This window comes from Streptomyces sp. Ncost-T10-10d (genome assembly GCF_900091955.1).
In the GTDB taxonomy this organism is placed as follows: Bacteria; Actinomycetota; Actinomycetes; order Streptomycetales; family Streptomycetaceae; genus Streptomyces.
Genome location: NZ_FMDF01000058.1, coordinates 1 through 57,671 on the forward strand (window position 1 = coordinate 1; position 57,671 = coordinate 57,671).

Consider the following 57,671-nt stretch of genomic DNA (forward strand, 5'->3'; position numbering starts at 1 on the left):
TCCAAACTCTAGCGGATTTTCCCGGCGGCTCATAATCGAGTCTTCGAAATCAATTTCGGCATGCCGAAATCGTCCCGAGTGGGAGATCGTGCTGAGTTTTGGTTGCCGCATTCGCGGCGGGATCGATTGTCGCAGGACCGTTCCGGCTCCGTGACAACTCGAAGAACCTTACGGATCGAGGAGGGGCGTGTCAACCCCGCCAGGTCAAGCCGTTTTCCCGCGTGTCCGACAGGACTTCAGTCCAGGTCGGTGAGGCGGCCGCCGGCGTCCGGCTGGGCGTGTTCCACGCGGCGCAGGAGGCGGATCAGCATGTCACCGAGGACGCCGCGTTCGTCGCCCGTGAGGTCCTGGAGCAGGTCCTCCTCGAAGTCGGTGGCCATGCGCATCGCCTCCAGCCACTTCGTACGGCCCTCGTCGGTCAGCTCGACGATGACGCGCACCCGGTTGTTCTCGTCCCTGTCCCGGGTGACCAGCCCCTCGCCCGCCATGCGGTCGATGCGGTGTGTCATCGCGGCCGGGGTGAGGCCGAGTCGCTTGGCCAGCTCGCCCGGACCCAGGCGGTACGGGGAGCCGGCCAGGACCAGGGTCTTGAGGACCTCCCACTCGGCGTTGCTGATGCCGAGGGCGGCGACCTGGCGTCCGTACGCCACGTTCATCCGTCGGTTCAGTCGACCCAGGGCCGAGACGACCTGCTCGACCTGGGGGTCCAGGTCGCGGAACTCGCGCTGATAGGCGGCGATCTGCTCGTCGAGGCTCGGCTCCTGGGGTCCGGGCTGCTCGGTGGTGTCAGGCATGGCGGGCAGTATCGCACGCCCTCCAAAGCCGTCGAAGTCCTTCAGTCTGAATTGTTGAGCTTCTAACTTTAGTGTTAAAGTCTTCGGGTTCGAGTCGTTCGGATGGCTCGGCAAGTGGCTTCGAGACCTTGAGGTAGGTGAGTGTGACCAGGGAGATGGGTGCAGCACTGCGGCGGATCCAGCTGGGGAGCGCGCTGAGCGCGTTCGGGCTGGGGTTCACCGTTCCGTATCTGTACGTCTATGTGGCACAGGTGCGGGATCTGGGTGCTGGTACGGCGGGAGTCGTGCTGGCGGTCTTCGCCATGGCAGCGCTCGCCGTTCTGCCGTTCACCGGGCGTGCCATCGACCGGCGCGGGCCGCTGCCCGTACTCGTCGTCGCCTCGGTCGTCGCTTCCCTGGGCGCGGCCGCCCTCGGCCTGTCGTCGGGTGTGACCGCCGCCGTGCTGTCGGCCGCGGTCCTCGGCGCGGGTACGGCGGTCATGCAGCCGGCGCTCGCCACCATGCTCGTGTGGTGCTCCAGCACCGCCACCCGCACTCGTGCCTTCGCCATGCAGTTCTTCCTGCAGAACCTCGGGCTCGGCATCGGCGGGCTGGTCGGCGGACAGATCGTCGACACGAGCCGGCCGGAGACCTTCACCCTGCTGTTCCTCATCGAGGCCGCGATGTTCATCGTGCTCGGTGTGATCGCCTCCACGGTGCGGCTGTCCCGTACGCCTTCCTTCTCCGACGCCAGGCCCACCGACGGGTCCAAGGCGCCGGGCGGGCTGCGGGCGCTGCTCTCGCACCGGGCCATGGTGCAGCTGTGTGTGCTGGGCTTCGTGCTGTTCTTCGCCTGCTACGGACAGTTCGAGTCCGGGCTCGCGGCGTACGGGACCGAGGCCGCCGGAATCCAGCCCTCGACGCTCGGTATCGCGCTGGCCGCGAACACCGCCGTCATCGTCGTGGCTCAGTTCGTCGTGCTGCGTCTGGTGGAGCGCCGCCGGCGCAGCCGGGTCATCGCCTCGGTCGGGCTGATCTGGGCGTTCGCCTGGATCGTGGCGGGGTACGCGGGGCTCGGGCACGGCAGCCAGACCATGGCGACGGCCGCAATGATCTCCACGTACGCGCTGTTCGGGCTCGGTGAGTCGATGCTGTCGCCGACCGTGGCGCCGCTGGTCGCCGATCTGGCACCGGAGTCGATGGTCGGGCAGTACAACTCCGCGTTCGCCCTTTGCAAGCAGCTCGCGCTGGCGGTCGGTCCGGCCGTGGGCGGGCCGATGGGGGCGACGCTGCACGGCCCGTACATCGTGACGTTCGTGCTGTTCTCGCTGGGCATCACGGTGCTGGCGCTGCGGCTCGGCCGGCGGCTCACTCCCGTACAGGACCAGCCTTCGATCGAGACGGTGCCGTCCAGGGTGGTGGCCGTGTCACTGCCGGAGGCCGAGCCCGTGGTTGCCTCCGCCGTCACCACTCGCTGAGGCGGCGCGGGCGAACAGGGGCGATCAGGGGTTCTGCTTCGGCAGGGCCCCTACTGCGGCAGGGTGAATTCGCACCAGACCGCTTTGCCGCCGCCCGGTGTGCGGCGGCTGCCCCAGGACGTGGCGATCGTGGCGACGATGGAGATGCCGCGGCCCGCCTCGTCCGCCGGGTCGGCTCGTCGGAGGCGCGGCAGGTGGTCGTCGCCGTCGGTCACCTCGATGATCAGGCGGCGATCGGTGCGGCGCAGGCCCAGGCGCATCGGCGGGGTGCCGTGCTTGAGGGAATTCGCGACGAGTTCTCCGGCGGCCAGGACGCCCAGGTCGCAGAGTTCGACCGGGAAGCGCCACGATGTCAGGACGCCGGTCGCGAAGGCGCGGGCGCGCGGGGCCGCTTCGATGCCACCGAGAAGATCGAGCGAGGCGTTGTGGAACAGCTCCGCGTTCGTCCCCGTCCGGGCGGGGTGCTGGACCACCAGCACCGCCACGTCGTCATCGTGTTCCGCGGTGACGCCGAGGGAGCGGATCAGCCGGTCACAGACCACCTGGGGTGAACCCTTGGCACCGGACAGGGCACGTTCCAGAGCGGCGACGCCCTCGTCGATGTCCTCGCTGCGGCGCTCCACCAAGCCGTCCGTGTAGAGGACCGCGGTGGAGCCGGGCGGCAGCGCGATCGTGCCCGATGTGTGGATCCAGCCGCCGGTGCCGAGCGGCGGTCCTGTCGGGTCCTCGGCGCGGTGGACCGTACCGTCCTCGTGACACACCAGGATCGGGAGGTGCCCGGCGGAGGCGTAGACGAGCCGGCCCTCGTTCGGATCGTGGACCGCGTAGGCGCAGGTGGCGATCTGGCTGGCGTCGATCTCGGCGGCGAGACCGTCGAGGAGCTGGAGCACCTCGTGCGGCGGGAGGTCCAGGCGGGCATAGGCGCGCACGGCCGTGCGGAGCTGGCCCATGACGGCGGCGGCTCGCACCCCACGGCCCATCACGTCCCCGATGACCAGGGCGGTGCGGCCTGCGCCGAGGGTGATGACGTCGTACCAGTCGCCGCCGACCGCGGCGTCCGTACCGCCGGGCTGGTAGGTGGCGGCGATCCGCAGGTCGTCGGGCTGCTCCAGCTCCTGCGGGAGCAGGGAGCGCTGGAGGGTGACGGCCGTTTCGCGGTGGCGACGCTCGCTGGCGCGGAGCCGTTCGGCTGCTTCGGCGTGGTCGGTGACATCGACGGCGTACACGAGCACTCCGCCTTCGCTGCCTTTGTTCCTGTTCTTGCTGCTCCGGTTGCCCTTGTTCTGTTTCTTGTCGCCGTTCCTGTCCCCGTCTCCGCCGTCGGTCTCGCCGTCGCCGTCCCTGTGCACCGGGGTGCAGGTCACGGTGTACGAATTGCCGTTGCGGACCTTGCGGGACTTGACCGTACGGGGTGTGCCACTGCGCAGGACCTGGTCCATGAGGGGCAGCAGGCTGAGCTCGGTGAGCTCGGGCATGGCCTCGGCGGCGGTGGCGCCGGCCGGGCGCGGTCCGAAGGCGGCGGCGTAGGCGTCGTTGACGTACGCGATCCGGTGGTCGGGGCCGTACACCAGGGCCACCAGAGCGGGCAGCTGGCCGAGGATGTCCCGGGTGGAGAGATCCTCCGGGGCGGGGCCGCGGTCCCCGGGAGGTTCGCCGTGCGTGTCGCCGCTCTTGTCGCCAGGAGTGTCACTGCGCGTGTCGCCGTCCGGCGGGCAGGGCCCGGTCTCGGGCTCTGCGTACTCGGCGCGGGCCGAGGGCACGGGACTGTGGTCGTCCCGTGCGGCGGCGCGGCGCTGCGTTCCGGGTAGGCGGGCGCTCCAACGCGTGAAGTTCACGGAATTTCTGGCCTCGTGTGTCGGTCTGGTCCGCTCGGGCGGGCTGCTCACTGTCGGTGTCTGCCGGCCGGGTCACTCTGTGCAGGTGTGGGTCCACCCATGGTCACACGTCCAGTGTGACGGACCGTACTGACAGTTGTCGGTACGGCCGGGTCCCGGGTGGGTGCGCACGCGGGCCGACGGGCAGTCAGCCGCCGTTCCTCGGCGGGCCCTCGGGCCCTGGTGGGTGACCGGGTCCCGGCGTGCCGTCGGCGTTCGGTGTGCCGGTCCGCCCGGGGCGCTGGCCTCCTGCGGCGAGTTCGAACTCGGCGCGCGGGTGTTCCAGCGAACCGAGGGAGACGATCTCGCGCTTGAAGAGCCCCGCGAGGGTCCATTCGGCAAGGACACGGGCCTTCCGGTTGAACGTCGGGACGCGGCTGAGGTGGTACGTACGGTGCATCAGCCAGGCCGGGTAGCCCCTGAGTTTACGCCCGTAGACATGGGCGACGCCCTTGTGGAGACCGAGTGAGGCGACGGAGCCCGCATAGCTGTGCCGGTACTCCTTGAGGGGTTCGCCGCTGATCGACGCGAGGACGTTCTCGGCGAGGACCTTGGCCTGGCGCACGGCGTGCTGGGCGTTGGGGGCGGTCTCCTTGCCCGTCTCCGCGGCGGTCAGGTCGGGGACGGCCGCGGCGTCCCCGGCGGCCCAGGCATGTTCGACCCCGTCGACGGTGAGTTCCGCCGTGCAGGTGAGTCTGCCGCGCTCGTTGAGCGGCAGGTCGGTGGCAGCGAGGATCGGCGCGGGTTTGACGCCCGCGGTCCACACGAGGGTGCGGGTCGGGAAGCGGGAACCGTCGCTCAGGACGGCGATCCGGTCCTCGCAGGACTCCAGCCGGGTGTCGAGGCGTACGTCGATATTGCGGCCGCGCAGCTCACGGATCGCGTAGGTGCCCATGGCGTCGCCGACCTCGGGAAGGATGCGGCCGGTCGCCTCCACGAGGATCCATTTCAGGTCCTCTGCCTTGATGTTGTGGTAGTACCGCGAGGTGTAGCGGGCCATGTCCTCCAGCTCGGCCAGGGCCTCGACGCCCGCGTATCCACCGCCGACGAAGACGAAGGTGAGGGCGGCGTCGCGGATGGCCGGGTCGCGGGTGGCCGAGGCGATGTCCATCTGCTCGATGACATGGTTGCGCAGGCCGATGGCCTCCTCGATGGTCTTGAAGCCGATGCCGTGGTCGGCGAGGCCGGGAACCGGGAGGGTGCGCGATACGGAGCCCGGTGCGAGGACGAGTTCGTCGTACGGGATCTCGACGGCGCCGGTGCCGTCCTCCCCGGTGGCGAGGGTGGTGACCGTCGCCGTGCGTTTGGCGTGGTCGATGCGCTGCGCCTCACCGATCACGATCTTGCAGTGCGCCAGAACCCGGCGGAGCGGCACGACGACATGGCGCGGTGAGATCGAACCGGCGGCCGCTTCGGGCAGAAATGGCTGATACGTCATATAAGGCTCGGGCGTGACGACGACGATCTCGGCCTCACCGTTCCTGAGTCTCTGCTTCAGCTTCCGCTGGAGACGCAGCGCTGTGTACATCCCGACGTAGCCGCCACCGACGACGAGAATGCGCACACCCGGCGGGGGGCCGGGGGTGTTCCCCCGGAATCTGAGGCCATCACCACCCCATGACGCAACGTGCTCAAGGGTTTGTCCACAGCCCCGGCAAATTGTGTGACCGGAGGTTCTGGACGGGCCACTGCTGCCGATCGAGGCGACAACACGGAAGCTGCGCAGGTCAGGGGTTGGAGTGAGGCCCGCGGGCGGGGGTCGAATCAGTAGCCGGCCGGTCCTTGCTCCGATCGGGGGGCGCTCCGTGCGGAACTGCCCCCTTCTGAATTGACCCGGGCTCAACTATGTTCGTGTGTCGTCGGGGTGTCGGGTAGAGACCATGATCCACACTCTGACTAAACGGCGGGAAGTCTCCGGGGGGAGACGTCATAACCGGGGGAACAGCTATGCACATTCAGGATTCTCATTGGCAGACTGCTACGGCAGTTACGCCCCATTCGTCCGACGGAAACGGACGAAACGGAGCGATGGGAACAGTGGACACAGTGAGTCCGGTCGCGGCAGCCGGAACAGACGGCACGGCCGGAACAGCCGGGGGCGCCGGAGCGAACGGGCGCTCGGCTCCGCTTCGCGTGGACGCACAGCGCAATCTGGAGCACGTACTGCGAGCCGCACGCGAGGTGTTCGGCGAGCTGGGATACGGGGCTCCGATGGAGGACGTGGCGCGTCGCGCCAAGGTCGGCGTCGGCACGGTGTACCGGCGGTTCCCGAGCAAGGACGTGCTGGTGCGGCGGATAGCCGAGGAGGAGACCTCCCGGCTGACGGACCAGGCGCGGACCGCGCTGGGCCAGGAGGAAGAGCCGTGGTCGGCGCTGTCGCGCTTCCTGCGGACGTCCGTGGCCTCGGGTGCGGGGCGGCTGCTGCCGCCGCAGGTGCTGCGGGTCGGGGCCGATACTGACGCCGATGCCGACGACTCGAACGCGGCCGAGGAGTCGGGGTCCATGGCGGCCTCCGTATCGGACTCGGGTCCGGGCAGTGCTCGGGGTGAGACACGGGTTCCTCAGCAGCGGCAGGGCGCGGGGCAGGCCGACCTCCGGCCGGCCGACGGGCGTTCCGGCGCGGAGACCGGCATCGAGGACGACGACACGGGAGCCGGCGAACTGCTGGAGGTCGTCGGCCGGCTGGTGGACCGGGCACGGGCAGCCGGTGAGCTGCGCCGAGATGTGACGGTGGCGGATGTGCTGCTGGTCATCGCGACGGCGGCGCCTTCGCTGCCCGACGCGGTTCAGCAGGCTGCGGCTTCGAGCCGACTGCTGGACATCCTGCTGGAGGGGCTGCGCTCGCGACCGGTCGCGTGAGAGGGCTGCGCGGTAGCGGAGTGCGCGTGCGTGTTGGCGTGATGCGCGGGCGTGCGGACGTGTTGGCGTGATGCGGGGCGTGCCGACGCGATGAGGTGGCGGCGTCGGTGCGTGAGCGCGGTGCGTGGCGCGGTGACTGTGGGGCGCGTGAGCGCGATGGCACTTGAGGGCGCTGGTGCGCGGGCGTGTTGTGCGTGGGTGTGCCGGCTCTCCGGGGAGGGTTGCGGGGGTGAGCGGTCGGATCGGACCGGGTGGCTTCGGATCGGTCCGGGTGGCCGGGGTGCGCCGTCGGCGCGTTTGGCCTGGCGTGAATGCGCTGGGCGTTGAGCGGTCGACGTGGCCCGTTCAGGTGGGTCCCGCTCGGCAGCCCATCGTCGCTCGTGCACCACTCGCGTTCCGCTTCCGGCCTCCGCGTCCGCCCTCTCGACCGGGCCTGGACCGGGTGCCTTCTCTGCTCGTCGGCGGCTCTCTGTGGCACCGGCTCAGCTCTCCTCCGGTTCTTCGGCCGGCTCTCGGGCGTCGCCTGAACGGCTCTTGATCGATGTCTCTTCAGCGCTTGATCGGCTCCGCCGGTGAGCCTGCTGCCCTTGGTCTGCAACCCACCCGTGCAGAAAAGCTCAATGACCCTTCCCCGAATGAGCAGCCGTTAGTGCTCACACTCGGGAAAACGCCCCGGACGAGTGGTTGCCGGGGCTGAAGGTTCGGCGTGATTGCGCCATGTGGCACTCTTGCCCGGGGTTCGGGTCCGAAAGCGCATACGGGGGCTCCGCGATGAGCGGTGACGGGCAGCGGGAAGAGTCGTTCGACGACGATTCCGCCGTGGGTGGCGTGGCGGACGCCGGTGGGCTGCCCTCCCGCCAGGTACCGAGTCAGGGCGGACCCGGGCGGTCGGGTCGTGACGCCGAGGGCGGCACCGTCCTGCGCGCTCCGTGGCCGGGGCCTGTCGAGGCCGACGTCGCAGTGCCGATGCAGCGGGAGGGCGGCCGAACCACCGCCGCCGGTGCCTCCGGCTCCGCGTTCTCCGACGCCGAGCTGATCAGGCGGATGCGGGACGGCGACGATCTCGCGTACGAGGAGCTGTTCCGGCGGCACTCGGACGCGGTGCGCCGCTACGCGCGGACCTGCTGCCGGGACGCGCACACCGCGGACGACCTGACGGCCGAGGTCTTCGCCCGCACACTGCAGGCGGTACGCAGAGGCAAGGGGCCGGAAGAGGCCGTACGGGCCTACCTCATGACGGCTGTCCGGCATGTCGCAGCCACCTGGACCAAGACCGCGAAGCGGGAGCAATTGGTCGACGACTTCGCCGTGTTCGCCGCCCAGGCATCACAGTCCTCCCAGGTGTCGGACGCGGACACACTCGACCTCGGTGCCGATGTGCTGGCGATGCACGAGGCCGAGCAGTCGATGGCGATGCAGGCGTTCCGCAGTCTGCCGGAGCGCTGGCAGGCGGTGCTGTGGCACACCACCGTCGAGGACGAGTCGCCCAGCGATGTCGCCCCACTGTTCGGGCTGACAGCCAATGCCACGGCGGTGCTGGCCAGCCGGGCCCGCGAAGGGCTCAAGCAGGCCTACCTGCAGGCGCATGTGAGCCAGGCACTCACCTCGGGCGGCGATTGTGCGCGTTACGCCGACCGCCTCGGCGCGTATGCCCGGGGTGGACTCCGGATGCGCGCCGAGCGCGGGTTGCGGGGGCACCTGGACGAGTGTGTGAAGTGCCGGCTCGCCGCGGGCGAACTGGCCCATGTCAACGCGGGGATTCCTGCGCTGCTGCCGGTCGCGGTCATCGGCTGGTTCGCCGCCGGGTATGCGCTCAAGGCTGCCGGAATCGTCGCCGGTGGCGCGGCGGGAGCCGCGGGCGCGGGTGCCGCCGCAGCGGCGACCGGTGGAAGCTCGTCCGGGGGCACGGCCGGTGGAGCCACGCTCGCGGAAGGACTCGGTGCCCCGGCGAAGGCCGGTATCGCGGCGGCGGTTGCCGTGGCGGTGACGGCCGGACTGACCTGGGCACTGGTCGGCAACGACCAGCCGAAGCACGAGGCCGGTCGTGCGGCCAAGCCGACTGCCGTGGCGCCCGCGGTGCCGACGCCCGCGCCGCCGAAGCCGACGCCGACACCGCCGCCGAAGCCCGACGCGCCGGTGCCGCCCGCACCGCCTGCCACGTCCCCGACTCCCCCACAGAAGCCGACGCCCGCGACGAAGCCGACGCCTACGCCGAAGCCGACTCCGACGCCCACCCCCAAGCCGACACCGCCCCCCGAGCCTCCCAAGCCCTCGACGCCTCCGACGCCGAAACCGCCCGCGCCGATCCCGACCCCGCCGCCTTCACCGCCCGCACCGACCGTCTACCGGGTCAGCGAGCTGAGCTACTCGATGCTGGGCGACCACACCCGACCGGAGGTGGTGATCGGTGAGAGCAACTGGGTCTGGCAGCGTTCCGGCCTGTGGATCGGCGGCACGCAGTACGCGCACGGAGTGACCGTCCACAGCAAGTCCACGGTCACTGTTCAGCTGAACCGGCAGTGCATTCGGTACGAGGCCATGGTCGGGGTCGACGACATGGCGACGGGGTTCGGCTCGGTGCGCTTCTCCGTCTTCAACGGTGACGGGACGCGGCTGTGGCAGTCCCCGGTGATGAACGGTAACGACCCCGCCGTACCCGTCGGGGTCGGTATCACCGGTCAGCAAAGGATCCGGCTCGTCGTCGAGCGGGTGAATCCGGGCGGCGGCGCGGCCCTCGCCGACTGGGCGGATGCGACCATCAGTTGTCGGTGAGGGGACACGGGAGTTCTGCGGTGATGCGGGTCAGGAGCTCGATGACGTCGTCGACCGTCAGCGTGCGGCCTGCGGCGCGCTCCGACTCGTACAACTGAGGTCCCAGTTCCTCGCGTGCCCGTCGCCCGACCTCGTCCGCCTCGGCCTGTTGCGCCTCGGTTCTGGGGCCGGACAAGCGCCAGCCGTCGGCCGCCGCCAGGATCCGTACGGCAGCTCGGTGGCGGCCCACCTTCTGCAGCACGGCCGCCACGCCGTCCGCCAGATGTCCGGTGACGAGCTCGGCGCACTGGGCGTCCCGCGCCACGCGGAGTGCGAGCGTCAGACCCCGTACCCCGGCCACCGGGCCGCCCTCGGGCCCCGGCTCGTGCACGGCGATCCGGGCAGCCAGCCCCTCGACCACCGCGGTGAAGTGCGACGGGGGGCTGCCGCGTCCGGCCGAGGCCTGCGCCTCGGTGACCAGCCGTCGCGCCTTCGCGATCTCGCCGCGGTCCAGGGCCAGGGTGGCGCGCAGGAAGTGGGCGTAGGCGCGGGCGTCGTGCACCTGGTAGCGCTCCGCCTCGGTCTCCGACTCGGTCAGAGTCCGCTCGAAGCCCGCCATGTCCCCGGTCCGGTAGTCGAGTTCGGCGAGGCGGGCGAGGAGGAACGGTCTTTCGGCGTGCGCCCGCACCTCGCGGGCGAGCAGCAACGCCTCCTCGTAGGCCGCGCGTGCCTCCTCGTACCGTCCGCGCATCATGCCGGCCTCCGCGGCGGCGCCCGCGACCTGCGCACGCAGCCAGCGGTCGCCGACGCGGCGGCCCAGCTCGCGCAGCTCGGCGAGATCGTCGTCGACACCGGGCATGCCGCCGGGCATGTCGACGACCATGTGGGTACGGAACAACAGCGTGACGCCGTACTCCCAGCCGCCGCCGTGGATAAGGGCGTTGGCGACCGCCGCATCGAGCATCTCGTGCGCTTCGACGGTGGTGCGGCTCACGAACAAGGTGATCGGCCAGATCAGTCCCGGGAAACGGGCGGACTGCGGACCGGACGACCTGAACGCGTCGGCCGCCCGGCCCATCAGGGCCCGGCGCCGGTCGTCACCGCGGATGCCGTCGGCCGGGCCGCTCTCCGCGGCGAGGAAGTACCGCAGTATCTCCAGATGCATGCGCGGCCAGAAACGAGGGTCGCTGCCATCGGCCGGTTCCGGTCCGAGCGCCACGGCCCGCTCGGCCCAGGTGAGGCCCTCGAGCCGGAAGTTCCGCAGAAACCAGAACCACCCCATACCGAGAACCAGACGCACCGCGTCCGGTTCGGACGGAGTGGTGACGACGGAGCGGTGGAGGGCGGCCCGTATGTTGTCGAGGTCCGTCTCCAGGCGTGCGATCCAGGGGAGCTGGTCTCCGGAGCGAAGGCGGGGCTCGGCTTCCTCGACCAGCGCGACGAAGTACGCGGTGTGCGCGCTCGCGGCGGCGGCGCGAACGTCCGGGGTCTCGGCGGCGCGTTCGGTGGCGTACTCGTGGATGGTCTCCAGGAGGCGGTAGCGCATCTCACCGGAGGCGGTCGGGGTGGCGACGACGAGGGACTTGTCGACGAGAGCGCCGATCAGGTCGGCGGTGGAGTGCCGGGCGGGGGCTTCGGTGCTCGGGGCCTTGGTGGCAGGGGGCGTGCCGGCCGTGGTGACGGCTTCTGCGGCGGGCAGGTCCCAGCCGCCCGCGAAGACGGAGACCTGCCGTAGAACCGCGCGTTCGTCCTCGTCGAGCAGGTCCCAGGACCAGTCGACAACAGCGCGCAGCGTCTGCTGACGCGGCAGTACGGTGCGGGATCCGCCGGTCAGCAGACGAAACCGGTCGTCGAGCCGGTCCGCGATCTGGCGCGGGCTGAGCAGCCTCAGCCGGGCAGCGGCGAGTTCGATGGCGAGCGGCTGCCCGTCGAGCCGCTGGCAGATCTCGGCGACGGCGTCCGGATCGTGTGCGGCCTCCTGCTCCGGGTCGAAGTCGGGACGTACGGCGCGGGCGCGCTCGGCGAACAGCCTGTGGGCGGGGTCGGCCGGGAGCGGGCCGACCGGGCGTACGGACTCGCCGGGGACGCCGAGGGGTTCGCGGCTGGTGGCGAGGATGCGCAGCTGCGGGCAGTGGGTGAGCAGGGTCTCGGCGAGGGCGGCAGCCGCGTCGATGACGTGTTCGCAGTTGTCCAGAATGAGCAGGAAGGGGCGGATGCGGGAGCAGTGCGCCAGGTGTTCGACGAGAAGGTCGGTCGGGTCGCTGCGCGGCGGCTGCCCGTCGCGGTTGGTGTCCCGGAGAAGGGTCGTCTCACGCAGGCCGAGAGCGGAGAATACGGCTCCGGGAACGTCCACGGGGTCGTCCACGGGGGCGAGTTCCGCGATCCAGGCGTCCGTGGGGGCCGGAGCCTCCCGGCCCCCACGGGCGGCGGTCTCCTCGGCGAGACGGGTCTTGCCGGAGCCGCCGGGGCCGGTGAGAGTGACCAGACGGGACCGGGTCAGATCGGCCCGTATGGAGCGTAGTTCGGGCTCACGGCCGACGAATGAGGTGAGCCGGGGGCGGAGGTTGCCTCGGCCGGGGGCGTGGTCCGGTGTGCCGGATGAGCCTGACGCGGCAGCTGCAACCGGTGCGGCAGGCGCGGCTGTTTCACATGACGCGCCCGACGGAGGAGTGAGCAACTCCCGGTGAAGTGCCATCAGTTCCGGTCCGGGGTCGGCGCCGAGGCGGTCGGCGAGGGCGCGCCGAGCGTCCTCGTAGGCGGCCAGCGCGTCGGCCTGGCGGCCGTCGGCGCGCAGGGCGCGGATCAGCTGGGCCCGGAAGCGTTCGTCGTACGGGTGGGCGGCGGTGAGCTCCTTGAGCTCCGGTACGAGGGTGCGCGGGGCGGCAGCAGGCCCCACGCCGGCAGTGGCACCCGTACCGGTCGTCGCACACCGCAAATCGGCCTCGATGCGGCGTTCCAGCGCGGCCAGGCGGTGGGCCTCCGGGCGCAGACCGTGGCCGTGGTCCCGGTCCGGCAGGTCGGCCAGTGCCGGGCCGCGCCACAGGGCAAGCGCGGCACGGAGCGTGCGGGCCGCCGTCCCGGGGTCGCCCGCGTCGAGCTCGCCGGCCCCCTGCCGGGACAGCCGCTCGAACACATGCAGGTCGACCTCGTCGGGCGCGGCCTCCAGGCGGTAGCCGCCGTGGGTGCTCGTGATCGCATCCCTGCCCAGCACACGGCGCAGCCGGCCCACGAGGGCCTGGAGCGCGGCGGGAGCGTCGTACGGGGGATCGCCGGCCCATACGTCGTCGACGAGATCGGCGACGGGGACGGGCCTGCCCGTACGCAGGGCGAGGGCGGCGAGGAGGGCGCGCAGCCGCGCACCGCCCACGGGCAGCGCACCTCCGTTCTCGTCTCGCGCCTCGGTGACGCCCAGGATCAGGTACCGCACCCGGCCATTCTGTCCCGCGGAGCGGCCGGAAGCAGGGGGCCCACCGACAACGGCTGCCGCTGCAGCTACTGCGGCTGCTATGGCTGCAGCGTCCGCCTCGTCGGGACGACTCCGCCCGCGACCGCACGCTGGCGGGGTGCCGCCGTGCCCGTCCAGCAGGTGCCGCGCCGCGAGACGAGGCGCCGGAGCCAGAGTTCCGTGGCCGCCAGGTGCGCCAGACCGTCCAGCGGGAGTGGTTCGCCCTCCGAGGCCGCGCGCAGGGCCTTCCGTACGACGCGGGCCTCGACCAGGCCCGCGTCGGCGAGCAGCGGTGCGTCGAAGAGGGCGATCAGGTCGGGGAGGGCGGCGCGCAGTCCGGTGCGGGCGGTCGCGTTCGAGGTGGCGAGGGAAGGCGCGCCCCAGCCGGGCGGCAGTTCGTGGATGCCCGCGCCCGCGAGCACCCGGCGCAGGACCGCGGCGCGGGCGCCCGGCTGGACCCGGAGCGATTCGGGGAGCGCACGGGCGGCGCGTACGACCTGATTGTCGAGAAACGGGGCGTGCAGCCGCTGGCTGCGGTTCTCCGCGGCCTGTTCCAGGATCCGGTGGTCGGCGGCGTACCGGGCAAGGGCGGCCCGGGCGCGGGCCTCGCCCGGGCGCTGGACGGAGGCGGGGCGGATCGCCGCCTCCTGCAGACGAACCGATACTTCGGCGAGCGCCTCCCCCGTGAGCCAGCGCGCGGCGGGACCCGGTCGTGACCAGGCGAGGGCGGCGAGCGAGGCGTCGGCGGGCGTGTCGAGGTCGGCGGTGTGGCGGTTGGCGCCCGGTAGCCGCTCGGCCGCCGTCTCCAGGCCGTTTCGGTACGACGTACGGGACAGGCGGCGAGCCGCGCGGTAGACGGCCAGCGGGACGAAGAGGGAGTGCGCGGTCGGGCCCTCGGCCCTGGCGAGTGCGGCGACCGGGCGCAGCAGATGGCGTCGGCGCCGGTCCATCAGCAGGTCGGCGAGGCGGGCCGGATGAGCGTCGAGCACCTGCCGGGCGCCGCCGCCGACGAAGTGGTCGGCGCTGCCGGAGGCGAGGCGGCGGCGATGGCGCTCGGCGACGACGAGGGACGGTGCGGGCTCATCGGTGAGCGGGCCGGCGCCCAGGTCGGCGTAGGGCAGGGCCTCTTCGCCGGCGGCGACGACGACATGGTGCAGGCGCGGGTTGGCGGCAATGACCCGGGCGCGTTCGAGTTCGTCCTCGTGTCCGCGTGCGGTGAGGTCGTTGAAGGTGACGGCGAGCAGCCGCTCGCCCGCCCCCGTGCCGTGGCCGAGGAGGGTGCCGGGCAGGCCCGGCAGTCCGGCGGCGAGCAGGGCGAGGGTGGCGGAGGCACTGCCTCCGGAGAGGTCGGCGCCGATGCCGGGTACGGGTGCGCCGCGGGCGGCGCGTCGTTCGGCGGGGCCCATGCCGGGGACCGGTCCGGGGTCGGGCGGCAGGGTTTCGGGGGCGTGGCGCGGGGCGGTGAGCCTGGCGCGTACGGCTTCGACCAGTGCGTCGCGCACTCCGTCGACGGCGCTGACGGGGTCGAGTTGGGGCGCGGCGACGGCGAGGGACGCCACCGCCTCGTACCCGGTGATCTCGCGCGAGCCCTCACGGAGGATGAGCGCGTGCCCGGGCGGGATGCGCTTCACTCCCGCGTACGGGGTGCCGTCGCGCAGCGCCTCCGGCGTTTCGGGGCAGGCGAGCAGGGCAGCCAGGTGACCGATGTCCAGCTGGGCTTCGATGAGGTCGGCGAGCGGGAGTGCGGCGGTGGCGTACGCCGTACCGCCGGCCCAGGGTGTGTAGAACACCGGGCGGGCTCCGGCGAGGTCCCCGATGACGGTGATCCGGCGGCCGACCTGGACGACGGTCGTGTAGCTGCCGGGCCAGGAGGTGAGATGGCGCAGGGCTCCGCCGCGGGCGGCGAGGAGGCCGGCGCGCAGCTGTTCGTCGGTGGCGCTGCAGCAGCCGAGGACGGCGAGCCGGGCGGTGGGCGCGCCTTCGGTGGTTTCGGCCGCGCTGATACGGATCTCGTCGGGGCGCCAGTCGCCGACGGCCCAGAGAGGATCGGGGGTCTCCCCAAAGGAGTTGGGACCCGACGGGGTGCATCGTGCGCCCCTCGTCGGCGGAGCCGACGGCACCGGCCGTGCCGAAGCTCGCGGCGATACTGCTCCACCCCACCAACCAACGCATCGCCGCCTCCACAGGCTGTGGACAAAACGGCGCAGCAGGAACATATCGGGGAAACTGCGTTAACGCGCGGCGCCGTTGCGAACATGCTGCCACGACAAAGGCGCGCAGGAGGGGCTACGGACGGCGCACGTCGGAAGCGCATGCGCCCCTGGCAAAGACCAGGCCGGGCCGGAAGGCGGCCGGGTGCGGACGGGCGCACGTCGGGGCGGCAACCGGCGGCGGGATTCCCGAGGGCCGACCGACACGCGGCCCGCGCAAGGCGGCTCATGACCAACGGGCTTATGGATCAGGCGTGTTGCGTGCCCCGTACGAGCGAGATCCACCGGCCGAAATCCGGCCACGCCCGGAACCGCCCACGGACCGGTGCCGGACGACCTCCGAACGGTCGACGGGATGTCCGCGAATCGGTCGGCCCAACCTCGGTCGACCGACGACATTCAGCCATTCTCGGGGCACATTGCAACGCGGCGACAGGGAACTCGACGCATCAGAAGTCCCCTTTCATCCCCATTCATTCCCCGATTCTTCCCGAATCCCTCCTGGAATCCCCCTCGGCCGCAGGAGATCGCCATCGGGGCGGCGGGCAGCCCCGGCGCAGGCCCCGCACCCGGCCCCGTACCGCTGTCGACGCACAGTCCGGGAGGTGTCGTTCACCTCCCGGACCGGTCCGCCGCCTGCGGGGAATGAGGCGGCAGTGTCCCCCAGCCCACTGAGTCCGATGCAGTGGACCGACCCACGCAGCAACCATGGAAACGCTTCCGAAACGGCCGTACGAGAGCGCACGGCCGGGCGCACAGCCACACACCAGGAGCACGTACAGGACGCGGTCCGACGGTGTGGACGCCACGTGCGAACAGCACCTTCGGGAGCGCACGAACGGGGCGTCGAGCGGGGTCCCGGGCCGGGTTCCGGGTCGCTGTGCGCGGCGGCCGGAGCGGCACCGCGGCAGCGGCCGGAACGGCGCCGCGACGCCGCTCGCATCCGCACGGACAACAATCCCGCCATACGGACGTCTGCCCCTTAACGGTAGGGATGCGGCGAACTACGCTGGGTTTACTGAGGTTCTCGGCAGGAGGCATATTCCTCGGGGCTCGGCCAAATGCGTGTGCGGCCGGAGTGCCGGGGTTCGTCCCTGGGGAGGACACGGTACGAATGCCGCGCGCCGCAACGGTGACGCGGCTGCCGTCTGTGTGTCGAGGGGTGGCGCATGTCCAGGGAGCAACGCGGACCGAACGAGAAGCTCGGAACCGTTCTCGCCCTCGCGGGAATCAGCAACGCCGGGCTCGCCCGGCGGGTCAACGACCTCGGGGCGCAGCGCGGTCTGACACTTCGGTACGACAAGACCTCGGTGGCCCGGTGGGTCTCCAAGGGCATGGTGCCGCAGGGCGCCGCGCCGCATCTCATCGCGGCGGCGATCGGCGCCAAACTCGGCCGGCCGGTCCCGCTGCACGAGATCGGGCTCGCGGACGCCGATCCGGCGCCGGAGGTCGGACTGGCCTTTCCGCGCGATGTGGCCGAGGCCGTCCGTTCGGCGACCGAGCTGTACCGGCTGGATCTGGCCGGGCGACGAGCGGGCGGCGGCGGGATCTGGCAGTCGCTGGCGGGTTCGTTCTCGGTGAGTGCGTACGCGACGCCCGCGTCCCGCTGGCTGATATCCCCCGCCGACCCGTCGGTGGCGCGCGACTCGGCAGCCGCCGAGGCAGCCATCCTCGGCACCCAGGGCGCAAGGGGCGCACGCCCCGTCGCAGGGGCGCAGAGGGCGCCGGGTACGGCAGGCACGGCAGCGGGGCAGGGCGCGGAGGCGGAGTCCGGCGCGCCGGGCATCGCAGGAACGGCGGGCACGCCCGGTGCGGCGGGGGCCCTGGCAACTCAGGCGACGCCGGTGACCCCGGGGACACAGCGGACACCGTCCATCCCCGCCCAGCCGGGCCCGGAGACCGCGTCCACGCCCACGCCCGCCGGCGCGAACACGATCACGAGCGACATCTCCCCGCTGCGGGTCGGCCACAGCGATGTCTCCAAGCTGCGCGAGGCGGCCCAGGACGCCCGCCGCTGGGACTCCAAGTACGGCGGCGGGGACTGGCGTTCCTCCATGGTCCCCGAGTGCTTACGCGTGGACGCCGCGCCACTGCTGCTCGGTTCGTACAGCGACGAGGTGGGCCGGGCGCTCTTCGGCGCAGCGGCCGAACTGACCAGACTCGCCGGGTGGATGGCGTTCGACACCGGCCAGCAGGAGGCCGCGCAGCGCTACTACATCCAGGCACTGCGGCTCGCACGGGCCGCGGCCGACGTACCTCTCGGCGGCTATGTGCTCGCCTCGATGTCGCTGCAGGCGACCTACCGCGGCTTCGCCGACGAGGGGGTCGACCTCGCGCAGGCCGCCGTCGAGCGCAACCGGGGGCTCGCCACGGCCCGCACCATGAGCTTCTTCCGCCTGGTGGAGGCGCGCGCCCATGCGAAGGCGAGTGACGCACCGGCCGCAGGGGCGGCGCTGAAGGCCGCCGAGGGCTGGCTGGAGCGTTCCAGGGACGGCGATGCGGACCCCTCCTGGCTGGGCTTCTACTCGTACGACAGGTTCGCGGCCGATGCCGCGGAGTGCCACCTCGATCTGAAGGCTCCCCGGCAGGTGCGACGCTTCACCGAGCAGGCCCTGTCCAGGCCCACCGAGGAATTCGTCCGCTCGCACGGGCTGCGGCTCGTGGTGTCGGCGGTGGCCGAGCTGGAGTCGGGGAATCTGGACGCGGCCTGCGCGGCAGGCACCCGGGCGGTGGAGGTGGCGGGCCGCATCTCCTCGGCGCGGACCACGGAGTACGTGCGGGATCTGCTGCACCGGCTCGAACCGTACGGGCACGAGCCGCGCGTCGCCGAGCTGCGTGAAAGGGCCCGGCCGCTGCTGGTGGCGCCCGCGTAGCCGGACCGCGCAGGACGGATCCACGCGCCTCCTCTCCGTGTCGCCACGACGTTCTTGCGGCATACAAACAGTGTCTGGACGGCGTCCGGGCGGCATCCGGCCGCCGCCAGGCGTAAGGATTCGGCGCCACGCTGGGCTTCGCTGGTTTGAGTACGTTGTCAGTGGGTCAGTGCACTATCGGGGTGGGAGGTGGCGTGGTGATGACGCACGCGGCGTACGACTGCGATGTGCTGGTGATCGGCGGCGGGATCGTCGGCCTGTCGACGGCGTATGCGATCACGCGCACCGCTCCGGGCACCCGGGTGGCGGTGCTGGAGAAGGAGTGGGGCCCCGCCCGTCACCAGACCGGGCGCAACAGCGGAGTGATCCACAGCGGCATCTACTACCGCCCCGGCTCGCTCAAGGCCCGTTACGCGGTGCGCGGCGCCGCCGAAATGGTCGATTTCTGCGCCGAGCACGGCATCGCGCACGCGGTGACCGGCAAGCTGATCGTCGCGACCGAGCGGTCCGAGCTGCCCCGGCTGCACGCACTGGTCCAGCGCGGTCGGCAGCACGGGCTGCCGGTGCGCGAGCTGGGGCCCGCCCAGATCGCGGAGTACGAGCCGCAGGTGCACGGGATCGCCGCGATCCGCGTCGGAACGACCGGGGTGTGCGATTTCGGGGCGGTCGCGGCGCGGTTCGCCGCCGAGGTGAGCGGGGCGGGCGGGGTGATCCGTTACGGGGCGGAGGTCACCGCGATCGACCGGCGCCCCTGGGGCGTGGCGGTGCGTACGGCGGACGGTCCGGTGGTACGGGCCCGGGTGCTGGTCAACTGCGCGGGGCTGCACTGCGACCGGGTGGCGCGGCTCGCGGGCGACGACCCGGGGGTGCGGATCGTGCCCTTCCGGGGGGAGTACTACGAGCTGGCACGGCCGGAGCTGGTGCGCGGCCTGGTCTATCCGGTGCCCGATCCGGCGTTCCCGTTCCTCGGCGTGCATCTGACCCGTGGCCACGACGGCAGCGTCCACGTCGGGCCGAACGCGGTGCCGGCGCTGGCCCGCGAGGGGTACGGCTGGCCCGTCGTACGCCCCCGTGAGCTGGCGGACACCCTGGCCTGGCCCGGCACCTGGCAGATCGCGCGCAGACACTGGCGCTACGGCGCGGGCGAGGTGCACCGTTCACTGTCGAAGCGGGCGTTCACGAAAGCCGTGCAACGGCTGCTGCCCGAGGTCACGGAGTCCGATCTGCGTCCGGCCACGGCCGGGGTCAGGGCCCAGGCCGTGCTCCGGGACGGCACCCTGGTGGACGACTTCCTGATCCGCGAGGCCCCGCACACCGTGCACGTGCTGAACGCTCCGTCGCCCGCCGCGACGGCCTCCCTGCCCATCGGGCGGGAGGTGGCACGCAGGGCGCTGCTCCGGGCACGGGGGACGGGGTGGAAGCCGCCCGCCGTAGAATCGGGGCATTGTGTCTGAGTCCTTGAACCCCTCCGCGAGTCCTTCCGCCCCGACGCCCGGCGAGGCCGCGGCCGGAACGAGCAGCGCCGCAGCCGAGACGGGCACCGTCTCCTCGGTCCACGCCCCCGCCTCCGCCGCAGCCGGGATTCCGGACGATCTGCGCGCCGCCTCCTTCGAGCGGCAGCGCAGGCTGCGCCAGGAGCCGCGCTTCCCCGGCGGACCCGCGATCGATCCGGCCGGATCGCACCACGAGCGCCGGATCCGCAGCTTCCAGCCGCGCCGCAGCCGCGTCACGCCCGGCCAGGAGGACGCCCTGCTGAGGCTCTGGCCGAAGTGGGGCCTGGACATCGACGGGCAGCGCGTCCTCGACCTGCCCGAGCTGTTCGACGGGCTCCCGGCCGTGCTGGAGATCGGTTTCGGAATGGGTGAGGCCACAGCGCAGATGGCGGCCGACGACCCGGGTACGGGCATTCTCGCCGTCGATGTGCACACCCCGGGCCAGGGAAATCTGCTGGGCCTCGCGGACCGGAACGGCCTGTCCAACATCCGGGTCGCCAACGGTGACGCGATCATCCTGCTGCGCGAGATGCTGAAGCCGGACTCGCTGGACGGACTGCGGGTGTACTTCCCCGACCCGTGGCCCAAGAAGCGCCATCACAAGCGGCGGCTGATCCAGCCGGAGTTCCTCGATCTGGTGGCGCAGCGGCTGAAGCCGGGGGCCGTGATCCACTGTGCGACCGACTGGGAGCCGTACGCCGAGCAGATGCTTGAGGTGCTGACCGCGCATCCCCTCTTCGAGAACACCCTGGCGGACGGCGGCTATGCGCCGCGGCCGGCGTTCCGGCCGCTGACCCGGTTCGAGGGGCAGGGCCTCGACAAGGGCCATGTCGTGCACGACCTGCTCTTCGCCCGCCGCTGAGACCTGCGCGCGGAGCCGGTTACGGGACCTGACGGACCCGTCGCCCCATGGCCAGCTGTCAGTGCTGCTCGTTAGGGTCATCGGGTGGTGTCCGACGGGTCTGTCCAGCAGCGGCAGTCGCAGCCGGCCGTCCCGCTCCTCGAGGAGCAGCGGGTCGGTGAGATCCTGGCTGCCGTGCCGGAGCGCAGGCACTGGCGTTACCGGCCGCGCCGCGTCGGCATGGTGTGGCGCAGCAGGACATTCCGCATCGCGGCCGTGTTCACGGTGCTGGCGCTGTGCGGTCTGGCGATCCTGGCCCTGGTCCGCGATCAGACGGGCACCGAGGGGTTTCTCGTAGGTCTGGGTCTTGCCGTGCTGCCCGTCCCGCTCCTGATGGCGGCGTTCCGCTGGCTGGACCGGGTCGAACCGGCACCGTGGCGGAATCTGCTGTTCTCCTTCGCCTGGGGTGCGTTCGCGGCCGCCCTGGTCGCGATCATCGCAAATTCGTTCGCTACCCGCTGGATAGCCACGGCCACCGCCGACCCGTCGGGCGCCGACACCCTCGGCGCCACGGTCATAGCGCCGGTCATCGAGGAGAGCGCCAAGGCCGTTGCCGTCCTGCTGATCTTCCTGTTCCGAAGACGGGAGTTCAACGGAATCGTCGACGGTGTCGTCGTCGCCGGCTTCACCGCGAGCGGCTTCGCCTTCACCGAGAACATCCTCTACCTGGGCACCGCCTTCGGTGAGGACCAGCAGATAGGCACCTCGGGCGTCGTCTCGGTGACCGCCGCGACGTTCTTCGTCCGGGCGGTGATGTCGCCGTTCGCGCACCCGCTCTTCACGGTGCTGACCGGAATTGGTTTCGGGCTCGCGGCGGTCAGTGCGCGGCACCGCCGGATCCGCCGCATCGCGCTGCCGCTGCTGGGTCTCGTCCTCGCCATGGGCATGCACGCCCTGTGGAACGGGTCGGCGTCATTCGGCCCGTACGGCTTCTATGCCGTGTACGGGGTGTTCATGGTCCCGGTCTTCGGCCTGGTGACCTGGCTGGCGATCTGGTCGCGCCAGCGGGAGCTGCGTACACTCTCGGCCGAGCTGCCCGCCTATGCGGCGGCCGGCTGGCTGACGCCCGCCGAACCGCTCGCCCTCTCCTCGATGCGGGCCCGCGGCATGGCACGCGACGCGGCACGCCTTCGACACGTCGCCCCGGCCTGGGGAAGCCCGTACGGACCGGGATACGCGCAGGCACACCCGCCGGGATTCGGGCCGGGTCAGGTGCCGCCCGGGCGCGGGCCGTCCGCCCGGTTCAGGGCTCGTGCCGACGCGCAGGCCAAGGCCCACGGCAGGGCTGCCGCCCGCGCCGTCGCCGAGTACGAATCGTTCGCGACATCACTGGCCTCGCTGCGCCGACGGGCCCGCCGCGGGGCGGCGGGCCCGGACTTCGCCGAGCGCGAGCTGGAGCTGCTGCACCATCTCTGGCAGCGCAGGGACGTGGCCGCTCCCGCGCTGACGTACGCGGCGCAGGCGACGGGCCGCCTGCGCCCCCATCACCTGCCGACGGCCCCTTACGCATACCCGTTCCCGCAGCACGCGCAGTACGGCGGCTACGGCTACAACCCCTATCTGACCCCGCACCGGCCGCCGCCACAGCAGTAACGCAGCGTTCCAGGGGCGTTCGCCAGCCGTCGTCCGCCCATCCGTGGACGGCCCGGCCGCCCCGTCAGGCGGATGCCTCGGTGAGGTCCGCCAGTTCCTGCTCGGTCAGCGAGAGGTCGGCGACGGCCACCAGGGCGGGCAGCTGCTCGACCGTACGGGCCGAGGCGATCGGCGCGGCGACGGTCGGCCGGGACGCGAGCCACGCAAGCGCGACGGTCGCGATCTCCGCGCCGCGCTCCTGGGCGACCTTGTCGAGCGCCGCCAGGACCTTCTGCCCCCGGTCCGACTCCAGGTACTGACCGGCCTTCTCGGCCCGCGCGCTCTCCACCGAAGCGCCCGGACGGTACTTACCGGTGAGGAACCCGGAGGCCAGGGCGAAGTACGGGACGGCGGCGAGCCCGGCCCGGGCGGCCGTGTCCTGGAGCTCACCCTCGTACGTGTCGCGGGAGACCAGGTTGTAGTGCGGCTGCAGTGCGACGTAACGGGCCAGCCCCTCGCGCTCCGAGAAGTCCAAGGACGCCTGCAGCCGCTCGGGGCTGATGTTGGAGGCGCCGATCTCCCGGACCTTGCCCTCCTGCACCAGGTGGTCGAGAGCGGTGATGATCTCCTCGACCGGGACGGTCTCGTCGTCGAAGTGGGTGTAGTACAGATCGATGTGGTCGGTGCCGAGCCGGCGCAGTGACTCCTCGGCCGCGGCCTTGATGTTCGCGGCGGAGAGTCCCTTGTACGAGGGGTGGGCGCCGACCTTGGTGGCGACGACGATGTCGGAACGGTTGGAGCGTGCCGCGAGCCACTTGCCGATGACGGTCTCCGACTCGCCGCCCTCGTTGCCCGGGATCCAGGCGGAGTAGGCGTCGGCGGTGTCGATGAAGTTGCCGCCCGCCGCGGCGTAGGCGTCCAGCACGGCGAACGACTGCGCCTCGTCGGCGGTCCAGCCGAAGACGTTGCCGCCGAGGGCGAGCGGGAAGACCTGGAGGTCGGAGGGGCCCAGCTTACGAAGAGAAGTCATACCTTGATCAACGGACTCCGGCGGGTCCGCTATTCCGGCAGACCGGCAGCCCTGACGTCGGGGGGTGAGCGCCAGGACTGCCGGGGTTCAACGGCCTGTGAACCGGATCGGATCACGAAGGCCGGGAGGCGGCCGGCGGATCAGGGGTTGAGGCCCTTGTCGCGCAGCCAGGCCATCGGGTCGATGCCCGTACCGTCGGAGGTGTGGACCTCCAGGTGGAGGTGCGGGCCCGTGACATTGCCGGTCGCGCCGACCCGGCCGATGGTCTCACCGGTGGTGACCTTCTGGCCGACACTGACGCCGATCGAGGACTGGTGGCAGAACCACAGCTCCGTACCGTCGTCGAGCTCCAGCACCGTGCGGTAGCCGTACGAACCGGACCAGCCCGCCGACTTGATGGTGCCGCCGTGCACGGCCTTGATCGGGGTGCCGGTCGGCGCCGCGAAGTCGAGGCCGGTGTGGTGGCCGGAGGACCACATCGAGCCGGCCTGACCGAAGGTCGAGGTGATCGTGTACGAGGAGGTCGGAATGGCGTAGCTGGCGGCGAGCTTGGCGAGCCGCAGGGCCTCGGCCTTCGCCTTGGCTTCCTCCTCGGCCTTCTTCTTCTCGGCGGCGGCCTTGGCCTCGGCCGCGTCCTGCTGCTTCTTGGCCTCGGCGGCGGCCTTCTCCGCAGCCGCCTTCTCCTGGGCCGCCTTGGCCTCGGCGTCGGCGGCGTCCTGCTGCTGCTCGGCCTGCTGGAGGATGCGGGCGCGGAGTGCCTCGCCCGCGTCCGTCGTGCCCTGCTCGGCCTCGGCGGTGGTGAGACCGGCGGTGGTGAGCGGGGCGGCTGCGGCGGCGGCCGCGGACTTGTCGGCCTCGGACTCACCGGAGAACAGGGAACCCACGCCGGGAAGAGACTTGGCGTCGGGGAGGTTGTCCGAGATGGAGTCGGGAAGAGAGATGGAGACCGGCGGCTTGCTCTGCGCGGTGGCCATGCCGCCCGCGCCGACTGCCGCGATGACGCCGACCCCGAGCACCGTGGAGCTACGGGCAAGTCCGTTGCGCTGCTTGGCGACGCGGTGCTTACCGCGTACGGGGCGGACGGACTCCTCGGTGGGGTTCCACTCGTCCCAGCTTCTGTCGGGCTCGCCGTTGCCGTCGGCGCGGAATTCGCCACCGAACTCACCGGCGAAGTCGCCACCCGTCTCGGCGCCGAAGTCGGAGCTGAACTCGGGACTGAACCGAGAGGGGGCCTCGGGGGCAGGCTTGTTGGACGCCACGGGGGCGCACTCCTTTCCTTCCTTCTCGCCTACCGGGTTAGCTGACGGGTTCGGAGCAGGAAGGTCTCCTACGGGCGCCTCTGCCTCTCACGAGACACAGGTGTCCGATTCACCCCATGTAGGTGGTTCCCCGGTTCCCTTGCGGAATTCGGCGCTCGCGCACGGTGCCGCCACTGACGACGGCTGGGACGACCGCGCTGCGTTATCGAACGTTAATAGACACACGGGTCTGATTCCAAGCTGTTCCCACTGATCGTTCAGGTCTTTGGCCTGGACTTTACGGGACACAACCGGGTGGAATCGGACGAGTTGATCGACCTTCAGTCATTACCCCGTTTCTGACGTTGCGTCAAATGTTATGCGGAGCGACGCCTTTCGGTTACGTACGGTGGCATTCCGCGCCCGGGTTCGCACCCCAGGCCGCGCGAAACATCCGGCCCGTGCGAAATATCCGGCCCGCACGAGGCAGCCGGCCCGCACGAAGCACTCGATCCGCACGAAGCACCCGCCCCACCCGTCACGCCTCCTCCAGGCCTACGATCTTCACGGTCCTGCGCCGGTCCGGCTGCCCCTCCGCGGGACATACGACCGCGAGCAGCGCCATGTCGTCGGTCGTCTCGCCTCCGGTGTGCAGCCGCACGTCATCGGTCAGCGCGGACAACAATTCCTCGGGCCCCGGAAAGATCCGCCCGTGCAGCCGGGCCGCCGGGTCGTAGAAGACCCCATCGGCGTTCCGCGCCTCGGAGAGGCCGTCGGTGTAGAGGAGCAGGGTCGTCCCCGCCGGCAGTTCCCACTCGTCCGCCCGGTCGGGCCACACCCCCAGGTCCATCCCGAGCGGCAGCGCGGGCACCGTGGGCCCCAGCACCTCCACCGCCCCGCCCGGGTGCAGCAGGATCGGCTCGGGATGACCACGGTTGACGATCCGCACCCGGGACACCCCGGACGGGATCTCGGCCAGTACGGCGGTGATGAAGCCTTCGACCGCGTCCAGCCCGCCCCGCGCCCCCTCCCGCGCCAGCGCCCGTTCCAGCCGCTGTGCCACGCCCTCCAGCGACCGCTCCTGTTCGGCCGCCTCCCGGAACGCCCCGATGGCAACCGCCACCGACTCCACGGCGCCGAGCCCCTTCCCCCGCACGTCCCCGACCACCAGTCGCACCCCCTGAGGGGTGTCCGCCACGGCGAACAGGTCGCCGCCGACGAACTCGTCCGCCTGCGCCGCCACGTACCGCGCCGCCACATGCAGCCCGCCGATCCGGTCGGACGGCTTCGGCAGCACCGCCCGCATGGCGGTCTCCGCGATGACCCGCGCGGAGGCCAGCTGCTCGTTGCCGCGCCGCACGACCGCGTTGATCACGACCGCGAGCGCCGAGACGGTGGCCAGAGTGAGCAACTCGATCAACGGCACTGCCAGAGGCAAAGAGTTGCTGTACAGCCGCAGCACGGTGACGGCCACCATGGAGGCAATGCCGATGCAGATGGTGCTGGACAGCGAGAAGAACGGCGCGGCGATCAGCGGCGCCGCCACGAACAGCGGAATGGCGGTGAAGATCGGCGGGGTGAGGAGATCGAACACCAGCCCGCCGATGATCATCAGGGCAGGCAGCATGCGGACGAACCGCCGGGTACGGGTGTCGCCCTCGGCATGTCTGCCGCGCCGCTTCAGCCGCTTCCACACCTGTGGTCTCCTGCCCGGTACGCGCGCGGCTGCGGACGGTACCGCGCCCCACCCCCAGACTCGCCGGAGCGGAACCGCGCGGCGACTCCTCATCGACCAATGGGAGTACGTGCGTGGTACAGCTCACACACCGCCCGGACCTGCTCCTTCATGGGCCCACAGGCCGGCCGTGCCACGCGCCGGAGCGCGACGCGGAAATGAATCAGGCCCGGCACGCTGCATGCGTGCCGGGCCTGATTCTTCAGTAGCGGGGACAGGATTTGAACCTGCGACCTCTGGGTTATGAGCCCAGCGAGCTACCGAGCTGCTCCACCCCGCGTCGATGAACACAACTCTACGGCATGTCCGGCGCGCGAATGACCACTCGGCGAATCATGGCCGCTCGGCGCCCGGTCCGTGCTCCCCGTGTGGTGACGGCGAACAGCGCGACTGCCGTCCCCTCCCCCTCAGTTCGTCCCGGCGATACGAGGAGTGGCCTTCAGTTCGTCTCGGTGATGCGGGGTGTGGCCTTCCCGTTGACCGCCGGAGACTTCATCGGGTTCGCGCCGCGTTGCAGCGCGTGGAGGATCGCCAGCCCCTGGCCGACCACGCCCGCCGCCATCTCATTGACACCATTGGTGCCGTTGAGAACGGTGAGGTCGGCCCCCGACATGCCGCGGGCGGCCGCGTCGGCCAGGGCGGGCAGGTTCTCCACGATGCGGTTGGCCGCGATGAGCTCCTGGTTGCCGTCGCGCAGCGAGGTGGCGCGCACGCTGTTGGCGTCGGCCTGCGCCTGGGCGAGGGTCCGCTCGGTGTACGCGCTGCCGTCGGCCTCGAACTTCGCCCGGTCACGGGCCGCTTCCGCGAGAGTGCGCTGACGGTACGCCTCGGCGTCCGCCGGACGTCGGACTTCCGCTTCGAGCCGTTGCGCGGCGAGAGCGGCCTGTCGCTCGGCCAGAGCGGTCTGCTCCTCTATGACCTCCTGCGACGCCCTGGCCTGGGCGAGCGGTCCGGCCTGGGCTGCGCGGGCGTTGTACTGCTCGGTCTCGGCGAGGAAGCCGGCCCGCTTGATCGCGGTGTCCCGTTCGTACTCGGCCTTGAGCGCCGCGGCCTGCTGTTCCCGCTCGGCCGCTTCCTGGTCGGCCCTGGCCTCGGCGATCCGGGCCTGGCTGGCGACGGCTGCCGCGTGCGGGGCAGCGAGATTGTTGATGTAGCCGGTGGCGTCGTCGATCTCCTGGATCTGGAGGGCGTCCACCACGATGCCGAGTTTCTCCATCTCGCCGTGGCTCCCGGCGATGACCTCCTGGGAGACCCGGTTCCGTTCCCGGATGATCTGCTCGACAGTCAGCCCGCCGACGATGGAACGCAGGTGACCGGCGAAGATCCGGCCGGCGAGCTCCTCCATCTGTTCCTGCTCGGACAGGAAGCGACGTGCGGCGTTGGCGATGGAGACAGCGTCGTCACCGACCTTGAAGACGGCGACCGCGCGGACGTTGAGACGGATTCCCTGCTGTGTCACACAGTCCTCGGTGATCTCCGCCTCGCGCAGCGCCAGGGAGAGCATGCGCGCCTTCTGCTTCACCGGGAGCACGAAACTGCCGTGCCCGGTGACGATCCGGAACTGGGTGTCCAGCGTCTGCCCCTTGGAACCGGATATGAGCATCGCCTCGTTGGGGGCGGGAACGTGCCAGAAGAACATCGGAAGACTCCTGCCGTACATGACTGCCTGGCGTACCTACGTCACTGCCCGACGCAGATACCTCACTGCTCGGCGTGGCGACGTCATTGCTTCGGCTCAGGACGGCAGTCGTTCCACGATCACGCCCCGCGCCGAGACCGAGTCGACGACAACGACGCGCACGTCCCTGTCGATCGACGTCGCCGACCATGCGGTGTAGGCCTCCGACCCACCCCGTACGGCCACCAGCACTTCGCCCGGGCCATCGGCCGGAATCGGCACGGTGACGCGGCCGATCGCCCCGACCGGGCTCCGGGCGGACTCATCTGCCGTGTGCATGCGCCCTCGCGAACGTTCCTGCGCACGCCTGCTCGCACCGCCGCTCACGCCGCTCTCCGCGTCGCATCCCACGCCGCTTCATGAACACGAGGCGACCCCGCCTCCTGGAGGCCCGAGCCTCCCTCGACACTTCCACGGTACTCCGCACCCGCCCCGGAGGATCGCCCCGGAGAACGGCCCCGAACGACAACGAGCGAGGGTAGTTATGTGGTGATATGACTGATTTACTATTCAGTCAGTCGACGCGATGGACTCGCGGTGACCGGGGAGCCGACAGTGGACAATTACCCCCTGCTCAACCTCTTCTGGACCATGCTCTGGTTCTTCCTCTGGATCATGTGGCTGTTCCTGCTCTTCAAGGTCGTCGCGGACATCTTCCGCAGCGACGACCTCGGCGGCTGGGGCAAGGCCGGCTGGCTGATCGTGGCCCTGCTGCTGCCGTACATCGGCGTCCTCGTGTACGTGATCGTGCGCGGCAAATCCATGGGGCAGCGGGACGTCAAGGAGGCGCAGCAACGTGAAGCGGCCTTCAAGGCGTACGTACGGGAAGCCGCCGGCACCTCGGACGCGAGCGGCCCGAAGAAGGGCGGTCACGTCGACGACCTGGCGAGACTCGCCGAGCTGAAGGACAGGGGAGCCATCACGGACGAGGAGTACCAACGGGCGAAGACGAAGCTCCTCGTCTGAGCGCATCCCCGCAGCCGTGACGCGTATGTCTCCCTCCGCCCGGTCCGGCGGACTGGCACGGCTCCCGCACCGCGGGGAGGCTTGAGACATCAGCCCACGGTGGCCGCTTCCGCCCGCGGTTCCGGGGTGCCGGAGCGCCGGCGTACAGCAGCACACGCCGGCGGCCCGGCAGGGCGGGTCTGACGGAGTGCGGTCCCCATCTCGGCGAGCAGGGAGATGGCCGGACCATGAATGGCACCACGCTCGAAACCCTGGACGCGATGCGGAGCGCGCTGCGCGGTCCCGTCATCGGTCCGCAGGACCCGGAGTACCGAACCGCCCGCACGATCTACAACGCCATGATCGACAAACGTCCGGCGGCCGTGGTGCGGTGCAGCGACGCGGCGGACGTCATGGCCGCGGTCGACTTCGTCCGGGACGAGGGTCTCGTGCTCACGGTCCGCGGCGGCGGACACAGCGCCGCCGGCCTGTGCCTGGCGGACGACGGCGTCACCATCGACCTGTCACCCATGCGCTGGGCACACATCGACCCCACCGCGCGAACGGCCACGGTCGGCGGCGGCGCCACGCTCGGCGACCTCGATCACGCGGCGCACGCCTTCCGGCTGGCCACCCCCGCCGGAATCCAGTCGACCACCGGCGTCGGCGGCCTCACCCTCGGCGGCGGCCACGGCCACCTCACCCGCAGATACGGCCTGACAGCCGACAACCTGCTGGCCGCGGACGTGGTCCTGGCGGACGGCACTGCGGTGACGGCGAGCGACACCACCCACCCCGACCTGTTCTGGGCGCTGCGCGGCGGGGGCGGCAACTTCGGCATCGTCACCTCCTTCACCTTCCGGATGCACCCGGTGGACACCGTGGGCGTCGCCATCACCCTCTGGCCGGTCGACCGGACCCCCGAAATACTGCGCTGGTACCGCGACTTCCTGCCACAGGCCCCCGAAGACCTGAGCGGCTTCTTCGCCGCGCTCACCGTGCCGCCCGGTCCCCCTTTCCCGGAGGAGGTCCAGGGTCAGAAGATGTGCGGTGTCGTGTGGTGCTGGACGGGCGACCCCGGCCTCCTCGAAGCCGCCCTGAAGCCCGTGGGCGACCCCGGCGCGCCCGCCTTCCACTTCACGACGCCGATGCCCTACACCACCCTGCAGTCCATGTTCGACGAGCTGCTCCCTGCCGGCCTGCAGTGGTACTGGCGCGGCAACTTCTTCGACCGGATCACCGACGACGCCATCGCCGTGCACGCCAAGTACGCCGAGAACCTCCCCACCGACCTGTCGACCACGCACCTGTACCCGGTCGACGGTGCCGCCCACCGGCCGGGCCCCGACGACACCGCCTGGGCCTACCGGGACGCGGTCTGGTCCGGCGTGATCGCGGGCATCGATCCGGACCCGGACAACGCCGAGAAGCTCAGGCAGTGGTGCGTCGACTACTGGGAGGAGCTGCACCCGCACTCCATGGGCGGTACGTACGTGAACTTCATCGGCGCGGGCGAGACCCCGGAACGGGTACGCGCCACCTACCGCGACCACTACGACCGCCTCGCGGCCATCAAGCGCACCTACGACCCGTACAACTTCTTCCACTTCAACCAGAACATCGAGCCGGCAGCCTGATGTGCCGCCCCGGCATCCACGGCGACAGCGGCGCCCCGGTGGCCCCTCAGCCCATCGTCGGCCGCCTGCTGCACATCCGGATCGATCGTGGTCATCACCTCGCCGGAACCTGACCCACCGTCACCGAGACCGGCCGTCAGCACATCGTCGTAGACCCCTTCGAGCCCCGCACGCCGGCGAGGACATGGTGATCACTCCGCCGGCTCAGGGAGAGCACCGGGCCGACCGGACCGGAACACCCGTTCCCTGCGGTGTGGCCCTGGGGCGGGAGTGTCATACCGTCTACATCGCTGTAGACGGTCTACGTTGCGTAGACGCAGGGATGCGGCGAGAGGCCGGCGCACAGGTGCGGCCGGGGTGCGAACGGGGCGCCTGATGCCGTTCACCGCTGTCCCACAACAACCGGTCGCCCATTGCCCCCGCAGTGAGGCACCGAACGGTCGACCAGGAGTGCGCCTTGGGACAGTCGGAATTCCTCACCGCGGTGGATGTCACCAGTGAGCGCCGGTACGTGATGAAGAAGCTCCCGGAGGTCACTCTGGCCTTCTGGATCATGAAGATCGCCGCCACCACCCTCGGTGAGACGGCCGGAGATCTGTTCTCCCAGACGCTGCGACTGGGCTACTTCCTCACCACGATCGCGCTGTTCCTGGTGTTCGTACTGACGTTGGTGGTGCAGCTGCGGTCCAAGCGCTACAACCCGTTCTTCTACTGGACGGTCATCCTGTCCACGAGCATGGCCGGCACCACCATGTCGGACTTCATGAACCGTGACGCCAGCGCCGAGTACCTCACGGCGGGCACGACCTCACTGGGCTGGGGCCCGCAGGGCCTCGGCCTTGGATACCCCGCAGGTGCCGCGATCCTGATCTCCCTGCTGATGGCCATCTTCATCGTCTGGAAGCTCACCGGACAGACCTTCGCCATCCGCGACATCGTCACCTTCCGTGGCGAGGCCCTCTTCTGGTCCGCGATCCTGGTGTCGAACACACTGGGTACGTCCATGGGCGACTTCCTCTCCGACAGCTCCGGCCTCGGCTACGCCGGCGGCGCCCTGCTCGTCACAGCGCTCCTGGCCGTACTCGCCGCTCTGATGCGGGTGCCGGCCGTCCCCAATGTCGCGCTGTTCTGGATCGCCTTCGTCCTCACCCGCCCCCTGGGCGCCACCGCCGGTGACTTCCTCACCAAACCTGCCGCCAAGGGCGGCCTCGATCTCGGCACACCGGGTTCCTCGGCCGTACTCCTGGTCATCCTCCTCGGCCTCATGGCCCACGCCCACGCGCAGGAGCGCAAGAACACCGCCCACCGGGGCGAACGCGACGCCCAGCCGTCCTGACCGCACGTTCCTCTGTTGTGCGCGACCTCAACGGCTCGTCCGGCACTCCGAGACGTCCCTTCCAGGTGATCTCGATGCCGAGTTGCGAGCCCCGGTTCCTCGACGGGACCGGCGCAAGATCCCCCGTACGACGAAGCGCCCCGCCCGGCAGAAACCGGTCGGGGCGCTGAGCCGCAGGTCAGAGGGGTGCCCCCTCACCCGCCACGTGTAGGCCGTGTGGGACTCGAACCCACAACCAACGGATTAAAAGTCCGCTGCTCTGCCAATTGAGCTAACGGCCCTCGGCGAATCACCCCAGAGCATAGCCCGCCGGAGCCCGGCCGCCGATCGGGTATCGGTTACCGGGCCCCGTCACGACGGGATCAGGAGGCTTCAGAGGGGCTTCACCGGGGTGTCGGCGGAGCTTCCGCGAGGTTCGTCGGGGGCGGTAGTGCGTTGGTGATCCGGGTTGAGGAACCAGTGACGGGCAGAGGCCAGCCACCACGTCGCCGCGAAGCCGAGGACCACCAGGACCGCGATCGGGGCGTAGTTGAACGTCTCCCAGGTGACCGGCGAGACCTGGGGCAGCATGAAGAGCACGGTGATGATCAGGACCCAGGCGACCGCGACGACGCCGATCGGGCGGGACCAGCGGCCCAGGTGCCAGGGGCCCGGGGTGAAGTCGTCACCCCGGAGCAGGCGGAGCAGAGTGGGGATCACGTAGGCGATGTACAGGCCGATCACGGCGATCGAGGTCACCGCCGCGTACGCCGTGACGTTGATCAGGTACGGAAGGCCCAGCGCCAGGGCACCGAGGGCGGCGAGCCAGACCGCGGCGACGGGAGTGCGGGTGCGGGGGCTGACCGTGTGCCAGACGCGGGAGAAGGGCAGGGCCCCGTCCCGGGAAAAGGCGTAGATCATACGGCTGTTGGCGGTCACGGACGCCATCCCGCAGAAGAGCTGCGCGCCGATCACGACCAGCAGGAGGAGTTTGCCGGTGGTGGCGCCGAGGGCGTCCAGGAGTATCTGGGCGGGCGGGGCGCCCGTCGAGGAGCTCAGCGCTCCGTCGTACGACTGGATGGCGAACGTGAAGCCGAGGAGGAGAACGAATCCGGCGATCCAGGAGGTCCAGATCGACTGGACGATGCCGCGCGGGCCTGCCGTGGCCGCGTCGTGGGTCTCCTCCGTCATATGGGCGGAGGCGTCGTAGCCGGTGAAGGTGTACTGCGCCATCAGCAGGCCGATCATCACGACGTAGAAGCCGCTGCCCCAGCCGGTGTTGTTCACGAACTCGGTGAAGACGAAGGACGCCGACTGATGCTTGTCCGGCGCGAAGGTCAGGGCGCCGACGATGACCGCGACCCCGAGGACGTGCCACCACACGCTCACGCTGTTCAGGATCGCGACGATCCGTACGCCGAAGGTGTTGAGCAGACCGTGCAGCAGCAGGATCACGGCGAAGAGCAGGATCGTACGGGCGGGCGTGACCGCGAAGTCGAACTGGAGGTTCAGATACGCGCCCAGGAAGGACGCCGCCCCGAAGTCGATCCCGGCCGTGACGGCGACCTGGCCGAGGACGTTGAACCAGCCCGTGAACCAGGCCCAGGCCGCCGCCGAGCGCGGCGGGGCCAGCCGGTGGGCCCAGAAGTAGAGGCCGGCGGAGGTCGGGTACGCCGAACAGATCTCGGCCATCGCCAGGCCGACGAACAGCGTCATCAGGCCGACGCCGACCCATCCCCAGGTGATGACGGCGGGGCCGCCGGTGTTCATGCCGAAGAGGTAGAGCGTGAGGCATCCGGAGAGCACCGAGATGATCGTGAACGAGACGGCGTAGTTGGAGAATGCCGACATACGCCGGGCCAGCGTCTGCGTGTACCCGAGCTGCGCAAGACGCTCCTCGTCGGAGACGCCCGGCGGTGGTTTGCTTTCGGCCTCGTCTGTTGTCATGACCCCAGCGATGCCCTCGGCCCGGTGCACGCATGCCGCCGCCGTGGTCACGACTGGGAAAACATGGCGCAGCACGACGCTAGGGCGCGGCCCGCAGGCCGCGCCCTAGTCCTCGCCCGCATCCGGGGTCAGAAGATGCCCTTGTAGCCCTGCCAGCCGGTGGCGATCTGCGTACGGCCGCTGAAGGAGCCCTTGCCGTTGCCGTTGTTGCGGAACAGCCTGCCCGCCGAGTCCCGCTCGACGATGTCCGCCTTGCCGTCACCGGTGATGTCGCCGACTCCGACAACGGTGTTGTACGAGGCTCCCCAGTCCTTGAAGACCAGCACCCGCTCCTTGAACTGGCCAGATGCCGTGCCGTTGTAGCGCCACAGTTCGTTCGACTTGTCCCTGGCCAGCAGGTCGCCGTACCCGTCGCCGTTCAGGTCGCCGACGCCCATGATCTTGGTGTAGGTCCACTTCGAGCGGATCTTCCTCCCTGCGGCCAGCGTGCCGTCGCTCTTCGCGGCGAAGAGGTAGAGGTCGCCGGTCGTGGTCTTCCAGCCGAGCAGATCCGCCCGCCCGTCGCCGGTCAGATCACCGGGCGAGGTGAGGGTCTTGTACGCCTGGAAGCCGGTGCCCAGCTTCGTGTACGAGGTCGTGGGCGTCAGCGCCTTGCCGCATCCGGGCCGGTAGCCGCGCAGCGAGCCGTCCGTCATCCGTACCAGCACGTCGTTGCACCGATCGTTGTTCAGATCGCCGAACGGCACCGCGACCGCCGATGTCGGCCAGCCCGAGCCGGACGTCTTCCCGCTGAACTTCCCCGCCCCGTCACCGCGCTGAACGGTGAACTGCCCCTTGGAATTCAGCGTCAGCACGTCACCGACGCCGTCCCCCGAGTAGTCGCGGCGCACCGCGGCCCCGCCGGTCAGCCGCACCGTCCCGGACTGCGTGAGCGCCGCCCCCGCACCGTCGGCCGGCTGGGCGGTCAGCGTCCAGGTGTACGCGCCATTGGGCAGGAAGCCGCCCCCGGTGGCGCGCCCGTCCCAGGAGGCGGCGACGGAGTACGCGGCCGCTCCGCCCGAGCGGGTGGCCACGGTCCGGCCCGTCGCCCTGTCCCTCACCGTGAGCGTCCAGGACGCCGCCGGTTCGGACAGCCACCACTCACCCCGCCAGGCGACGGGCGTGCTGTCCGTCTCGACGGTCGCCGTGACCGCGCTGTACGGCGAGGTGAGGGAGGCAGCCGGCAGACCGGCACGCAGCACGTGGATCCCGAACTGCACCCGGAGCGCGACGTCCCCGGTCCGCGGGTCGAGCGAAGGGCCCGTCCCGTCCAGCTTCTGCCCGACGGCGGTGCCGCTGTGCACGTCGTACCGGGTCGCCGGGTCGCCGTCGACCACGACGACGCCGTTGCCGAGCTGCGCCGTACCGGTAGCGGCGAGCGGGACGTTCTTGTGGGTGCGCACGTTGTACACACCCGCGGCCTGGTACGGCGCAGTCGCGGTGTCGCACTTCCAGTACAGCCATTCCCCCACCGCCTGCAGGTCGTTGGGCGCGGTGCACGCGGCGCCCACCGTGGCGGTCGTCAGCGTGGCACCCGTACGCACCTGACGCGCCGTCATGGTCAGCCTCCCGGCCGTGGCCGTCCTGGACGAGGTCCACAGGGTGGTGCCCCGGAGCGCGCTGACGGCGATCGGCTCCTTGCGCACCACCGTGCCGTTGTCGATGTCGATGACGCGCAGCTCGCGCTCGCCGCCGGCCGGCTTCCCGGTGACGAGCACCAGGTTCCCGGAGGCCGCGCGCACGGCCGTGCCGAAGTACCCGTCCTCGGTCCCCGCCCCGCTGAAGCCCGTCTTCCACTGGATTCCGGGGAACAAACCGCCCTCGGCCACCACGGAGAGCGCTCCCTCCCCCTCCGGGGTGGTGCTCCGGTACACGGTCCGGCCGTCCCCGGTGGCGACGAGTTCGGGACAGTTGCTCACGGTATCGCCGCAGTGTTTCAACGCGCCCTGGAGGCTGCCGCGGTCGACGCGGGGGCCGTAGCCGGGTGAGGCGGCGGTGAGGTCGCGCGTGTACACCGCGGTACGGCCGTCGCCGTACTCCAGCGCACTGATCCGGCCGCGGTCCATGAGCAGCCGCTGCGTGCTGAACGGCACGGGCGCGATCGAATGCAGCGGCACCACATGGGCCTCGCCGCCGCCCTGGGCCGTGACGGCACGGAACCCGTACTCCAGCGCCGACGAGCCGCCCATGATCACCAGACCGCCGTCCGGCCGGACGACGACCCGGTCCGCGACCGCGCGGGCGATCAGCTCACGCTCCGCCGAGCCGTCGAAGGGGACGGCGGAGATACGCCACTGGGCGGCGTTCTGCCGCTTCGCCCCGTACGCCGGGTCGTACCGTCCGACCACGAGCGCGTCACCGACGGCGCCCAGGATCCGCGCACCACCGCCGGGCAGCGGCACCACACTCTCGGCGGTGGTGAGGTTCCCTGCCGGGTAGATGTGTACGCCGTCCCGCTCCACGTTCACCAGCCGGCCGTCGGCGACCGCGGGAGTGCCGAGCGTGCCCTCGGACAGCAGGTGGAGGCGGGCCGTGGCGAGGTCCACCCACCCGTACCGCAGAAAGTCCGTGCCGGGCATCCTGATGCTCCGCAACAGCCCCTGTGCGGTGCCCCGGCCGCCGGTGAACAAGGAGGCGCCCTCCGGGAGGCCAGTCACCGGCCGGTCCGTGACGACACCGTTCTCGGAGCGCAGCAGATGGATCTCCGTCATGGTGCCGTCGTTCGCCCTGGGCCCGTAGGTGACCACGGTGTCCGCGAGCGTCATCGCGTAGCTCTGACCATCCGGAACGGTGACCGTCCACGACTTCCCGGTGCCCATGTCCCGCAGCACCACATCACGCTCACCACTGCGGGGCGGCAGCGCCACGATGTCCGAATCAGCCCCGTAGTACTCGATCGGGTCGTACGACCCTCTGCCGTCACCGCCCTCGATCCGGTGGGTGACACCGTCGTACGTCGTCCAGTCCAGGCCGGAGTTGCCCGGGGTGGTGCTGGAGTGGAGGAAGCCCGTGTTCCCCGCGACCATCATCCTGCTCGTGCCCGGGGTGGTGCGCATCGTCGCCGGGATCGCGACATCGGCGGGTGTGTCCTCGGCGCTCGCGGCCGGCATCACGCCAAGGCCTGCGGCGAGCACCGCCAGAGTCACCAGAGCTGTACGGCCGCGTGAATGGCGAGCCACGATGAGTCCCTCCCCGGGAATCCATGAAGGAAGGGGGAATCACGGCGTCCTGCCTGCAGTCCGCTGCCGCTGCGTCCGATGCTGAGCCGGCCCTCGACGCGTGCCCCCCACAGGCAAGTCGCCGGATTTTAGCAGCCGTTCCGCTTGTGACGTAGACGCGAGGGAAATGAGAAGCGGGCCCGTCCGTGAAGGACGGGCCCGCTCTCAGCAGACCTTCAGCAGGTCTTGTTCACTGCGTTCAGCCGTTGCGCTTCCAGCGCGGCTTGTCGTCGCGGCGGCCGAAGGAACCGGTGTTGGTGCCGGTGCCACGGTGGTCGTCGCGGCGGCCGGTCGGACGGTCGCTGCCACCGGAGCGGAAGCCGCCGGAGGGACGGTCGTCACGACGGTCGCGGTTGAACGGACGGTCGCTGCCGCCGGAGCGGAAGCCGCCGGAGGGGCGGTCGTCACGACGGTCGCGGTTGAACGACGGGCGGTCGTTGTCGCGGCGGTCGAAGGAACGGCCTCCACGGTCGTCACGACGGTCGTTGGAGCGGAAGCCGCCCGACGGACGGTCGTCACGACGGTCGCGGCTGAACGACGGACGGTCGTTGTCGCGGCGGAAGCCACCCGACGGACGATCGTCACGACGCTGGAAACCACCACGGTCGCCACCGCGGTCGTCACGACGGTCGTTGCCACCGCGGTAGCCGCCACGGTCGCCGCCGCGGCTGTCCCGGCGGTCGAAGTTGCCGCGGTCGTCGCGACGGTCGTCACGGGCGGCGGCCTGCTCCGGCACGGAGACAGCCGCCTCGATCGCGGCCTCCGCCTCGGCGGCGGCCTCGGCCACCGCGGCCTCGGGGTCGTCGCCCCGCTCGCGCGCGGCACGGGCGACCAGGCGGTCGGCCTCCTCGCGCAGCTCACCGGCGCGGCGCTGGACGCGCTCCAGCTGCTTGGTCAGGTCGGCGACCTCGCGCTCCGCCTGCTTGGCGGCGTTGTTCGCGGAGTCGGCCTGGACCTCGGTCAGCGAACGGGCGCCGGTGATCTCGGCGACCTCCGGGTCGAAGGCACCCGCGCCGCCCACGATGTGACGCGAGGCGTCGACGCCCGCGTCCTCCATGAGACGGAAGATCTGACGGCGCTGGTGCGGCAGCGCCAGCGAGACGACGACACCGGACTTGCCGGCACGGGCGGTACGGCCCGAGCGGTGCAGGTAGTCCTTGTGGTCACCGGCCGGGTCCACGTTCAGCACCAGGTCGATGCCGTCGACGTGGATACCGCGGGCGGCGACGTCGGTCGCGACGAGCGCGTTGACGTAACCGTCCTTGAAGTCGGCGAGCACGCGGGTACGGGCACCCTGCGTCATGCCGCCGTGGAGTGCGTCCGCCTTGACGCCCGCCTCGACGAGCTGCTCGGCGATGCGGTCGGCGCCCAGCTGGGTGCGGACGAAGATGATGGTGCGGCCCTTGCGGGCGGCGATGGCGGAGGTGACCGGCGCCTTGTCCTTCGGCTTCACGACGAGGACGTGGTGCGTCATGGTCGTGACGTTGCCCTGGGCGCTGTCGACCTCGTGGCTCACCGGGTTGTCCAGGTAGCGCTTGACCAGCGTGCCGATCTCGTTCTCCATCGTGGCGGAGAAGAGCATGCGCTGACCGCCGACCGGAACCTGGTCGAGGAGCTCGGTGACCTCGGGCAGGAAGCCCAGGTCGGACATCTGGTCGGCCTCGTCGAGGACGGCGACCTGGACGTTCTCCAGGGAGCAGGCGCCCCGGTTGATGATGTCGCGCAGCCGGCCCGGGGTGGCGACGAGGATGTCGACACCGCGCTCCAGCGCGTAGATCTGGTTGCCCATCGACGTGCCGCCGCAGACGACCTTCATCTTCAGGCCGAGCACGTCGCCGTACGGCTGAAGCGCGTCCGCGACCTGCATCGCGAGCTCACGGGTCGGGGTGAGGATGACCGCGCGGGGCTTCTTCTTCTCGGTGTGGCCGCCGGCCAGGGTGGCCAGGGTCGGCAGACCGAAGGAGAGGGTCTTGCCGGAGCCGGTACGGCCACGGCCCAGGATGTCCTTGCCGGCCAGGGCGTCCGGAATGGTCGCGGCCTGGATCGGGAAGGGCGCGGTCACACCGTTCTGCGCGAGCTTGCGGACGATGCCCTCGGGCAGGCCCAGGTCGCCGAAGGTGATGGTCGGCTCGGCGTCCGCGGTGATGGCGGAGTCGGCCTGCTCGGCCTGGGTGGCGTCTGCCTCGATGGAGTCGGCGGACTCGGCGACGACGGCCTCTGCGGCCTCGACGAGCTCGTCGTTCTCGATGTTCTCGGGCATGACGGTGTGGTCAGAACTGGAAATTGACATGCGAAATGCGAAACCTTCCGGAGTCTCGGCACGCGCCCGTAACTCCGTGATTCGCAATTTCGACCGCCTCAATGCGGTCCAGCCACGGCAAGGGAGAGTACGCGCCACACGGCGCGCTTCTGTTTCGGCGCCGGGCAATGGGATCAAACGATCTACCACCATACGCACTCCCCCCCACATTGCGCAAACCGCCCTCCCTCGACCCCCTGCTACACCGGCCCCACCTGCGGCGAGACATCCGGCGTCCGCAGCGACGCCGGCTCCTCCAGCGCACGCAGCGCGTGCTTGCGGAGCTGAGCCGCCGACGAGGCGGACGGCTGCGGCGACGGTTCCGAGGGCTCCGGCTCCGGGGAAGCGGGCGGCTCGGGGGTGGCCGGCTCGGACGGCGGCGGGGATTCGGGCTGATGCGGCACTCCGGGTCCCGGCTGCGAGACCGAGGGCACCGGCAGCCCGCCACCCCCCACCGGCCCCGGACCACCCGGCTTCGCACCAGGGCGTACGCCGCCGGGCGAGCCCGAAGGGCCGGCGGAGCCGCTCGGCTCCGCCGATTCGGCCGCTTCCCGTTCGGAATGCGCCTCGGCACCGCCACCACCGTGGCGGGAGCCGCCGGTGCCCGCCACGGTGCCGCCGCCCGGCCCAGCCGTACTCCCCTTCGGCTCGGACGTCGACGGCGGCGCCGGTTTCCCTCCGTCGTCGCCGACGCTCATACAGCCTGTGGACGCGGCGACCGTCACTGCGATGACGGCCGCCCATCGGACGGGGGCGGGCAACTGGCGCACGGGAGGCACCTCCGGGATACGAAGAGGGGGCGGAGCGGTACGAAAGGAAGCGGGGGGCGCCGTGCCCAACTCCCTTTGCCCCGCCGGGGACACGCCCCGCGCCCGGCCCGCACACCTCCCGCACGCCTCCTGTGCGCCACCCGCACGGCGCTCGCGCACTCATCCGTAGCCGAGCGCGTGCAGCCTCTCGTCATCGATACCGAAGTGATGGGCGATCTCATGGACGACCGTGATCTCGGTCTCGGCGACGACGTCCTCGCGCGACTCGCTCATCCGCAGCGTCGGCCCGCGGTAGATGGTGATCCGGTCCGGCAGCACCCCCGCGTACCACTCGCCGCGTTCGGTCAGCGGCGTCCCCTCGTAGAGCCCGAGCAGCTCCGGATCACCCGGGGCGGGTTCGTCCTCGACAAACACCGCGACGTTGTCCATCAGCCGCGTCAGCTCCGGCGGGATCCGGTCCAGCGCCTCGGCGACCAGTTCTTCGAACTCTTCGCGCGTCATCTCCAGCACCCCGCCATTGTCCCGTACGGCCACGCGCCGGGCCCGGTCGCCGCCGCCCACGGGCCGGGCCGGGATCGCGCCGGGCGGTCCTGGCCCGACGACGGGCGAGGTCAGCCGCCATCTGCCGGAGGAGAACCCGACCGGAGCGACCCCTTCGCCTATTCGGTTTGGCTGACGCCGAAACGCCGTAGTACAGTCTCCGACGTGCCCAAGGGCGCCGGTCAGGGCTTGACCGTTCTGAGACCCTAGAGGTTGAAGGAGAAGCGGAACCTCTCGGGGGAAAGCGGAGTCACACGCTTCTCACGTCCCCTCGGGCGACAGACGCAGAAGCAGCAGCATCAGCAGTTCTGCCCTCATCGTCTAGTGGCCCAGGACGCCGCCCTTTCAAGGCGGTAGCACGGGTTCGAATCCCGTTGGGGGCACGCACCACCTTGTGCGACACTTAGTCGCACAAAAGCTTGGTCCTGTGGAGCAGTTTGGAGTGCTCGCCACCCTGTCAAGGTGGAGGCCGCGGGTTCAAATCCCGTCAGGACCGCTGCAGCCCTTATGAGCTGCGTGGCTGGGTAGCTCAGTTGGTACGAGCGATCGCCTGAAAAGCGATAGGTCGCCGGTTCGATCCCGGCCCCAGCCACCACCCGAAGGCCCCGTCCGATGGACGGGGCCTTCGCCGTGTCAGGCCTCTTCCCGATCCGCCGAGTTCACGCCCCGGCCGCGCCACGCCCGTACCGCCAGAACCAGCAGCACCACCGCGGCCGCGGCCGCCAGCGCCATGGCGTCCGGCACATGCTCTCCGACGCGCTGGGCCCACTGCTCGACGGCGAACGACTCGTCCACGTCCAGCAGTCCGGGCAGCGCGGTCGTCCCGTCGTACGCGAGGAACAGCGCGCCGAGACCGACGAAGAAAAACCCCGACAGCAGCGTCGTGGTGTGCAGCTCGAAGCGGCCGAGCCGGAAGGTACGACCGCGCAGCCAGGCCCGTCGGCCCAGGTCGAAGCGTTCCCAGAGCAGCGCGAGCAGAAAGAGCGGGACGGCCATCCCGAGGGCGTAGACGGCGAGCAGCAACCCACCGTAGACCGGGCTGCCACTGACCGCCGCCACGGTGAGAACGCTGCCGAGGATCGGACCCGCGCAGAAACCGGCCAGTCCGTATACAGCGCCCAGCGCATAGACGGATACGGCGGTGGTCGGGCGGATCCGGCCGCTGAGCGCGGCGATCCGGCGCGAGGCGAAGCCCAGACCCACGATCTGCGCGATGCCGAGCACGATGATCAGCCACCCGGCGCCGAGGACGAGCGCGTCGCGGTGGCTGTAGAAGAGCCGTCCGGCGTACGAGCCCGCGGCGCCGAGCGGGACGAGGGTGGTGGCCAGACCGGCGTAGAAGATGCCGGTGCGGGCCAGCAGCCGCGAGGTGGAGTCGATGGAGTACGCGAAGAAGGCGGGCAGCAACAGCGCGCTGCACGGGCTGACCAGGGCGAGCAGTCCGCCGAGGAAGGCCGCGAAGTAGCCGATGTCAGCCGTCATTCCGCGCCGCCCTCGGCGCCCTCGGCGCCCTCGGCATCCCCGCCGCCCTTGGCGTCCTCGGTGTTGCGGGCCTTCTCGGCCGCCTCCTCGATGACCCGGGTGAAGGTCTCCATCGGCTGGGCCCCGGCGATCGGGCGGCCGTTGATCAGGAACGACGGGGTGGAGGTCGCACCGATCCCGTACCCCTGCTCCTGGTCCTTGCCCACCGCGGCGGAGGCGGCGGAGCTGTCGGCGTCACGCGTGAACCGGTCGAGGTCCGCGATCCCGGCCTGCCGGGCGAGCGCCTTCAGCCGGTCCTTGCCGAAGCCCTGTTCCTTGACCCCCTCGGCGTACGCGGCACGGTGGAACTGCCAGAAGCGGCCCTGCTGCCCGGCGGCCCAGGCTGCGCGGGCGGCCGCCTCGGACTCGGCGCCGAAGATCGGGAAGTTGCGCCACTCGATGCGCAGGGTGCCGTTGTCGACGTACTTCTTCACCAGGGCCGGTTCGGTGTCGCGGGCGAATTTGCCGCAGTAGCCGCACTTGAAGTCGGCGTACTCGATGAGGACGACGGGCGCGTCCACCCTGCCCTGCGCGAGCTTGTCACCGGCGTCGCGCCGGGCGAGCTTCGCCAGCTCCGGGTAGACGCCGGCGTCCGGGTCCGCAGTGACATCGGCGACCGACGAGGAGGAAGAGGAAGAACCCGAGTGGTCGGGGGCGGTGGCCCGGTAGGAGACGAAGCCGAGCAGGGCTGCGGCGACTACGACTCCGGCGCCGTAGATCAGCGGCTTCCTGGACGACGGCGTACGTGAGGACATGGACTTGGGCATGCGGGACTCCGTGCTGGTGATGCGGAAGGGAAGAGGAACGGCCGGTTGGAGAGCGGCCGTCTACACCCTCAGTACGGAGAGCTCGACCGGAGTGGGCGCGGCAGCCGCGGGGCCGCGCAGCTTTATCCGCACGGGCGGGCGGACGGGTCCCTGTCCGGTGGCGGCGGGCAGGCCCCACTCGGCGAGGCCGGGCGCCTGGTCGTACGCCGCACGGGCCCGGCCCGGCAGAGCGGGCTCGCCGTCCTCATGCTTCCGGCTCTTGCCGCACCCCGGGGCACCGTGCGGGTCCACGGCCGACGCGCCGTCCGGGGCGGGGCCGGTGGACGCAACATCCCCGCCGAGGCCGGCCGAAGCGGCCGGCCTTTCGGCGCCGGCCTCGGCAGCTGCGACCGCCGCACGTCCCGCATCACCCGCGACAGCCGTCCCCGGACCGCAGAACAGCCCCAGTGCGACCGCGAGCACCGCCACCAGGCAGCACCACTGCGTACGGGACACGGCGACCGGCCTTTCCGGACGGGGGCAACGGGTGGTCAGCTGCCGGAAATGGTACGTGCTGTGATCCCGCGCCTCCGTGCAGTGCCGATGTGGTGACCCGGACCGCACGAAATATGTTCGCCGTTCTTCGGGCCCGGGTGAGATCCTGGGCTCCGTATGTCTACTTCCTTCGCTGATCTCCAGTACCGGCTCGGACAGCTCTCGCTCCGCGATGCACACCGGCTCGGCCGCCGTCTCGAAGGGGCGCGCCGCATCCGTAAGCCCGAGGCCCGGCAGACCGTGCTGGACGAGATCGCCACCGAGGCCGGAAAGGCAGCCGAGCGGCTCGCGCTGCGTGCCACACGGATGCCCGCCCTGTCGTACCCGGAACAGCTCCCGGTCAGTCAGAAGAAGGACGAGATCCTGGAGGCGATACGCGACCACCAGGTCGTGATCGTCGCCGGGGAGACCGGCTCCGGCAAGACCACGCAGATCCCGAAGATCTGTATGGAGCTGGGGCGCGGTGTCCGGGGCATGATCGGGCACACCCAGCCGCGCCGGATCGCGGCCCGTACGGTCGCCGAGCGTGTCGCCGACGAGCTGAAGACCCCGCTGGGCGAGGCGGTCGGCTGGAAGGTCCGCTTCACCGACCAGGTGAACCCCGACGCTACGTTCGTCAAGCTGATGACGGACGGCATCCTGCTCGCCGAGATCCAGACGGACCGCGAGCTGCGCGCGTACGACACGATCATCATCGACGAGGCCCATGAGCGGTCGCTGAACATCGACTTCCTGCTCGGCTATCTGGCCAGGCTGCTGCCCAAGCGGCCGGACCTGAAGGTCGTCATCACGTCGGCGACGATCGACCCCGAGCGATTCGCGCGCCACTTCGGCGAGGCGCCGATCGTCGAGGTCAGCGGCCGTACGTACCCGGTCGAGGTGCGCTACCGCCCGCTCCTCGAGGAGGAGGGCGACGACTCCGACCGCGACCAGATCACCGCGATCTGCGATGCCGTCGACGAGCTCCAGTCGGAGGGCCCCGGCGATGTCCTGGTCTTCCTCTCCGGCGAGCGCGAGATCCGCGACACCGCGGACGCGCTGAACAAGAAGAACCTCCGCCACACCGAGGTGCTCCCTCTCTACGCGCGCCTGTCGCACGCCGAGCAGCACCGGGTGTTCCAGCGCCATACCGGCCGCAGGATCGTCCTGGCGACGAACGTCGCCGAGACCTCCCTGACCGTCCCCGGCATCAAATACGTGATCGACCCGGGCAACGCCCGGATCTCCCGCTACAGCCACCGCACCAAGGTCCAGCGGCTGCCGATCGAGCGGATCTCGCAGGCCAGCGCCAATCAGCGCAAGGGCCGCTGCGGGCGTACGTCGGACGGCATCTGCATCCGGCTGTACTCCGAGGACGACTTCCTGACCCGTCCGGAGTTCACCGACCCCGAGATCCTGCGTACGAACCTGGCCTCCGTCATCCTCCAGATGACCGCGGCCGGCCTCGGCGACATCGAGAAGTTCCCCTTCATCGACCCGCCGGACCACCGCAACATCCGCGACGGCATCCAGCTCCTCCAGGAACTCGGTGCGCTCGACCCGGAGGAAAAGGATCCGAAGAAGCGGCTCACCCAGCTCGGCCGGAAGCTCTCGCAGCTGCCCGTCGACCCGCGCCTGGCTCGCATGGTCATCGAGGCCGAGCGCAACGGCTGTGTCCGCGAGGTCATGGTCATCGCCGCCGCGCTCTCCATCCAGGACCCGCGCGAGCGGCCCTCGGACAAGCAGACACAGGCCGATCAGCAGCACGCCCGCTTCAAGGACGAGACCTCCGACTTCCTGGCGTTCCTGAATCTGTGGCGGTACGTCCGCGAGCAGCAGAAGGAGCGCGGCTCGTCCAGCTTCCGCCGGATGTGCAAGCAGGAGTATCTGAACTTCCTGCGCATCCGCGAATGGCAGGACATCTACGCGCAGCTGCGTACCGTCGCAAAGCAGATGGGCATGCAGGTCGAGGAGCCCTCGGCGGGCACAGACGCGCCGGAGCAGTCGGTGCACACCTCGCTGCTGGCCGGGCTGCTCTCGCACATCGGGCTGAAGGACACCGAGAAGAACGAGTACCTGGGTGCCCGCAGCGCCAAGTTCGCGATCTTCCCCGGATCGGCACTCTTCAAGAAGCAGCCGCGATTCGTGATGTCGGCCGAGCTGGTCGAGACGTCCCGGCTGTGGGCGCGGGTCAACGCCAAGGTCGAGCCGGAGTGGATCGAGCCGCTGGCTCAGCATCTGCTGAAGCGCACCTACAGCGAACCGCACTGGGAGAAGGATCAGGCGGCGGTGATGGCGTACGAGCGGGTCACGCTGTACGGAGTGCCGATCGTCGCCCAGCGCAAGATCAATTTCGGCCGTATCGACGCCGAGACCTCCCGCGACCTGTTCATCCGCAACGCCCTGGTCGAGGGCGACTGGCGGACGCACCATCAGTTCTTCCATGACAACCGCAAGCTCCTCGGCGAGGTCGAGGAGCTCGAGCACCGAGCGCGGCGCCGCGACATCCTCGTGGACGACGAGACGCTCTTCGACTTCTACGACCGGCGCATCCCCGATCACGTGGTCTCCGGGGCGCACTTCGACTCCTGGTGGAAGCACAAGCGCCGCGACGAGCCGGACGCGCTGGACTTCGAGCGCTCGATGCTCATCAACGAGAAGGCCGGGGCCGTCACCAAGGACGACTACCCCGACTCCTGGCGGCAGGGGAAGCTCAAGTTCAGGGTGACGTACCAGTTCGAGCCCGGTGCGGACGCGGACGGTGTGACCGTCCACGTCCCGCTCCAGGTGCTCAACCAGGTCACCGCCGAGGGCTTCGACTGGCAGATCCCGGGCCTGCGCGAGGAAGTGGTCACCGAGCTGATCCGCTCGCTGCCCAAGCCGATCCGCCGGCACTACGTCCCCGCGCCGAACTACGCGGGCAAGTTCCTGGACCGGGCGGTCCCCCTCCAGGAGCCGCTGCCGGTCACGCTGGCCCGGGAGCTCCAGCGCATGGTCGGCGTCCCGGTCGGCGCCGACGACTTCGACCTGACCCGCATCCCGGACCACCTGAAGATCACTTTCCGGATCGTCGACGAGCGGCGCCGCAAGGTGGCCGAGGACAAGGATCTGGATGCGCTGAAGCTCCAGCTGCGCCCCAAGGCCCGTCAGGCCCTCTCCAAGGCCGCCGCGGCCACTGCGGGGCCGTCGGGCGAGTCCATCGAACGTTCGGGCCTCACGGACTGGACGATCGGCACCCTGAACCGCGTCTTCGAGACCCGCCGGGCCGGCCAGCCGGTCAAGGCGTACCCGGCGCTGGTCGACCAGGGCGACACCGTGGCCGTACGACTCTTCGACACCGAGGCCGAGCAGCTGCAGTCCATGTGGCGCGGCACCCGGAAGCTGATCCTGCTGAACATCCCGGTGAACCCGGCCAAGTTCGCCTCGGACAAGCTGACGAACCAGCAGAAGCTGGCTCTGTCCCGCAATCCGCACGGCTCCATCCAGGCGCTGTTCGAGGACTGCGCCACGGCGGCCGCGGACCGGCTGATCGGCGCCCACGGCGGTCCGGCCTGGGACGAGGAGTCGTTCCGGAAGCTGTACGACAAGGTGCGCGCCGACCTCGTGGCGCTGACCGAGCACACGGTCAAGCAGGTGCAGCAGGTACTGGCCGCCTGGCAGGCCTGCGAGCGGCGCCTGAAGGCCACCAACAGCCTCGTCCTGGTCAACAACGTCACCGATGCGCGGGACCAGCTCGCGGCCCTCGTGCCGCCGGGCTTCGTCACCGCGACCGGGCTGCGCCGGCTGCCCGACCTGATGCGCTATCTGGTCGCCGTGGACCGCCGGCTCCAGCAGATGCCGACGGCCGTCCAGCGCGACACCACGCGCATGGAGAAGGTCCACGAGATGCAGGACGAGTACGCCTGGCTGCTCGAACAGATGCCGCGGGGCAGGCCCGTTCCGCAGGAGGTCCTGGACATCCGCTGGATGATCGAGGAGCTCCGGGTCAGCTATTTCGCGCACGCCCTGGGGACGGCCTACCCCGTCTCCGACAAGCGGATCGTGAAGGCGATCGACGCGGCCGCCCCGTGAGACGGCCCCGGCCGGAGCCGTAACGGAACCACCACCTTCGGTGAGGTCGACCAGACCCTCTGACCTGCTGTACAGTCTGTCTTCGCAGGCAGCCGCAAGGAAGCCGCGAAAACCTGGTCCTGTGGAGCAGTTTGGAGTGCTCGCCACCCTGTCAAGGTGGAGGCCGCGGGTTCAAATCCCGTCAGGACCGCAGTAACGAAAGCCCGGATCCTTCTGGATCCGGGCTTTCGCGCGTCTTGACTCCGGCAACTGCCGACGAGTACTCAGACAACAGGGGCTGCCCCTGTTCCCCGGCGCGGGGCGGCAGTCCACCGGGAGGTGGCACGTATGACGGCGTCCGCTGGGCACGAGACCCGCGCACTCCTGCGCGCCCATCTGGCCGCCGCTTCCGGCTATCGCCACCTCACTCGCCGCTGCCCGATCTGCCATCGGCTCCTACGGCTCGCCATGGAGCCCGTGACGGCCTCCCGGACCGCCTCCCCGCCCGAGCCGCCGGTCCTGTGCGCGAGGCGCCAGGACGGCGCCCTGGAAGGCCGGGAGGTCCAGGACGAAAGTCCCTCGCCCGGGTGACCAATGGCGCAGCATTCCGCTTCCTGGAGGTGGCAGGCTCGCACTTGGCAAGGCTCATGCAGTGTGACGGGAGTCACCGAATGAGTTTTGAGAAGGGGTGACTTTACACCCTTCCTACAACTGGCGAATTTAATATGTGCAATTGCACCACTCGGACGGGAACGTCGCGGGACCTTCCGAACCACCCCGGCCCGACCGCCCCGGGGCGGTCGGGAACAGTCCCGCACAGACCCGCGCAAGCCCGCACGGCACCCTGGCCGGAGCCAACCGGACGCCCGGTTTTCAGCGACGCCCGAGCCGCCCCGGGCGGGGAGGTCTCCGGTCCTTGAGAGCACAAAAAAAAGATCGCGCTGGACCCGGCGGAGTCCAGCGCGATCGAACGACGCACCCGTATTGCACAGGTATGGCGCCCGTTGGGGCGGGCGCCCGTCATGTGGAGCTATGGGTGGGCCTGCATGGGTTGGGGGACCCGGAAGCCCGGTTGTGGCGCGGCGACAGGGGGTGTGTCAGGCCTCGCTGCGCTGCTGCGGAATACCCGCAAGCAGTGCGCGGACCTCTGCCTCGCGGTACCGGCGATGTCCACCGAGCGTGCGGATGGACGTGAGCTTGCCCGCCTTGGCCCAGCGGGTAACCGTCTTCGGGTCCACGCGGAACATCGTGGCAACCTCAGCCGGGGTCAGCAGCGGCTCGGCATCAGGGGTGCGAGCGGTCATGAGCGGCCTCCTCGGGAGAACCGAACCATCTCGGTTCTTTCCTCTAAATTCTGCACCTTGACCCGCGTTGCCCGAAATGGCGGACGCGGGCCGAGTCGGTTATAGGACGAACGGCTTGTCCTCGGCACTACAACTACACCATCCGTCCAGCCACGTCGGCCAAACCGATGGAATTGCCCTCCCAGGTGTTCATCAGCGACGGAAGCCGATGGACCATGCCATAGCGGACAGTCACACCACCGTGACGATCAGTCACAGAGCGATCAGGAGCCATCAGACCCCCCATAGCGTGCAATGCTGAGCATTCCGCCCCTAGTTGGACGGAAGGAGCCCTCCCCGGACCCCTTGTCCTATTTTGGCACGAGGAGTAGGGAAGGACGCAAGGGCCCCGTTAGTGCTATCCGTCACGCTTGAGGCAAAGGCCCGGTTCGGGACGTAGGTCCTGGCACCGCTGAGGTACGCTTCCACCCCTTCATCCTCACGTGTCACACAGGTCACAGGTTCAGACGCGGATGAGGCCCTGTCAGTTGGCGAATTGACGATCCCTTACCGCCCGCCAGCGCGCCGCCAGCCGCCCGTACGCCTCACTCGCCCCTTCGGCGTCGCCGGCCTGCAGAGCCGCGATGCCCTCGGCCACATCGGCGGCCGAGCGGTCCCCGGCGAGCTGCGCCGCCGGCAGTGCGTGCACCAGACCTGCGTAGTCCAGCTCGACCAGTGCGCGCGGATGGAACTCCTCCAGCCAGCGCCCCACGTCCACGAGCCCCTCGGTCAGCGGCCCTTCGTCCATGGCCTCCCGCAGCGTCTTCAGCGCCCGGGCCAGTCGGCGCCGGGCCTGGACCATCGGCGTCCGGTACCGCAGCACGGGCGGCTCACCGCCCTCGCCCGCCTCCGCGTACTCCCGCTCCTCGTCGGAGAAGAGCACGAACCAGCGCACCGGGACCTGCCACACCGAGGTGAGGATCCAGGGCCTGGCGTCCGGATTGCGCTCCGCCCACCGCTCGTGGTCCGCGACGGCCTGCCCGCGCACCACCGGCGGCAGCACGGCGTCGAGCACCGGCCCGGGGAACATCTCCATCAGCTCGTCCAGCGCCAGCCAGCCGCGCAGCCTGGTCCGCCACGGACAGACGCACACCACACCGTCCATCACGGCGACGAACGCGTCCCCGCTCTCGTGCACCGGCACGCCGACCGGCGGTGTGGCCACCAAGTCGGCGAGCGAACGGCGCAGTTCGTCCTGGGCCGTGGGGATTCGGGAGCGCCCGGCATAACGGGCCCAGTGGTCGCGTTCGGGCTCCGGGAAGGCTGCCAGCGGCTCGTACACCCGGAGGTAGGACGCGTAAGGGACGAGCACTGAGGACACCACGGACATGCAGCAAATCGTGTCATGCCCGTACTCCGCCGGGGGGTGATCCTGGGCACTGGAACAGATCTACGTCCGCGTAGGACTTACGCTCTTGCCCAGTCGGACCGGCCGTGCCGGCCGGTCCGCGGCCCTCCCCACCTTCAGGAGGGTCCTCCGCCGCTTCGTACTTGGGAGTCACCACAGTGACCGATGTGACCGGCGCGCCTGGCGATGTACTGCACACCCTGTTCCACTCGGATCAGGGGGGCCACGAGCAAGTCGTGCTCTGCCAGGACCGTGCCAGCGGCCTCAAGGCCGTCATCGCCATCCACTCCACCGCCCTGGGCCCGGCCCTCGGCGGCACCCGCTTCTATCCGTACGCCTCCGAGGAAGAGGCCGTCGCGGACGCGCTGAACCTGTCGCGCGGTATGTCTTACAAGAACGCCATGGCCGGTCTCGACCACGGCGGCGGCAAGGCCGTCATCATCGGTGACCCGGAGAAGATCAAGAGCGAGGAACTGCTGCTGGCCTACGGCCGGTTCGTGGCCTCGCTCGGTGGTCGTTACGTGACGGCCTGCGACGTCGGCACCTACGTCGCCGACATGGACGTCGTCGCCCGCGAGTGCCGGTGGACCACCGGCCGCTCACCGGAGAGCGGTGGCGCCGGCGACTCCTCGGTCCTCACCGCTTTCGGTGTCTTCCAGGGCATGCGGGCCTCTGCCCAGCACCTCTGGGGCGACCCGACGCTGCGTGGCCGAAAAGTGGGGGTCGCCGGGGTCGGCAAGGTCGGTCACCACCTGGTCGAGCATCTGCTGTCGGACGGCGCGGAGGTCGTGATCACGGATGTGCGGGAGGAGTCCGTCCGCCGCATCACCGATGAACACCCCGAGGTCGCCGTTGCCGCGGACACCGCGGCGCTGATCCGTACCGAGGGCCTCGACATCTACGCTCCGTGCGCGCTCGGCGGCGCGCTGAACGACGACACCGTTCCGGTGCTCACGGCGAAGGTGGTGTGCGGTGCGGCCAACAACCAGCTCGCGCACCCCGGCGTCGAGAAGGACCTCGCGGACCGGTCGATCCTGTACGCGCCCGACTATGTGGTGAACGCGGGCGGTGTCATCCAGGTCGCCGACGAGCTGCACGGGTTCGACTTCGGCCGGTGCAAGGCCAAGGCGTCGAAGATTTTCGACACCACGCTCGCCATATTCGCACGTGCGAAGGCCGATGGCATTCCTCCGGCTGCCGCGGCCGACCGGATCGCCGAACAGCGGATGGCCGAAGCCCGCCGTAGCTGACGGTCACCGGGGCATCACCCGACGTTTTCGCCTCTTCCTGCCTGCGGACCCGCCGACCGGCGAGACAAGACTCACGCCGGTCGGCGGGTCGCATGCCAAGAAGAGGTTAAAATCGCAGTTGACCAGCGAGGACGGGGCTTCTCGCCGGTCCTCTTCCGGGGCACGTGATGCGGGCGGCGTACCGTATGGCCGCGGAAGCAGGTACCGTTAAAGCCCTACGGGCACGGTCTCTCTACCGAGAGTCCGTCCTGAAACATGAACGCGTGTCAAGACTCTGGGGCCGTCGAGCCCCGTCACCGAGGGGGTCGAGCCATGGGGCGCGGCCGGGCAAAGGCCAAGCAGACAAAGGTCGCCCGCCAGCTGAAGTACAGCAGCGGCGGGACTGACCTGTCGCGTCTGGCCAATGAGCTGGGCGCATCGCCTTCGAGTCAACCACCGAACGCAGAGCCGTTCGAGGACGACGACGAGGAAGATGACCCGTACGCACAGTACGCGGATCTGTACAACGACGACGAGGACGAGGACGAGGACGATAAGTCCGGTCCGTCGTCACAGCGCCGCGGCGCTTGACCTCGCGCTGACACATCAACCCGGTCCGGGCCTGCCCGGACCGGGTTCTGTGCTACCCCGATCCGGTCCGGCTGCTCGGGCGGGCATCGGTGTCCTCGATCGTCGGACGGGGTGGTCACCCGGCGACCGAGGACGAAGCGGTCACCGGGTGACCCCGGTGTGCCCGCCCGTGCCTAACGCGCGTAGTCGCCCACCAGCTCGGCACCCGAGGTGTGCGTGCCGCGCTCCGTGATCTCGCCCGCGACCCAGGAATCGACCCCGCGGTCGGCCAGCGTCGTCAGGGCGACGTCCACGGACTGCTCCGGGACGATCGCGATCATGCCGACGCCCATGTTCAGCGTCTTCTCCAGCTCCAGCTGCTCGACCTGACCCGCCTTGCCGACCAGGTCGAAGACCGCGCCGGGCACCCAGGTGGAGCGGTCGACCCTGGCGTGCAGTCCGTCCGGGATGACCCGGGCCAGGTTGTTGGCGAGGCCGCCGCCGGTGACGTGGCTGAAGCCGTGCACCTCGGTCGTACGGGTGAGGGCCAGGCAGTCCAGCGAGTAGATCTTGGTGGGCTCCAGGAGCTCCTCGCCGAGCGTCCGCCCGAACTCCTCGACCTCGCGGTCCAGCGCCCAGCCGGCCCGGTCGAAGACCACGTGACGGACGAGCGAGTACCCGTTGGAGTGAAGACCGGACGACGCCATGGCGATCACGACGTCACCCTTACGGATACGTTCCGGGCCGAGCAGCTGATCGGCCTCGACCACGCCCGTACCGGCGCCCGCGACATCGAAGTCGTCCGGGCCGAGAAGACCCGGGTGCTCGGCGGTCTCGCCGCCGACCAGGGCGCAGCCGGCGAGGACACAGCCTTCGGCGATGCCCTTCACGATGGACGCGACACGCTCGGGGTGCACCTTGCCGACACAGATGTAGTCGGTCATGAAGAGCGGCTCGGCACCGCAGACGACCAGGTCGTCGACGACCATGCCGACGAGGTCGTGGCCGATGGTGTCGTACACGCCCATCTTGCGGGCGAGGTCGACCTTCGTGCCGACGCCGTCGGTGGCGGAGGCGAGCAGCGGACGCTCGTAACGCTTGAGGGCCGAGGCGTCGAAGAGTCCGGCGAAACCGCCGAGGCCGCCGAGGCCCGCGACCTCCGCGCGCTGCGTCTTCTTCACCCACTCCTTCATCAGCTCGACGGCACGGTCGCCGGCCTCGATGTCGACGCCCGCTGCCGCGTAGGAAGCACCTGTTGTCTCAGACATTGCCTGGGATCTTTCGTGTGGAAATACGGGGCTGGTGGCCAGAGGTGTACGGCTGGACCGTCACGGACGACGCAGTGCGTCGGACGCGGCGGTTGCCGCAGGGCCTGCCGCCAGCTCGGTCTCCAGCAGCTGCTTGCCGAGCAGCTCCGGGTCCGGCAGCTCCATCGGGTACTCACCGTCGAAGCAGGCGCGGCACAGGTTCGGCTTGGCGATCGTCGTCGCCTCGACCATCGCGTCGAGCGAGATGTACGCGAGCGAGTCGGCACCCATCGACGTGCAGATCTCGTCGACCGTCATGCCGTTGGCGATCAACTCGGCGCGGGTCGCGAAGTCGATGCCGAAGAAGCAGGGCCACTTCACCGGCGGGGACGAGATCCGGATGTGGATCTCGGCGGCGCCGGCCTCGCGGAGCATCCGGACCAGTGCGCGCTGGGTATTGCCGCGGACGATCGAGTCGTCCACGACCACAAGACGCTTGCCCTTGATGACTTCCTTGAGCGGGTTCAGCTTGAGGCGGATACCCAGCTGGCGAATGGTCTGGGAAGGCTGGATGAAGGTCCGGCCGACATAGGCGTTCTTCACCAGTCCGGCGCCGAACGGGATGCCGCTGGCCTCCGCGTAACCGATGGCGGCGGGGGTGCCGGACTCCGGAGTCGCTATGACCAGATCGGCCTCGACGGGGGCCTCGGCGGCCAGCTTGCGCCCCATCTCCACGCGGGAGAGGTAGACGTTGCGCCCGGCGATATCGGTGTCGGGGCGGGCCAGATAGACGTACTCGAAGATACAGCCCTTGGGCTTCGCTTCCGCGAAGCGCGAGGACCGCAGGCCGTTCTCGTCGATGGCGACGAGCTCGCCCGGCTCGATCTCGCGAACGAAGCTGGCACCGCAGATGTCGAGAGCGGCGGACTCGGAGGCCACCACCCAGCCGCGCTCGAGGCGGCCGAGAACCAGCGGGCGGATGCCCTGCGGGTCGCGGGCGGCGTAAAGGGTGTGCTCGTCCATGAAGACGAGGGAGAAGGCGCCCTTCACATCGGGGAGCACCTTTGCGGCGGCCTCCTCGATGGTGAGCGGCTTGCCGTCCTCATCGGTCTGACCGGCGAGCAGCGCGGTCACCAGATCGGTGTCGTTCGTCGCGGCGACCTGGGTGGCGCGGCCGTCCTTGCGGGGAAGATCGGCGACCATCTCGGCGAGCTGGGCCGTATTGACCAGGTTGCCGTTGTGACCCAGGGCGATCGAGCCGTGCGCGGTCGCACGGAACGTCGGCTGCGCGTTCTCCCACACCGAAGCACCGGTGGTGGAGTAGCGGGCATGACCGACCGCGATATGGCCCTGGAGAGATCCCAGAGACGTTTCGTCGAAGACCTGCGAGACCAGTCCCATGTCCTTGAAGACCAGGATCTGGGACCCGTTGCTCACTGCGATGCCCGCGGACTCCTGTCCACGGTGCTGCAGGGCATACAGTCCGAAATAGGTGAGCTTGGCGACCTCTTCACCCGGAGCCCAGACACCGAAGACGCCGCAAGCGTCCTGGGGGCCTTTCTCTCCGGGGAGCAGGTCGTGGTTGAGTCGTCCATCACCACGGGGCACGCCACCGAGTGTAGGCGAGATCGACCACTGGTCCGAATTCGGGATACCGGGTGGGAGCACCGGGGAAGCGCTCCCAGGGGCGGTTCACGGACCGGTTCGGACAGTCACTCGGAGTGACCATTTCCGGATCGTGGAGAGGTGCGGGACGGGGCGCGGACCGACCACAGGGCAGCGGTCACCCGGACCAGCGGCCCGTTACCGGCTAGTTCCGGCCACTTGGGGCACGGGGTCAGCCGGCCGGACGGTGGCGCTCGGTGAGCCGGTCGATGCTCTGGCGCGGAGTCCGGCCGAACGTCCGTTTCGTGGTGAGCCTCACACACGGGCGCCCGGTATGCGGCTTCTCGGGGGCCTCGGCAGAGGCGGCGCCGGGAAGCCCGGCCGCCGCGGAGCCGGAGCTGCCGGCCGAGCTGCGGGCGTGCTGGAAGCGGACGGACGCCGGTCTGCCTCCGTGTCCGAACGGGTTCCTGAGTCAGCCCCTTGTCCCGGTGGCCGATGCGCCGAGTCCCTTACCGTTCTCCGTAGTGAGGGACAGGGTGAGGTGATCGATCCGGTACGTCGTCCGGCCGTCCAGAATCGCGAGCAGTTCGCGCTCCAGCTCCATCCGGGGGGCCGGGCACATCACCTTGGTGCCGTCGATCCGGCCGAACGTGATGGTGGAACCGGAGACCGCCGCGGTGCCGCGGAACCGATTGCAGCCGAGGGTGCCCTGTACGGAGCCGTCCTTGCCGAAGCTCAGGTGCGCCTTCTCCTGCGCACCCGCGGGCAGCGACGAGGCGACCGTGCCGGAGACCAGGGTGGTGACCGTCCAGGTGGTGCCGGTGAGCGGGGCCGGCTGTTGCGCCATGAGGGCGATGGAGTCGCCGTTCTCCGCGGTCAGGGTGAGGGTCTTCTTCGCCACGGCCGCGGTGAGTTCGCCGCTGAACGCGCCGGACATGGCCGCCTCGAACCGCTCGACGTCCTTCTCGCAGGCCATGGAGGTGCTCGTGCCCGGCCCGACCGTGATCGTCTCGCCGTCGATGCGGACATCGGCGGTGAAGTGGTTGCAGCCGTAGTTTCCGGTGGCCCGGCCCTTGGAGTCGATCTCGACATGGGCGCCGGAGGGGGCGGCGGTCCGCTTCCCGTCGACCGTCACCGATTCGACGCCCCAGTGGACATCGGTGACGGACAGATCGGTCCGCACGGCGTCACCGCCGGAACCGGCCCCCGGTCCGGCCCCGGAGCCCGTCTCCGTACCGCAGGCTGCCAGGGCGAGGAGAGCCAGGGTTGCGACGGCCGCACCTTGTTTCCGCATGGCCCTGGGACGGTCCGGGTGGATGTCCGGTTCCCCCTCACCCCATCAGGGGCAGCAGCGCGGCGATATCGGCCCGCTCACCGCTGGCGCTGACCTTCGCCGCGTCGAGTTCCTGGGCCCACTCCGTACGCCCGGTGGCGAGCCGGATCCAGGTGAGCGGATCGGTCTCGACGACATTGGGCGGCGTACCGCGCGTGTGCTTGGGGCCCTGGACGCACTGGACGACGGCGAACGGCGGGACGCGCACCTCGACCGAGCCGCCCGGCGCCTTCTCCGCGAGGGCGTCGGCGAGCAGCCGGGTGCAGGCGGCGAGCGCCTGCCGGTCGTACGGGATACCGAGGCCGGCCGCCTCGTTCAGATCGTCGGTGTGCACGACGAGTTCGACGGTACGCGTGACCAGGAAGTCGGCCAGCCGCATCGCGCCGGCCCGGGTCGGCAGCAGCCGGTCCTCCGGGACGTCGGACACCAGCTCCTCGAACCGCCCGGCGACCTCCCCGTACAACGCGTCCAGGTCCGGGCGGTCCGCGGCGAGCGCCCTGGTGTCGTCGGCGATGCGCCCGGCCCGGTCCGCGGTCGAGAACGGCCATTCGAGGAGCGTCAGATCGGGCTTGGGCGAGGCGGGTTCGGGCAGCTCCAGATACCGCGTGACGTGCGAGAGCGCCATGGCCAGATGGGCGGCCAGTTCGCGCACGGTCCAGTCCCCGAGCCGGGTCGGCAGCGCGAGCTGTTCGGGCGTCAGGGAGCCGACGGCTTCCCGGACATGGGCGAACTGCGACAGGACCGCGGTGCGGGTCCTGACCGGGTCGTAGCGGCGGGCTCGTTTCTGGGACGGCGGCATGGTCCAGGAGCCTAAGGGGTGTCCGGCGACTCAGGGCCGGACAGGCCCTGAGCCCTGTCGGACCGGCTGCCTCAGAACCTGGTCGCGAAGCCGCCCAGTCCCTTGTGGAGCAGGTCGAAACCGCGCTCGGCGAGCGCGACGGCATCCGGCGCCACCGCGTCCGCCGGCTCTCCCGCCAGCAGCCGTATCTGATTCGCGGAGATGAGGGCGTTGCGGGTGGCGATCAGCTGGGCGGCCGCGATCCGGGCGATGGACGGCTCCTCCCCCTCCTCGACCAGGACTTCGGCGAGCAGGTCGAAGGAGCGCATGGAGAACGCGTGGGCCCGGATGAGCAGCGCCGGGGTCTCCTGGATCAGCCGGCGCAGCCCGAGCACCACCGGCGCGTCGCTCAGCCCGACGGAGGGGTCACGGGCTTCGATGGCAGCCAGGAACTGACGCCGCACGGCGGCCAGCGCGGACTCGCCGGGGCCCCGGTCCCGTACCACCCGCGCGACATCACCGATGTGCTCCTCCATGGGAGCAAGAACCAAGTCCTCCTTGCCGGCGAAGTAGTTGAAGACAGTCATCTTCGACACCTCGGCCGCCTCGGCGATCTCGGCGACCGAGACCTTGTCGAAGCCGCGCTCGGCGAAGAGCTCGGTGGCCGCGGCCAGCAGACGGTGTCGCGTCTGGAGCTTCTTGCGCTCGCGCAGGCTCATCCCCTCAGTCATGGCATCACTGTACAAG

Annotated in this window: 38 protein-coding genes, 6 tRNA genes, 1 pseudogene and 1 riboswitch; of the genes and pseudogenes, 18 read left to right on the top strand and 27 right to left on the bottom strand. The window is 70.4% G+C overall.

Going from position 1 to position 57,671, the window contains the following annotated elements:
* Window positions 1–236: 236 nt before the first annotated feature.
* On the bottom strand, window positions 237–794 hold the full coding sequence (locus GA0115254_RS08290; protein WP_093894641.1) for a MarR family winged helix-turn-helix transcriptional regulator: 558 nt from the start codon (window positions 792–794) through the stop codon (window positions 237–239).
* A 155-nt stretch (window positions 795–949) separates the two neighbouring features.
* On the opposite strand from GA0115254_RS08290, the gene GA0115254_RS08295 reads away from it, so the two are divergent.
* Window positions 950–2,251 (top strand): MFS transporter, encoded by a 1,302-nt coding sequence (locus tag GA0115254_RS08295; protein WP_093894642.1) that lies wholly within the window; start codon window positions 950–952, stop codon window positions 2,249–2,251.
* A 50-nt stretch (window positions 2,252–2,301) separates the two neighbouring features.
* Here GA0115254_RS08295 and GA0115254_RS08300 read toward each other — a convergent pair whose 3' ends face one another.
* Complete coding sequence (locus GA0115254_RS08300) at window positions 2,302–4,086, bottom strand: ATP-binding SpoIIE family protein phosphatase (RefSeq protein ID WP_093894643.1); 1,785 nt, start codon at window positions 4,084–4,086, stop codon at window positions 2,302–2,304.
* Window positions 4,087–4,273: 187 nt separating this feature from the next.
* Entirely contained in the window at window positions 4,274–5,689 is a 1,416-nt protein-coding gene (locus GA0115254_RS08305; RefSeq protein ID WP_093894644.1) for an NAD(P)/FAD-dependent oxidoreductase, read from the bottom strand.
* A 383-nt stretch (window positions 5,690–6,072) separates the two neighbouring features.
* Between GA0115254_RS08305 and GA0115254_RS08310 the strand changes: the two genes are divergently transcribed.
* Both GA0115254_RS08310 and GA0115254_RS08315 read left to right on the top strand, forming a co-directional pair.
* Window positions 6,073–6,984, top strand: a complete 912-nt coding sequence (locus GA0115254_RS08310; RefSeq protein WP_093894645.1) for a TetR/AcrR family transcriptional regulator — start codon at window positions 6,073–6,075, stop codon at window positions 6,982–6,984.
* 771 nt (window positions 6,985–7,755) lie between these two features.
* Window positions 7,756–9,756, top strand: a complete 2,001-nt coding sequence (locus tag GA0115254_RS08315; RefSeq protein ID WP_093894646.1) for a sigma-70 family RNA polymerase sigma factor — start codon at window positions 7,756–7,758, stop codon at window positions 9,754–9,756.
* Here GA0115254_RS08315 and GA0115254_RS08320 read toward each other — a convergent pair.
* A complete protein-coding gene (locus GA0115254_RS08320) occupies window positions 9,743–13,162 on the bottom strand; it encodes an AfsR/SARP family transcriptional regulator (RefSeq protein ID WP_093894647.1) in 3,420 nt (1,139 codons plus the stop codon). The genes GA0115254_RS08315 and GA0115254_RS08320 overlap by 14 nt on opposite strands.
* 77 nt (window positions 13,163–13,239) lie before the next feature.
* Window positions 13,240–15,352 (bottom strand): annotated as a pseudogene (locus tag GA0115254_RS08325) (asparagine synthase-related protein).
* Between the two features lie 1,207 nt (window positions 15,353–16,559).
* On the opposite strand from GA0115254_RS08325, the gene GA0115254_RS08330 reads away from it, so the two are divergent.
* From GA0115254_RS08330 to GA0115254_RS08345, 4 genes are all read left to right on the top strand, one after another.
* On the top strand, window positions 16,560–18,263 hold the full coding sequence (locus tag GA0115254_RS08330; protein WP_093894648.1) for a sporulation protein: 1,704 nt from the start codon (window positions 16,560–16,562) through the stop codon (window positions 18,261–18,263).
* Window positions 18,264–18,460: 197 nt separating this feature from the next.
* Window positions 18,461–19,717 (top strand): L-2-hydroxyglutarate oxidase, encoded by a 1,257-nt coding sequence (gene lhgO, locus GA0115254_RS08335; RefSeq protein WP_093894649.1) that lies wholly within the window; start codon window positions 18,461–18,463, stop codon window positions 19,715–19,717.
* The gene (gene trmB / locus GA0115254_RS08340) at window positions 19,707–20,618 is read left to right on the top strand and encodes a tRNA (guanosine(46)-N7)-methyltransferase TrmB (RefSeq protein WP_093894650.1); all 912 of its coding nucleotides are present in this window, start codon (window positions 19,707–19,709) and stop codon (window positions 20,616–20,618) included. The genes lhgO and trmB overlap by 11 nt, the downstream gene beginning before the upstream one ends.
* Window positions 20,619–20,705: 87 nt before the next feature.
* On the top strand, window positions 20,706–22,250 hold the full coding sequence (locus GA0115254_RS08345) for a PrsW family intramembrane metalloprotease (RefSeq protein WP_093894682.1): 1,545 nt from the start codon (window positions 20,706–20,708) through the stop codon (window positions 22,248–22,250).
* A gap of 64 nt (window positions 22,251–22,314) precedes the next feature.
* Here the strand turns inward: GA0115254_RS08345 and GA0115254_RS08350 are convergent, their stop codons facing one another.
* From GA0115254_RS08350 to GA0115254_RS08375, 6 genes are all read right to left on the bottom strand, one after another.
* Window positions 22,315–23,259: an aldo/keto reductase gene (locus GA0115254_RS08350; RefSeq protein WP_093894651.1), complete on the bottom strand. Its 945-nt coding sequence runs from the start codon at window positions 23,257–23,259 to the stop codon at window positions 22,315–22,317.
* A 140-nt stretch (window positions 23,260–23,399) separates the two neighbouring features.
* Complete coding sequence (locus GA0115254_RS08355) at window positions 23,400–24,518, bottom strand: M23 family metallopeptidase (protein WP_093894652.1); 1,119 nt, start codon at window positions 24,516–24,518, stop codon at window positions 23,400–23,402.
* Between the two features lie 11 nt (window positions 24,519–24,529).
* Window positions 24,530–24,682: riboswitch (cyclic di-AMP (ydaO/yuaA leader) on the bottom strand.
* A 353-nt stretch (window positions 24,683–25,035) separates the two neighbouring features.
* Entirely contained in the window at window positions 25,036–26,193 is a 1,158-nt protein-coding gene (locus tag GA0115254_RS08360) for a PP2C family protein-serine/threonine phosphatase (protein WP_256102446.1), read from the bottom strand.
* Window positions 26,194–26,438: 245 nt separating this feature from the next.
* Window positions 26,439–26,512 (bottom strand) — tRNA-Met (locus tag GA0115254_RS08365).
* 159 nt (window positions 26,513–26,671) lie between these two features.
* Complete coding sequence (locus tag GA0115254_RS08370; RefSeq protein ID WP_093894654.1) at window positions 26,672–27,871, bottom strand: SPFH domain-containing protein; 1,200 nt, start codon at window positions 27,869–27,871, stop codon at window positions 26,672–26,674.
* A 96-nt stretch (window positions 27,872–27,967) separates the two neighbouring features.
* Entirely contained in the window at window positions 27,968–28,189 is a 222-nt protein-coding gene (locus GA0115254_RS08375) for a hypothetical protein (protein WP_093894655.1), read from the bottom strand.
* 276 nt (window positions 28,190–28,465) lie between these two features.
* On the opposite strand from GA0115254_RS08375, the gene GA0115254_RS08380 reads away from it, so the two are divergent.
* The 3 genes from GA0115254_RS08380 to GA0115254_RS08390 all read left to right on the top strand — a co-directional run bounded on the left by GA0115254_RS08380 (window position 28,466) and on the right by GA0115254_RS08390 (window position 31,828).
* A complete protein-coding gene (locus tag GA0115254_RS08380) occupies window positions 28,466–28,876 on the top strand; it encodes an SHOCT domain-containing protein (RefSeq protein ID WP_093894683.1) in 411 nt (136 codons plus the stop codon).
* A gap of 227 nt (window positions 28,877–29,103) precedes the next feature.
* Window positions 29,104–30,492, top strand: coding sequence for an FAD-binding oxidoreductase (locus GA0115254_RS08385; RefSeq protein WP_093894656.1), 1,389 nt, complete (start codon window positions 29,104–29,106; stop codon window positions 30,490–30,492).
* 457 nt (window positions 30,493–30,949) lie between these two features.
* Window positions 30,950–31,828, top strand: coding sequence for a COG4705 family protein (locus tag GA0115254_RS08390; RefSeq protein WP_256102447.1), 879 nt, complete (start codon window positions 30,950–30,952; stop codon window positions 31,826–31,828).
* A 208-nt stretch (window positions 31,829–32,036) separates the two neighbouring features.
* On the opposite strand, the gene GA0115254_RS08395 is transcribed toward GA0115254_RS08390, so the two are convergent.
* From GA0115254_RS08395 to GA0115254_RS08420, 6 genes are all read right to left on the bottom strand, one after another.
* Window positions 32,037–32,109 (bottom strand) — tRNA-Lys (locus GA0115254_RS08395).
* Window positions 32,110–32,200: 91 nt separating this feature from the next.
* Window positions 32,201–33,754 (bottom strand): amino acid permease, encoded by a 1,554-nt coding sequence (locus GA0115254_RS08400; RefSeq protein ID WP_093894685.1) that lies wholly within the window; start codon window positions 33,752–33,754, stop codon window positions 32,201–32,203.
* Between the two features lie 128 nt (window positions 33,755–33,882).
* Window positions 33,883–36,972 carry an FG-GAP-like repeat-containing protein gene (locus GA0115254_RS08405; protein ID WP_141720780.1) on the bottom strand — a complete coding sequence of 1,030 codons (3,090 nt, stop codon included), beginning with the start codon at window positions 36,970–36,972 and terminating at the stop codon, window positions 33,883–33,885.
* Between the two features lie 238 nt (window positions 36,973–37,210).
* Window positions 37,211–39,271 carry a DEAD/DEAH box helicase gene (locus GA0115254_RS08410; RefSeq protein WP_093894658.1) on the bottom strand — a complete coding sequence of 687 codons (2,061 nt, stop codon included), beginning with the start codon at window positions 39,269–39,271 and terminating at the stop codon, window positions 37,211–37,213.
* Window positions 39,272–39,510: 239 nt separating this feature from the next.
* Entirely contained in the window at window positions 39,511–40,080 is a 570-nt protein-coding gene (locus GA0115254_RS08415; RefSeq protein ID WP_093894659.1) for a hypothetical protein, read from the bottom strand.
* Window positions 40,081–40,239: 159 nt separating this feature from the next.
* Window positions 40,240–40,590 (bottom strand): metallopeptidase family protein, encoded by a 351-nt coding sequence (locus GA0115254_RS08420; protein ID WP_218105517.1) that lies wholly within the window; start codon window positions 40,588–40,590, stop codon window positions 40,240–40,242.
* A gap of 340 nt (window positions 40,591–40,930) precedes the next feature.
* On the opposite strand from GA0115254_RS08420, the gene GA0115254_RS08425 reads away from it, so the two are divergent.
* From GA0115254_RS08425 to GA0115254_RS08435, 3 genes are all read left to right on the top strand, one after another.
* Window positions 40,931–41,003: transfer RNA gene (locus tag GA0115254_RS08425), tRNA-Glu, on the top strand.
* 38 nt (window positions 41,004–41,041) lie between these two features.
* Window positions 41,042–41,116 (top strand) — tRNA-Asp (locus tag GA0115254_RS08430).
* Window positions 41,117–41,138: 22 nt separating this feature from the next.
* Window positions 41,139–41,215: transfer RNA gene (locus GA0115254_RS08435), tRNA-Phe, on the top strand.
* A 38-nt stretch (window positions 41,216–41,253) separates the two neighbouring features.
* Here GA0115254_RS08435 and GA0115254_RS08440 read toward each other — a convergent pair.
* The 3 genes from GA0115254_RS08440 to GA0115254_RS08450 are packed head-to-tail and all read right to left on the bottom strand — an operon-like array spanning window position 41,254 to window position 43,403.
* Window positions 41,254–42,102 (bottom strand): cytochrome c biogenesis CcdA family protein, encoded by an 849-nt coding sequence (locus GA0115254_RS08440; protein ID WP_093894660.1) that lies wholly within the window; start codon window positions 42,100–42,102, stop codon window positions 41,254–41,256.
* Window positions 42,099–42,908: a DsbA family protein gene (locus tag GA0115254_RS08445; RefSeq protein ID WP_093894661.1), complete on the bottom strand. Its 810-nt coding sequence runs from the start codon at window positions 42,906–42,908 to the stop codon at window positions 42,099–42,101. Before GA0115254_RS08445 ends, GA0115254_RS08440 begins: the two co-directional genes overlap by 4 nt.
* A 60-nt stretch (window positions 42,909–42,968) precedes the next feature.
* Window positions 42,969–43,403 (bottom strand): hypothetical protein, encoded by a 435-nt coding sequence (locus GA0115254_RS08450; RefSeq protein WP_093894662.1) that lies wholly within the window; start codon window positions 43,401–43,403, stop codon window positions 42,969–42,971.
* Between the two features lie 156 nt (window positions 43,404–43,559).
* On the opposite strand from GA0115254_RS08450, the gene hrpA reads away from it, so the two are divergent.
* The 3 genes from hrpA (at window position 43,560) to GA0115254_RS08465 (ending at window position 48,062) form a co-directional block, all read left to right on the top strand.
* Complete coding sequence (gene hrpA / locus GA0115254_RS08455; RefSeq protein ID WP_093894663.1) at window positions 43,560–47,492, top strand: ATP-dependent RNA helicase HrpA; 3,933 nt, start codon at window positions 43,560–43,562, stop codon at window positions 47,490–47,492.
* Window positions 47,493–47,607: 115 nt separating this feature from the next.
* Window positions 47,608–47,682 (top strand) — tRNA-Asp (locus GA0115254_RS08460).
* 137 nt (window positions 47,683–47,819) lie between these two features.
* A complete protein-coding gene (locus GA0115254_RS08465; RefSeq protein WP_093894664.1) occupies window positions 47,820–48,062 on the top strand; it encodes a DUF6274 family protein in 243 nt (80 codons plus the stop codon).
* A gap of 506 nt (window positions 48,063–48,568) precedes the next feature.
* Here the strand turns inward: GA0115254_RS08465 and bldC are convergent.
* Together bldC and GA0115254_RS08475 are read right to left on the bottom strand one after the other, a co-directional pair.
* Window positions 48,569–48,775, bottom strand: a complete 207-nt coding sequence (bldC, locus tag GA0115254_RS08470) for a developmental transcriptional regulator BldC (protein ID WP_003949541.1) — start codon at window positions 48,773–48,775, stop codon at window positions 48,569–48,571.
* A 523-nt stretch (window positions 48,776–49,298) separates the two neighbouring features.
* The gene (locus GA0115254_RS08475) at window positions 49,299–50,144 is read right to left on the bottom strand and encodes a DUF8083 family protein (RefSeq protein ID WP_093894665.1); all 846 of its coding nucleotides are present in this window, start codon (window positions 50,142–50,144) and stop codon (window positions 49,299–49,301) included.
* Window positions 50,145–50,320: 176 nt separating this feature from the next.
* Here GA0115254_RS08475 and GA0115254_RS08480 point away from each other — a divergent pair, with 176 nt between their 5' ends.
* Window positions 50,321–51,412, top strand: coding sequence for a Leu/Phe/Val dehydrogenase (locus GA0115254_RS08480; protein WP_093894687.1), 1,092 nt, complete (start codon window positions 50,321–50,323; stop codon window positions 51,410–51,412).
* Between the two features lie 312 nt (window positions 51,413–51,724).
* A complete protein-coding gene (locus GA0115254_RS08485) occupies window positions 51,725–51,982 on the top strand; it encodes a DUF3073 domain-containing protein (protein WP_072488579.1) in 258 nt (85 codons plus the stop codon).
* 173 nt (window positions 51,983–52,155) lie between these two features.
* Here GA0115254_RS08485 and purM read toward each other — a convergent pair whose 3' ends face one another.
* From purM to GA0115254_RS08510, 5 genes are all read right to left on the bottom strand, one after another.
* Window positions 52,156–53,229, bottom strand: coding sequence for a phosphoribosylformylglycinamidine cyclo-ligase (purM, locus tag GA0115254_RS08490; protein ID WP_093894666.1), 1,074 nt, complete (start codon window positions 53,227–53,229; stop codon window positions 52,156–52,158).
* 60 nt (window positions 53,230–53,289) lie between these two features.
* On the bottom strand, window positions 53,290–54,816 hold the full coding sequence (gene purF, locus GA0115254_RS08495) for an amidophosphoribosyltransferase (protein WP_093894667.1): 1,527 nt from the start codon (window positions 54,814–54,816) through the stop codon (window positions 53,290–53,292).
* 469 nt (window positions 54,817–55,285) lie between these two features.
* Window positions 55,286–56,107, bottom strand: a complete 822-nt coding sequence (locus GA0115254_RS08500) for an META domain-containing protein (RefSeq protein ID WP_093894668.1) — start codon at window positions 56,105–56,107, stop codon at window positions 55,286–55,288.
* 37 nt (window positions 56,108–56,144) lie between these two features.
* On the bottom strand, window positions 56,145–56,945 hold the full coding sequence (locus GA0115254_RS08505) for a maleylpyruvate isomerase family mycothiol-dependent enzyme (RefSeq protein WP_093894669.1): 801 nt from the start codon (window positions 56,943–56,945) through the stop codon (window positions 56,145–56,147).
* A 71-nt stretch (window positions 56,946–57,016) separates the two neighbouring features.
* The gene (locus tag GA0115254_RS08510) at window positions 57,017–57,655 is read right to left on the bottom strand and encodes a TetR/AcrR family transcriptional regulator (protein WP_093894670.1); all 639 of its coding nucleotides are present in this window, start codon (window positions 57,653–57,655) and stop codon (window positions 57,017–57,019) included.
* Between the last annotated feature and the right edge of the window lie 16 nt (window positions 57,656–57,671).

Bases quoted from the DNA above. Each gene is read 5' to 3' on its own strand.
- GA0115254_RS08510 (WP_093894670.1), bottom strand. From the start codon at position 57,655: ATGACTGAGGGGATGAGCCTGCGCGAGCGCAAGAAGCTCCAGACGCGA.
- GA0115254_RS08330 (WP_093894648.1), top strand. From the start codon at position 16,560: ATGTCCAGGGAGCAACGCGGACCGAACGAGAAGCTCGGAACCGTTCTC.
- GA0115254_RS08375 (WP_093894655.1), bottom strand. From the start codon at position 28,189: ATGCACACGGCAGATGAGTCCGCCCGGAGCCCGGTCGGGGCGATCGGC.
- bldC (WP_003949541.1), bottom strand. From the start codon at position 48,775: ATGACCGCTCGCACCCCTGATGCCGAGCCGCTGCTGACCCCGGCTGAG.
- GA0115254_RS08500 (WP_093894668.1), bottom strand. From the start codon at position 56,107: ATGCGGAAACAAGGTGCGGCCGTCGCAACCCTGGCTCTCCTCGCCCTG.
- GA0115254_RS08350 (WP_093894651.1), bottom strand. From the start codon at position 23,259: ATGACTTCTCTTCGTAAGCTGGGCCCCTCCGACCTCCAGGTCTTCCCG.
- GA0115254_RS08315 (WP_093894646.1), top strand. From the start codon at position 7,756: ATGAGCGGTGACGGGCAGCGGGAAGAGTCGTTCGACGACGATTCCGCC.
- GA0115254_RS08410 (WP_093894658.1), bottom strand. From the start codon at position 39,271: ATGCCCGAGAACATCGAGAACGACGAGCTCGTCGAGGCCGCAGAGGCC.
- GA0115254_RS08445 (WP_093894661.1), bottom strand. From the start codon at position 42,908: ATGCCCAAGTCCATGTCCTCACGTACGCCGTCGTCCAGGAAGCCGCTG.
- GA0115254_RS08505 (WP_093894669.1), bottom strand. From the start codon at position 56,945: ATGCCGCCGTCCCAGAAACGAGCCCGCCGCTACGACCCGGTCAGGACC.
- GA0115254_RS08385 (WP_093894656.1), top strand. From the start codon at position 29,104: ATGAATGGCACCACGCTCGAAACCCTGGACGCGATGCGGAGCGCGCTG.
- GA0115254_RS08440 (WP_093894660.1), bottom strand. From the start codon at position 42,102: ATGACGGCTGACATCGGCTACTTCGCGGCCTTCCTCGGCGGACTGCTC.
- GA0115254_RS08290 (WP_093894641.1), bottom strand. From the start codon at position 794: ATGCCTGACACCACCGAGCAGCCCGGACCCCAGGAGCCGAGCCTCGAC.
- GA0115254_RS08370 (WP_093894654.1), bottom strand. From the start codon at position 27,871: ATGTTCTTCTGGCACGTTCCCGCCCCCAACGAGGCGATGCTCATATCC.
- GA0115254_RS08400 (WP_093894685.1), bottom strand. From the start codon at position 33,754: ATGACAACAGACGAGGCCGAAAGCAAACCACCGCCGGGCGTCTCCGAC.
- GA0115254_RS08295 (WP_093894642.1), top strand. From the start codon at position 950: ATGGGTGCAGCACTGCGGCGGATCCAGCTGGGGAGCGCGCTGAGCGCG.
- GA0115254_RS08465 (WP_093894664.1), top strand. From the start codon at position 47,820: ATGACGGCGTCCGCTGGGCACGAGACCCGCGCACTCCTGCGCGCCCAT.
- GA0115254_RS08310 (WP_093894645.1), top strand. From the start codon at position 6,073: ATGCACATTCAGGATTCTCATTGGCAGACTGCTACGGCAGTTACGCCC.
- hrpA (WP_093894663.1), top strand. From the start codon at position 43,560: ATGTCTACTTCCTTCGCTGATCTCCAGTACCGGCTCGGACAGCTCTCG.
- GA0115254_RS08485 (WP_072488579.1), top strand. From the start codon at position 51,725: ATGGGGCGCGGCCGGGCAAAGGCCAAGCAGACAAAGGTCGCCCGCCAG.
- GA0115254_RS08475 (WP_093894665.1), bottom strand. From the start codon at position 50,144: ATGTCCGTGGTGTCCTCAGTGCTCGTCCCTTACGCGTCCTACCTCCGG.
- purM (WP_093894666.1), bottom strand. From the start codon at position 53,229: ATGTCTGAGACAACAGGTGCTTCCTACGCGGCAGCGGGCGTCGACATC.